The following is a 56,826-nucleotide window of genomic DNA, read 5'->3' on the forward strand; positions in this document are numbered from 1 at the left end:
ACGGCCGACAGGGATCATGGCATCGACAGCCTTGTAGCCAGTCTGTACAGGCTGGTCTACCGACTTACGCCAGATCACGCCTGGAGCAACTTTCTCGACCGCATCGGTCTCGGTGTTGTTCAGTGGACCTTTGCCATCAACCGGGTTACCCAGTGCGTCGACTACGCGACCCAGCAGTTCCTTACCCACCGGAACTTCGAGGATGCGGCCGGTGCACTTGGCGCTCATGCCTTCAGCCAGAGACTGGTAGGAGCCCAATACAACGGCGCCTACAGAGTCTTGCTCAAGGTTGAGGGCCATACCGAAGACGCCGCCCGGAAACTCGATCATCTCGCCGTACATTACGTCGGCCAGACCGTGAATCCGCACGATACCGTCAGATACGCTGACGACAGTGCCTTCGTTACGGGCTTGGGAGGTCACATCGAGCTTGTCGGTGCGGCCCTTGATAATTTCACTTATTTCGGAAGGATTGAGTTGCTGCATTGCTCTGCTGCCCCTTCAAACTCAAGATTTCAATGCTTCGGCAAGGTTCGCGAGTTTGCCGCGAACCGAGCCATCGATTACCAGGTCGCCGGCGCGGATGACAATGCCCCCAATAAGGGATTTGTCTTCCTCGACTTGCAGGCGCACTTCCCGGTTGAGTCGTGCACTGAGAACCTTGGCGAGTTTGTCTTGCTGTTCTTGGTTCAATGCAAAAGCACTGGTCACTTCAACGTCTACCGACTTCTCTTGTTCGGCCTTGTACAGGTCAAACAGAGCGGCGATCTCCGGCAATAGCGGGAGACGGTCGTTTTCGGCAACGACGTGAATGAAGTTCTGTGCCTTGGCATCAAACTTGTCGCCACACACGTCAATAAACGTGGTGGCCTTGTCTGCGCTCGTCAGTCGCGGGGCCTTGAGCACGCGCTGCATGGTGTCGTCTTGCGACACTGCTGCAGCCAGGCCGAGCATGGCTGACCAAGAGGCCAGTTGCTGGTGGGCCTGGGCGTGCTCGAAGGCTGCCTTAGCGTAAGGTCGGGCCAACGTGGTCAATTCTGCCATGATCGCCCTCGCTTAAATTTCAGCAGCCAGTTTGTTTACCAGCTCCGCGTGCGCGTTTTGATCGATTGTGGCACCCAGGATCTTCTCGGCGCCGCCAACGGCCAGTGCACCCAATTGGGCACGCAGCGCGTCTTTGACACTGTTCAGTTCCTGCTCGATCTCGGCCTGAGCCTGAACCTTCACACGGTCAGCGTCGATACGGGCTTTTTCAACAGCCTCTTCAACGATCTGGTTACCGCGTTTCTTGGCTTGCTCAATGATTTCAGCTGCCTGAGCTTTTGCTTCGCGCAGTTGATGACCCGCTTTCTCTTGGGCCAACTCCAGGTCGCGAGCTGCTCGGCTGGCAGCATCCAGTCCATCCGCGATCTTCTTCTGACGTTCGTGCAAAGCCGCGATGACCGGAGGCCACACGAACTTCATGCAAAACAGTACAAAAATGAAGAACGCAACGGACTGGCCAATCAGGGTTGCATTAATGTTCACGCCAACACCTCGCTCGTTCGTTGCACATCACACCAATTACTCGAAGGTTCGAGTAATTAGCCAGCGAGTTGACCAACGAATGGGTTCGCGAAAGTGAAGAACAGAGCGATACCAACACCGATCATGGTTACGGCGTCGAGCAGACCGGCAACGATGAACATTTTAACTTGCAGCATTGGAACCATCTCTGGCTGACGCGCTGCGCCTTCCAGGAACTTGCCACCCAACAGGCCGAAACCAATTGCGGTACCCAGTGCGCCCAGGCCGATCAACAGTGCAACAGCGATAGCGGTTAGACCAACTACAGTTTCCATCTTTCCTCCCGACTTTTACGTCGTATGGTTTAGGTTTTTTAGATTTTAAAGCGGTAAAACAAATCGTTTCATAGCCCTGTTCGGGCACCCACCCGTTTGACCGAGTGGGACATCAGACCAGTCGAGACTGGTCTTAATGGTTCTCTTCGTGCGCCATCGACAGGTAGACGATGGTCAGCATCATGAAGATAAACGCCTGCAGGGTGATGATCAGGATGTGGAACACAGCCCACGCCCACTGCAGAACTACGCCCAGGCCGCTAAGCCAGAGCAGACCACTGCCGAACATCACAGCAATCAGAATGAAGACCAGTTCGCCGGCGTACATGTTGCCGAACAGACGCAGTGCCAGCGAAATTGGCTTGGCGATCAGTGTCACGAACTCCAGCAGGAAGTTCACCGGAATCAGCAGGGCTTGAACGAAGATGTTCTTGCTGCCGAACGGGTGCAGGGTCAGTTCGCCGATGAAGCCGCCGATGCCCTTGACCTTGATGCTGTAGAAAATGATCAACGCGAACACCGACAGGGCCATGCCCAGGGTAGCGTTCGGGTCAGTGGTCGATACGGCACGGAACGGAATGTGCGAATCGCCAGTGATCAGGATGGCCAGCTGAGGAATCCAGTCGACAGGAATCAAGTCGACGGCGTTCATCAGGAAGACCCAGACGAAGATGGTCAGTGCCAACGGTGCAATCACCGGGCTACGGCCATGGAAGCTGTCTTTCACGCTGCCATCGACGAATTCGACCAATACTTCAACGAAGTTCTGCAAAGCACCCGGTTGCCCCGACGTCGCCTTTTTTGCCGCCATGCGGAAAAGAAGAACGAAGATCAGACCCAACGCGACCGACCAGCCGAGAGTATCGACGTGGAAAGCCCAGAAGCCCATTTCTTTGGCTTCTGCTGCGGTGTGGGCAAAGCCCCAGCCGCCGGTAGGATGCTGACCGAAGGTCAGGTTCTGCAAGTGGTGCTGGATATAGCCCGAAGCGGTTGTTTCTGCCATGGTTGCCTCAAACGCCCTAAGGTCTCGAAAGTCTTGTTCTCATCAGCAGGGGCGCGAACCAGCTGACCAGTTGGGTCAACACGAAGACGCCGAATACAGCTAGCGGCGCCAATGGCTTCACACCTGCAAACGTCAATGCAAAGAGCACTGCCGTCAAAATCAGTTTGCCCGCCTCACCGGCATAAAAAGACCGGACGATGGCTTGGGCTGCTCGGGCGCCGGAAAACCGAAATGCCCTATGAGCGAAATAAACATTGGGCAGCAAGGCTATCAGGCCTCCGCAAAGTCCCGAGTATCCGGCAACGACTCCATGCCAGTACCAGAGCGCCAAAGCGGCCAGTACCAAAACGACAAATTGAGCCAACAAGACCGGAAAAACTGCCAGGCGATGGAACGGCAAGCGGTTTGGCGTGCGGCTCTCCATCGTTTTTGCTCCCCAATGATCGGCTGCCAGAATTCAATAACTTGGCATAATTTGTGCCGACAAAATGCGCGCAGAGTATAGGGGCGGTTCTGCCCCTATTCAACTGTCAGGTAGTGATTTCCGACTGCTCGCTACATGAGGAAATGTTTCAGCGGATGTGTGCGAGCACACCTTGAAGCTCATCGAGGGAGTTGTAACCAATCACCAACTGCCCCTTCCCCTTTTTACCGTGTCGAATCTGCACCGCAGAGCCTAGGCGCTCGGCCAGACGCTGTTCGAGCCTTGCAATATCCGGGTCCGGCTTTACCGGTTCAGCAGGTTCCTGTTTGCCACTCAACCACTGGCGAACCAGTGCTTCAGTCTGGCGCACAGTCAGCCCCCGTGCGACAACGTGTCGCGCCCCTTCAACTTGTTGATTCTCCGGCAAACCGAGCAAAGCCCGGGCATGACCCATTTCCAGGTCGCCGTGGGACAGCATGGTCTTGATTACTTCCGGCAACGCGATCAAGCGTAGCAGGTTCGCCACGGTTACCCGGGATTTCCCCACCGCTTCGGCAACTTGTTGCTGAGTCAGCTGGAATTCCTGCTGCAAACGCTGCAAGGCCACGGCTTCTTCGATGGGATTGAGGTCTTCACGCTGGATGTTTTCGATCAGCGCCATGGCGATCGCGGTTTCATCCGGGACATCGCGCACCATCGCCGGGATGGTTTCCTGGCCAGCCTGTTGGCTGGCGCGCCAGCGGCGTTCGCCGGCGATGATTTCGAAGCGACCACTGCCAATCGGACGCACCACGATCGGCTGCATCACGCCCTGGGCCTTGATTGACTGCGCCAACTCTTCCAGCGCCTGGGGATCCATGTCCCGACGCGGCTGGTACTTGCCGCGCTGGATCAGGTCCAGGGGCAGGTGCTGTAGCTCACGCTGATCGGCTTGCACCGCTTGTTCTTCCAGCGAGCTGACAGTCGGACCACTCAGCAGTGCATCCAGTCCACGTCCGAGACCTCGTTTCTTGACGGCCATGGGGATTCCTTAAGTTGCCTGAGCAGCGGCGGTGCGTGAGTTTTTGCGTTGACGGCGAACCATCTCGCCCGCCAATGCCAGATAGGCAATGGCGCCCCGCGATGTCTTGTCGTAGGCCAACGCCGGCATGCCGTAGCTTGGCGCTTCGGCCAGGCGAATGTTGCGTGGAATTACGGTGTCGTACAGCTGTTCGCCGAAGTGTTCCTTGAGCTGCGCCGAAACGTCATTCATCAGGCTCAGGCGCGGGTCGTACATGGTCCGCAACAGACCTTCGACCTTGAGGTTGGGGTTCAGCAGTTCGGCGATGCGCTTGATGTTATCCACAAGGTCGCTCAAGCCTTCGAGTGCAAAGTACTCGCACTGCATGGGGATAATGACCCCGTCGGCAGCCACCAGGGCGTTGAGCGTCAGCATCGACAGCGACGGCGGGCAGTCGATCAAAATGTAATCGTAGTTTTCACGGATCGGCGCCAACGCACTGCGCAGGCGGCTTTCCTTCATCTGCATTTCCAGCAGGACCACTTCAGCCGCTGTCAGGTCACGGTTCGCCGGCAACAGTTGGTATCCACCGTGCTCGGAATAGTGCATGGCCTGGGCCAGATCGCATTCACCGATGAGCAGGTCGTAGACCGAGTTTTCCAGGCCGTGTTTATCCACACCGCTACCCATGGTGGCGTTGCCCTGTGGATCGAGATCGATCAACAGCACCCGACGCTTGGTAGCGACCAGGGAAGCTGCGAGGTTGATGCAGGTGGTGGTTTTACCCACACCACCTTTTTGGTTCGCTATCGCGAATACCTTAGCCATTCTTGCTTGTGTTCCCAATCATGCCGTGCGGCGCAGTATCAGCAGATGGCGTTGGCCTTGGCAACCAGGTACGGCCAGGGCGTGTTCGCTATCGAGGTGGAAGTCTGCCGGCAATGCTACCAGCTCATCGGCCGGATGAACGCCCTTCATTGCCAGCCAACGTGTTTCGGAGTCGCCGAGGTGGCGCGTCCAGTTGCTGAAGTTCTCCATGCTGCTGAAGGCCCGGGAAATGATCCCGTTGAACGGCTGTGCAGGCTGGAAGGCTTCGACGCGACTGTGGATAACATGCAGGTTATCCAGTTTGAGTTCGAGTTTGACTTGGGTCAGGAAGCGGGTTTTCTTGCCGTTGCTGTCCAGGCAAGTCACTTGCGACTCTGGAAACAGAATGGCCAACGGAATGCCCGGCATGCCGCCGCCACTGCCAACGTCCAGCCAGCGGCCGTTTTCGACGAATGACATCACGCTCAAACTATCGAGCAAATGACGGGAGACCATTTCGTCCGGATCGCGCACGGCGGTCAGGTTGTAAGCCTTGTTCCATTTTATCAACAGGGCCAGATAACCCAGCAGCTGCGCGTGCTGGGTTTCTGTCAGCGTGACACCGAGCTGGCGAGCACCTGTGGATAACTCTTCTGCGTGTTGCGAGGTGACCAACGAACTCAAGCGCTTTGCTCCAACTGACGGCCCGCGCCGCGTTTTTTCAAATGAATCATCAACAGCGAAATCGCTGCCGGCGTAACGCCCGGGATACGTGACGCCTGGCCCAATGTCTCTGGACGGGTCGCGCCGAGCTTGCTCTGGATCTCTTTGGAGAGACCGGAAATGTTGGTGTAATCGATATCCACAGGCAGTTTGGTGTCTTCGCTGGCCCGCAGACGTGCGATTTCATCCTGCTGGCGATCGATGTAGCCGGCATATTTGGTCTTGATTTCGACCTGCTCGGCGACCTGTGGATCTTCTGCGCCGCCACCGGTCACGGCGATCAGACCAGCGTAGTCGATTTCCGGACGGCTCAGCAGGTTGAGCAAGTTGTATTCATGGGTCAGCGGCGTACCGAACTTCTCGGAAATCGCATCGCCCTGCACGGTGCCCGGGCGAACCCAGGTACTTTTCAGGCGTTGCTCTTCGAGCGTGATGCTTTCGCGCTTGGTGCAGAACGCAGCCCAACGGGCATCATCGACCAGACCCAGTTCGCGACCTTTTTCGGTCAAGCGCAGGTCGGCGTTGTCTTCACGCAGGATCAGGCGGTACTCGGCACGGGAAGTAAACATCCGATACGGTTCCTGAGTACCCAGGGTAATCAGGTCATCGACCAACACCCCGATGTACGCCTCATCGCGACGCGGGCACCAGGCGTCTTTGCCCTGGGCGCGCAGTGCGGCGTTGGCTCCGGCCAGCAAACCCTGGGCGCCGGCTTCTTCGTAACCGGTGGTGCCGTTGATTTGCCCGGCGAAGAACAGACCGCCAATGACTTTGGTTTCCAGGCTGTACTTCAGGTCACGCGGGTCGAAGTAGTCGTACTCGATTGCGTAGCCCGGACGAACGATGTGCGCGTTTTCCATGCCGCGGATCGATTGCACGATCTGCAATTGCACGTCGAACGGCAAGGATGTGGATATCCCGTTCGGGTACAGCTCGTTGGTGGTCAGGCCTTCCGGTTCGATGAAGACCTGATGGCTTTCCTTGTCGGCAAAGCGGTGGATCTTGTCTTCGATCGACGGGCAGTAGCGCGGGCCAATGCCTTCGATCATCCCGTCATCGGAATACATCGGCGAACGGTCGAGGTTGGCGGCAATGATTTCGTGGGTGCGGGCGTTGGTGTGGGTAATCCAGCAGCTGACCTGTTTCGGATGCTGCTCTTTGGAACCCATGAACGACATCACCGGGATCGGTGTATCGCCGGCTTGCTCGGTCATGACCGAGAAATCCACAGAGCGACCGTCGATGCGCGGCGGTGTACCGGTTTTCAGGCGACCGACACGCAGTGGCAATTCACGCAGACGGTGAGCCAGGGCAATCGACGGCGGATCACCGGCACGGCCACCGGAAAAATTCTGCATGCCGATGTGGATAAGTCCGCCGAGGAAGGTACCGGTGGTCAACACCACGGAATCGGCGAGGAAACGCAGACCCATTTGGGTGACAACACCGCGCACTTGTTCCTGTTCAACGATCAGGTCGTCGGCAGCCTGTTGAAATATCCACAGGTTCGGCTGGTTTTCCAGGATTTCGCGGACAGCGGCCTTGTACAGCACCCGATCTGCCTGAGCGCGGGTTGCACGCACGGCCGGGCCTTTGCGGCTGTTCAACACGCGAAACTGGATACCACCCTTATCGGTCGCCATGGCCATCGCGCCGCCGAGGGCGTCGATTTCCTTGACCAGGTGGCTTTTGCCGATCCCACCGATGGCAGGGTTGCAACTCATGGCGCCGAGGGTTTCCACGTTATGCGTCAGCAACAGGGTTTTTGCCCCCATACGTGCTGACGCCAGTGCTGCCTCGGTACCGGCATGACCGCCGCCGATGACGATCACTTCAAAACGGGAAGGGAAATCCACCACGCACCTCGTGCCTGCTTCAGTTAGGTAATCCGGAATAGGTTGGTCTCAGGTTTTTGGACCTGGTCGGCAAGTATAGGGACTTCGCCCTTCCTAAAGAACCCTTTGCACAAAATTTAACCAGCTGTGGAGAAGTCGCGGTTATAGAAATTAAAAAGAGAGAAATTTATTAAATCTTTGTTTTTATGTTTATTTCTACTGAGGCACCTTTCTGTGGAAAGATCTCTACAGGCCTTTATATTCAATATGTACAGAGATTCAAAACCCTGTGGTCATGTGCCAAGGAGGCCCTTGGATAACCGCTTTAAGCCTGTGGATGAAAGGGGTGGTTATCCACAGAGGTGGTTATCTTCAGTTTTTAGGCCCTGTTATCAACTGCCCTTAGCGGCAGTTATTCACAGGGATTAATCCACAGAAATTCGCTGAATGAGCAAATTCCGGGCACGGAAAAACCGCTCAAGCAGAAAGAATCCGCTCGGCACTGGAAGAAAATTTAAGAGAAAGGAAGAAACAGACAGGCGCGAATGGCCTGCCTGTGGACAACCGAAGGGTTATTTACCGATGCAAAAGCTGGAAAAGATCCGTCCAAGCAGGTCATCGGAGCTGAATGCACCGGTGATTTCTCCCAACGCGTGCTGAGCCTGGCGCAAATCTTCGGCCAGCAGCTCACCGGCACCTGCCAGCGTCAGCTGTGCACGGCCATGCTCGAGGGAAGCACTGGCATGACGCAGCGCTTCAAGGTGACGCCTGCGAGCACTGAAGCTGCTTTCCGAGGTTTGTTCATAGCCCATGCAGGCCTTGAGATGGTCGCGCAGCAATTCCAGACCTTCGCCGGCAGACTTGGCGCTGAGGCTGATTGTCACGTGGCCATCCTGGCTGACTTCCAGGGCAATCGCTTCACCCGTGAGGTCAGCCTTGTTACGGATCAGCGTGACTTTGGCCGGATCGGGGCGGATTTCGAGGAATTCCGGCCATAACGCGAATGGATCAAGGGCTTCAGGTGCGGTGGCATCGACAACCAGCAGCACGCGATCTGCTTCGCCGATGGCTTTCAACGCCCGTTCCACACCGATTTTCTCGACGTGATCATCGGTATCGCGCAAACCTGCCGTGTCGACCACGTGCAACGGCATGCCATCGATGTGGATATGTTCGCGCAGAATGTCCCGGGTTGTGCCGGCAATCTCGGTGACGATCGCCGCTTCTCGACCCGCCAGCGCATTGAGCAAACTGGATTTGCCGGCGTTGGGTCGGCCGGCAATCACCACCGTCATGCCGTCACGCAACAAGGCACCCTGCCCGGCTTCTCGCAACACGGTGGATAACTCGTCACGCACTTTGTCGAGCATGCTCAGCACATGGCCATCGGCAAGGAAGTCTATTTCCTCTTCCGGAAAGTCGATCGCCGCTTCGACATAGATCCGCAATCCAATCAATTGCTCGGTGAGGTTATGCACACGTTCGGAAAACGCACCTTGCAAAGAACGCAGGGCATTTCGTGCCGCCTGTGCAGAACTCGCCTCGATCAAATCAGCAATGGCTTCGGCCTGGGCCAGGTCGAGCTTGTCGTTGAGAAAGGCACGCTCACTGAATTCACCCGGCCGGGCCAGACGGCAGCCCAGTTCCAGGCAACGCTTGAGCAGCATATCCAGGACAATCGGGCCGCCATGACCCTGGAGTTCCAGCACATCTTCACCGGTGAACGAGTTCGGTCCCGGGAAATACAGGGCAATGCCTTGATCCAGCACCTCATCGTTTTCACTGAGGAACGGGCCGTAATGGGCAAACCGTGGCTTGAGTTCTCGACCGCTGAAGGCCTTGGCCGCAACACTCGCCAGCGGCCCGGAAATACGGACGATGCCGACACCGCCGCGCCCTTGAGCGGTAGCAACGGCGGCGATGGTTTCACGAGGAACGCTCATAAACCGGTATCCAGACAAAAGTGACAGATAGCAAAACGCCCCACTAGGGGGCGTTTTGAGTGGTTATTCACAGTGTAAATCAGGCAGCCGCTTTGGTAGCCGCTTCGATTTTACGCGTGATGTACCACTGTTGGGCGATGGACAGGCAGTTGTTCACTACCCAGTACAGCACCAGACCAGCCGGGAACCACAGGAAGAAGAAGGTGAAGATGATTGGCATCAGCTTCATCACCTTGGCCTGCATCGGATCCGGAGGCGTCGGGTTCAACTGCTGCTGGATGAACATGGTTGCACCCATGATGATCGGCAGAATGAAGAACGGGTCCTTGATCGACAGGTCAGTAATCCACAGCATGAACGGCGCTTGGCGCATTTCGACGCTTTCCAGCAGAACCCAGTACAGCGAAAGGAAAACCGGCATCTGCACGAGGATTGGCAAGCAACCACCCAGCGGATTGATCTTCTCTTTCTTGTACAGCTCCATCATGGATTGCGACATTTTCTGCCGGTCGTCGCCATGTTGCTCTTTCAGCGCAGCCAGTTTCGGGGCCACTGCACGCATGCGAGCCATGGATTTGTAGCTGGCAGCCGACAGCGGGAAGAAAATCCCTTTGATCAGCATGGTCAGGAAGATGATCGACCAGCCCCAGTTACCGACCAGCGCGTGGATATGTTGCAGCAGCCAGAAGATTGGCTGGGCAATGAACCACAGGATGCCGTAGTCAACGGTCAGTTCCAGGCCTGGGGATAACTCTTTCAGCACAGCCTGGCTTTTCGGCCCGGCGTACAGAACGGCACTGGTCTCGGCTTTTGCACCTGGTGCAACGGTCATTGCCGGTGCGGTGTAACCGATGATGTAGTTGCCTTTGCTGTCTTTACGGGTCTGGACGACGTTGTTTTCGCCCTTCGCCGGAATCCACGCGGTCACGAAGTAGTGTTGCAACCAGGCAACCCAACCACCGTTGACGGTTTCTTTCAGCTGAGCCTTGTCCATGTCCTTCATCGACACTTTCTTGTACGGCTCGTTACTTGTCCACAGGGCGGCGCCCAGGTAAGTCGCGGTGCCGGTGGCCGTGCTGGAAGAAGGATCGGAGCTGGCGTCACGCTTCAACTGCGCGAACATTGCACCGGACCAGGGCTGAGCGCTCTGGTTGTCGATCAAGTAGGAAACGGTTACGTCATACAGGCCGCGTTTCAGGGTGAAACGCTTGATGTAGTTGACGCCGTCCTTGCTGAACTTCAGGTCTACGACCAATTGGTCCTGACCGTCAGCCAGTTGGTAAACCTTCTTCTCCGAGGAGTAAACCGGACGACCGGCAGGACTTGCGTCCGGACCGTTGGTGCCGATCAAACCGCTTTGAGCCAGATAAGTCCGCTCGTTGCCGTTATCGAACAACTGGAATGGAATGTCCGGATGGTCCTGGCGACGTGGATACAGCGGCAGTGTCAACTGGGCAACATCGCCACCTTGTGGATCGACGGCCAGGTTGAGCACATCCGTTTTGATCTGGATGAGGTCTTTGCTTGCAGCTACTGGTGTTTCAGTAGGTGCAGTTGCACTGGTATCGCTTGCGGCGCGTGGAATGTCGTCACTGACAGAAGCATTATTGCCAGTCGCCGTATCCGGTAGGCCCGGTGCGGAAGTACTGGAAGCAACATTCTGAGTCGGCAGGGCAGCCTGGCCATAGTCCTGGTTCCATTTAAGAACCATAACGTAGGACACGATTGCCAGGGCGACGATCAGGATCGTGCGTTTGATATCCATGATTACTCGGCCATCGAAGAAGAACGGGAGGTAGGGATAGATATATATGGAACCGGGTCATAACCACCGGGATTCCACGGATGACAGCGACCTAAACGACGAAAGGCCAGCCAGCCACCGCGCAGAAGGCCATGATTTTCTATGGCTTCATACGCGTAGCAGGAACAACTGGGGTAGAAACGACAGTGACTGGCCATCAGGGGACTAATGGCATAGCGATAAAACTGGATCGGAACGAGTGCCAGTTTACGCATCGGGACTGTCTACCCCTACAGTTTCGGTTTTGACTGCTGGTACCGGCGTGCTGCGTGCCAGACGCTTCCAGAGTTTGCCGAAATGCTGAATCAATTCGGGGTTTTCTACGTCACCCAAACCTTTGCGCGCGACGATAACGATGTCCCAACCGACCAGTGAATCCTGGTGCAGCCGAAACGATTCGCGCATCAGACGTTTGAGGCGATTGCGCTCGACGGAGAGCTTTACGCTCTTTTTCCCGATAACCAGCCCGAGACGGGGGTGATCAAGATCGTTGTTGCGCGCAAGGAGCAGGAGATTTTTCCCCGGAACCTTGCCGGTAGGGGAGTCAAAGACTGCCTTGAAATGCCGGGGGGTAAGCAGACGCTTTTCCCGACTGAAGTCCTGACTCACCTCCAGTGCCGGATTATCAAACTGCCAGACGCGCACGACCTTTGGCGCGACGACGCGACAGGACGGCACGACCGTTCTTGGTAGCCATGCGAGCACGGAAACCGTGGGTACGAGCGCGTTTGATAGTGCTTGGTTGGAAAGTACGTTTCATTGTCGTGTTACCTGGTTCGTCCACAACGGGCCGGAATGGCCCCCGTTTTAAGAGACCGGGGATTCTAGAGAAAGCAAGCCTCTAGGTCAATTTCCAACCAGCGTTTCCTTATAAATAGATCTCCAGCTGCTTTTCTCGTATGCAGGCTTCGGTAGATATAAAAATAAAGAAGGAAAGTATTTAAAGCTTTTCTGTAAAGCTTATAAAAGCTAGGCCCACGGTCTTCTGTGGATAACTGCCTTGAGCCCTTGTATGTCGTGATGTACAGAGAATGACAACTACGGTGGAAAACAGGGGGCAGCCTGTGCTGCGCTGTCGGATAACCTGTGTGTGAAAGGGCTACTTATCCACAGGCCAGTTATCCACCGAGTTTCGCCCCCACTTGTACAACGAGCTTAGACCCGGTTATCCACAGAGCTTATGCACAGACCATTGGTCGTCTTTTTTGCGTATAAAGCGTTGATTCTTCTTGGGTGGTGAACAACCTACGTGTGGATAAGTCGGCGTCTGATCGTTACAATGGCCGCTTGTTTTTGCCTCACCGGCTTTCAACTTAGGGGATATCCGTGTCAGTGGAACTTTGGCAGCAGTGCGTGGAGCTTTTGCGCGATGAGCTGCCTGCCCAACAATTCAACACTTGGATCCGTCCACTACAGGTCGAAGCCGAAGGCGACGAGTTGCGTGTCTACGCACCGAATCGTTTTGTTCTCGACTGGGTCAACGAAAAGTACCTGGGGCGTGTCCTTGAACTGCTCGATGAGCACGGCAATGGCATGGCGCCGGCGCTGTCCTTATTAATAGGCAGCAAGCGCAGTTCGGCACCGCGTGCCGCCCCGAATGCTCCGTTGGCCGCCGCTGCGTCCCAGGCTCAGGCTGCTCAAGCACCGGTCAGCGCTCCGGCGCCCGCCCCGACAGCTGCGCCGACCAAGCGTGCGACACAAAAAGTCGCCGAGGTCAGCGAAGAGCCGTCCCGCGACAGCTTCGACCCCATGGCCGGTGCCAGTTCGCAACAGGCGCCGGTTCGCGCCGAACAGCGCACCGTGCAGGTTGAAGGCGCGCTCAAGCACACCAGTTACCTGAACCGCACCTTTACCTTCGAGAATTTCGTCGAGGGTAAGTCCAACCAATTGGCCCGGGCTGCGGCCTGGCAGGTGGCGGACAACCCCAAGCACGGTTACAACCCGCTCTTCCTTTATGGAGGCGTCGGCTTGGGTAAAACCCACTTGATGCACGCGGTGGGTAACCACCTATTAAAGAAGAACCCGAATGCCAAGGTCGTGTACCTGCATTCCGAGCGTTTCGTGGCCGACATGGTCAAGGCGCTGCAACTGAATGCCATCAATGAATTCAAGCGCTTCTACCGTTCGGTGGATGCGTTGCTGATCGATGACATTCAGTTCTTCGCTCGCAAGGAACGTTCCCAGGAAGAATTTTTCCACACCTTCAACGCCCTGCTTGAAGGTGGCCAGCAGGTCATTCTCACGAGTGACCGCTACCCGAAGGAAATCGAAGGCCTTGAAGAGCGCCTCAAATCCCGCTTTGGCTGGGGCCTGACGGTTGCCGTCGAGCCGCCGGAGCTGGAAACCCGCGTGGCGATCCTGATGAAAAAGGCCGACCAGGCCAAAGTCGATCTGCCACACGATGCGGCGTTCTTCATCGCCCAGCGCATTCGCTCCAACGTTCGTGAGCTGGAAGGCGCGCTTAAACGCGTGATCGCCCACTCGCACTTCATGGGCCGCGACATCACCATCGAGCTGATTCGCGAATCCCTGAAAGACTTGTTGGCGCTGCAAGATAAACTGGTCTCTGTGGATAACATTCAGCGCACGGTCGCCGAGTACTACAAGATCAAGATCTCCGACTTGCTGTCCAAGCGTCGTTCACGCTCGGTGGCTCGTCCGCGTCAGGTGGCCATGGCGTTGTCCAAAGAGCTGACCAACCACAGCCTGCCGGAAATCGGCGATGTGTTTGGCGGTCGCGACCATACGACTGTGTTGCACGCGTGCCGCAAGATCAACGAACTTAAGGAATCCGACGCGGACATCCGCGAGGACTACAAGAACCTGCTGCGTACACTGACCACTTGATGAACACCAGCGCAGCTTTTAAGGCAAGGGACTAGACCATGCATTTCACCATTCAACGCGAAGCCCTGTTGAAACCCCTGCAACTGGTCGCAGGCGTCGTCGAGCGCCGACAGACCTTGCCGGTGCTCTCCAATGTGCTGCTGGTTGTCGAAGGCCAGCAATTGTCGCTGACCGGTACCGACCTGGAAGTCGAGCTGGTCGGTCGTGTACAACTTGAAGAGCCGGCTGATCCAGGTTCCATCACCGTGCCTGCGCGCAAGCTGATGGACATCTGCAAAAGCCTGCCGAACGATGCCCTGATCGACATCAAGGTTGATGAGCAGAAGCTCGTGGTGAAAGCTGGCCGTAGCCGCTTCACCCTGTCGACCTTGCCGGCCAATGATTTCCCGACCGTGGAAGAAGGTCCTGGCTCGCTGACGTGCAGCCTGGAGCAAAGCAAGCTGCGTCGTTTGATCGAACGCACCAGCTTCGCCATGGCTCAGCAGGACGTGCGTTACTACCTGAACGGTATGTTGCTGGAAGTCTCTGCCGGCATCATCCGCGCCGTGGCCACCGACGGTCATCGTCTGGCCATGTGCTCGATGCAGGCCGATATCGGTCAGCCGGATCGCCACCAGGTGATCGTGCCGCGCAAGGGTATCCTTGAGCTGGCGCGCCTGCTGACCGAACCGGACGGCCTCGTCAGCATCGTGCTGGGTCAACACCATATCCGCGCCACCACCGGCGAGTTCACCTTCACCTCGAAACTGGTCGACGGTAAATTCCCTGACTACGAGCGCGTTCTGCCTAAAGGTGGCGACAAGCTGGTGCTCGGCGACCGTCAGGCGCTGCGTGAAGCCTTCAGCCGTACCGCGATTCTATCTAACGAGAAGTACCGCGGTATCCGTCTGCAACTGGCCAACGGTCAACTGAAGATTCAGGCGAACAACCCTGAGCAGGAAGAAGCGGAAGAAGAAGTGGGCGTTGAGTACAACGGTGGCTCCCTGGAAATCGGCTTCAACGTGAGCTATCTGCTCGACGTGCTGGGCGTGATGACCACTGAGCAGGTTCGACTGATCCTGTCCGACTCCAACAGCAGCGCGCTGGTGCAAGAGTCCGACAACGACGACTCGGCCTACGTTGTCATGCCGATGCGTCTGTAATCATGTTCAGCAGAAGCTAGATGTCCTTAAGTCGCGTCTCGGTCACCGCGGTGCGCAATCTGCACCCGGTGACTTTCTTCCCTTCCCCCCGAATCAATATTCTTTACGGCGCCAACGGCAGCGGCAAAACCAGTGTTCTGGAAGCCATTCACCTGCTGGGGCTTGCCCGTTCGTTTCGTAGCAGCCGTCTATTACCGGTGATTCAGTACGAGCAGCTGGCGTGCACGGTGTTTGGTCAGGTGGAATTGGCCGAGGGCGGGCACAGTGCGCTGGGGATATCTCGCGACCGTCAGGGCGAGTTTCAGATCCGCATTGACGGGCAGAACGCCCGAAGCGCTGCGCAGTTGGCAGAGATCCTGCCGTTGCAGCTGATCAACCCTGACAGCTTCCGGCTATTGGAAGGGGCGCCGAAGATTCGCAGACAGTTCCTCGACTGGGGCGTGTTCCACGTGGAACCGCGATTCATGTCCACCTGGCAGCGCTTGCAGAAGGCCCTGCGCCAGAGAAACTCTTGGCTGCGGCATGGTACACTTGACGCCGTTTCGCAAGCGGTTTGGGACAGGGAACTGTGCCAGGCCAGCGCTGAAATTGATGAATACCGCCGCGCTTACATCAAAGCCTTGAAACCAGTCTTTGAACAGACCTTGAGCGAACTGGTTGAGCTCGAGGGTTTAACGCTCAGCTATTACCGAGGTTGGGACAAAGACCGCGAGCTGAGTGCTGTACTCGCCGGGTCCCTGCAGCGGGATCAGCAAATGGGTCATACCCAGGCCGGACCACAACGCGCTGATTTGCGTCTTAGATTGGGCGCTCATAACGCCGCGGACATCTTGTCCCGGGGTCAGCAGAAGTTGGTGGTCTGTGCATTGCGGATCGCCCAGGGGCACTTGGTCAGCCAGGCCCGACGCGGCCAGTGTATTTATCTGGTGGATGACTTGCCGTCCGAACTGGACGAGCAACACCGCCGTGCGCTTTGCCGCTTGCTGGAAGACTTACGCTGCCAGGTGTTTATCACCTGTGTAGATCACGAATTATTGAGGGAAGGCTGGCAGACGGAAACGCCAGTCGCTCTGTTCCACGTGGAACAGGGCCGTATCACCCAGACCCACGACCATCGGGAGTGAAGGCATTGAGCGAAGAAAATACGTACGACTCAACGAGCATTAAAGTGCTGAAAGGCCTGGATGCCGTACGCAAACGTCCCGGTATGTACATTGGTGACACCGACGATGGCAGCGGTCTCCACCACATGGTGTTCGAAGTGGTCGATAACTCGATCGACGAAGCTCTCGCCGGCCACTGCGACGACATCAGCATCATCATCCACCCGGACGAATCCATCACCGTTCGCGACAACGGTCGTGGCATCCCGGTAGACGTGCACAAAGAAGAAGGCGTTTCGGCAGCCGAGGTCATCATGACCGTGCTGCACGCCGGCGGTAAGTTCGACGACAACTCCTACAAAGTATCCGGCGGCCTGCACGGCGTAGGTGTGTCGGTAGTGAATGCTCTGTCGGAAGAGCTGGTCCTGACCGTTCGCCGCAGCGGCAAGATCTGGGAACAGACCTACATCCACGGTGTTCCGAAAGAGCCGATGAAAATCGTCGGTGAAAGCGAAACCACCGGTACCCAGATCCACTTCAAGCCATCCGACCTGACCTTCAAGAACATCCACTTCAGCTGGGACATCCTGGCCAAGCGGATTCGTGAACTGTCCTTCCTCAACTCCGGTGTCGGCATCGTCCTCAAGGATGAACGCAGCGGCAAGGAAGAGCTATTCAAATACGAAGGCGGCCTGCGTGCGTTCGTTGAATACTTGAACACCAACAAGACTCCGGTCAACCAGGTGTTCCACTTCAACATCCAGCGTGAAGACGGCATCGGCGTGGAAATCGCCCTGCAGTGGAACGACAGCTTCAACGAGAACCTGTTGTGCTTCACCAACAACATTCCACAGCGCGATGGCGGTACTCACCTGGTGGGTTTCCGTTCCGCACTGACGCGTAACCTGAACACCTACATCGAAGCTGAGGGCCTGGCGAAGAAGCACAAAGTCGCCACCACCGGTGATGACGCCCGTGAAGGCCTGACCGCGATTATTTCGGTGAAAGTCCCGGATCCGAAGTTCAGCTCCCAGACCAAAGACAAGCTGGTTTCTTCCGAAGTGAAGACCGCGGTTGAACAGGAAATGGGCAAGTACTTCTCCGACTTCCTCCTGGAAAACCCGAACGAAGCCAAGCTGGTCGTCGGCAAGATGATCGACGCGGCGCGTGCTCGTGAGGCGGCGCGCAAGGCCCGTGAGATGACCCGCCGCAAAGGCGCGCTGGACATCGCCGGCCTGCCGGGCAAACTGGCTGACTGCCAGGAAAAAGACCCTGCCCTGTCCGAACTGTACCTCGTGGAAGGTGACTCTGCTGGCGGCTCCGCCAAGCAGGGACGAAACCGTCGGACCCAGGCCATCCTGCCGTTGAAGGGCAAGATCCTCAACGTCGAGAAAGCACGCTTCGACAAGATGATCTCTTCGCAAGAAGTGGGCACCTTGATCACCGCGCTGGGCTGCGGCATCGGCCGTGACGAGTACAACATCGCCAAGTTGCGTTACCACAACATCATCATCATGACCGATGCTGACGTCGACGGTTCGCACATCCGTACCCTGCTGCTGACCTTCTTCTTCCGTCAGTTGCCGGAACTGATCGAGCGCGGCTACATCTACATCGCCCAGCCGCCGTTGTACAAGGTCAAGAAAGGCAAGCAGGAGCAATACATCAAAGACGACGACGCCATGGAAGAGTACATGACGCAGTCGGCCCTGGAGGATGCGAGCCTGCACCTGAACGAGGACGCGCCGGGTATTTCCGGACCTGCCCTTGAGCGCCTGGTGAATGACTTCCGCCTGGTGATGAAGACCCTCAAGCGTCTGTCGCGCCTGTACCCACAGGAACTGACCGAGCACTTCATCTACCTGCCGGCGGTAAGCCTGGAACAACTGTCCGATCACGCAGCGATGCAGGATTGGATGGCTCAGTACGAAGTTCGCCTGCGCACTGTCGAGAAGTCCGGCCTGGTCTACAAAGCCAGCCTGCGTGAAGACCGTGAACGTAACGTCTGGCTGCCAGAGGTCGAACTGATCTCCCACGGCCTGTCGAACTACGTCACCTTCAACCGCGACTTCTTCGGCAGCAACGATTACAAGACCGTTGTTTCCCTGGGCGCTCAACTGAGCACCTTGCTGGACGACGGCGCGTACATCCAGCGTGGCGAGCGCAAGAAGCCGGTCACCGAGTTCAAGGAAGCCCTTGAATGGCTGATGGCGGAAAGCACCAAGCGTCACACCATCCAGCGATACAAAGGTCTGGGTGAAATGAACCCGGATCAGCTGTGGGAAACCACCATGGACCCCGCTCAGCGCCGGATGCTCAAAGTGACCATCGAAGACGCCATTGGCGCAGACCAGATCTTCAACACCCTGATGGGTGATGCGGTCGAACCTCGTCGGGACTTCATCGAAAGCAACGCCTTGGCGGTATCCAACCTGGACTTCTGATTCCAGGTCACCGACCAAACAAAAAAAAGGCCAACGCACCTGTGTTGGCCTTTTTATTTGTCGAAAGAAAAGATCGCAGACTTCGATTCTAGTGGTCGGAGCAACGCCTCTGTTTCACTCACGATCCACTGTGTACAACGACTGAAACAGCCACATCGCAGGCATAAAAAAACCGGCTATATCAGCCGGTTTTTTTGCGCCCGAAAAAAACTTATGCACCATTTCCGGCGTTTTATGTGTTTAAGAAATATGTATATAAATCATAAACTTAAAAACAAAAAACGCTACTTTTCGAGAAAACGGTACACAGGTTATCCACAGAATCTCAGACAGCCACCTGATCACTGGCAGAGGGGGCCGCTGGAGCTGCCGGCAATGATCCCATTTCCCGCTGCATCTGCTCGTTCCAGGCTTGCACCCGGTCGTTCAGATCGGCAATGGCTCGCGGCCCGCTGCCTTCGGCATACATCGGTGCGCCGATGATCACAGTGATGACGCCCTGCTTCTTCGCCCACCCGGTTTTCGGCCAGAACTTGCCCGCATTGTGCGCAATCGGCAGTACGGGAAGTGCGGCGTTGACCGCCAACGCGGTGCCACCGCGTGAGAACTTGCCGATGGTGCCGTAGGGAACGCGAGTCCCTTCCGGGAAGATCAGCACCCAAACGCCATCCTTGAGCAGCTCATCGCCCTTCTTGGCTACATGCTTGAGCGCAGCCTTCGGGTTGTCGCGGTCGATGGCGATCGGTCGCAGCATGGCCATGGCCCAGCCGAAGAACGGCACGTAGAGCAGTTCACGCTTGAGCACCTGGCTCAGCGGCTGGAAGTAAGCCGAGAGGAAGAACGTTTCCCAGGTGCTCTGGTGGTTCGACTGAATCACACAAGGCTGGTCCGGCACGTTCTCGGCGCCCTTCACTTCATAGCTGATGCCCAGAAAGACTTTGCTCAGCCACAAGGCGCAACGGCACCAATACACATTGATGAAGCGATAACGCGCTTTGAACGGCAGAAAAGGCGCGATAAAAAAGCTCAGGCTGCACCAGAGCAAGGAAGTGGTGCCCAGTAGCAGGTAAAAGAGGAAGGTTCTGATGGCCTGCAGTATCGACATGGCGACGTTTACCGTGCGGGCTCTGCCCGTCTATATAAAAGCGCACTCCCGATCAATCCTTGGCCAGGAATATCAGAAGCACTCTAATTGTGGATAAGTTCTGCGGCAACCGCCGCCAGATCGTCAAAAATCAAGGTGCCCACCGGTAGGGTCTTGCCCAAAGTCTTTTCGCCTTTCCCGGTCTTTACTAAAACTGGCTGAGAATCGACGGCTTTGGCGGCTTCCAGGTCACCAAGGGTATCGCCGACGAACCATAGATTAGTCAGCGATACGTTGTAATGCGCGGCGATGGTTTTCAACATCCCGGGTTTTGGCTTGCGGCAATCGCAGCCATCGTCTGGCCCGTGCGGGCAATAGACGATCAGCCCGACCTCACCGCCCTGCTCCGCCACGAGCGAACGCAAGCGCTCGTGCATGGCGTCCAGGGTGGCGATGTCGTAATAGCCGCGAGCGATGCCCGACTGGTTGGTAGCCACCGCTACCGTCCAGCCGGCCTTGCTCAACTGCGCGATGGCTGCGATCGAACCGGGGAGTGGAATCCACTCCTCCACCGACTTGATGTAAGCGTCGGAGTCGTAATTGATCACCCCGTCCCGATCGAGAATCAGCAGTTTCAAACGTTTACCCCAACAACGAAATATCGGCGACGCCGAGGAACAGTCCACGCAGACGCGCCAGCAAGGCATATCGGTTGCCGCGGACTTTGGCATCTTCCGCGTTGACCATCACCGCTTCGAAGAACGCATCCACCGGCTCGCGCAAGGCAGCCAGGCGTGCCAGCGATTCGCTGTACTGACGCGCAGCGGCCATTGGCTGTACAGCCTGGTCCGCTTGCTGGATCGCCGAGTACAGGGAGAATTCGTTGGCGTTGTCGAAGTACTTGGCTTCAACCAGCGTAGGCACAGTGCCTTCTACCTTGCTCAGCAAGTTCGAAACGCGCTTGTTCACGGCGGCCAGGGCAGCGGCTTCCGGCAATTTGCGGAAGGCCTCTACCGCTTGCACGCGCTGGTCGAAGTCCAGTGCCGAACCCGGTTTCAGGGCACGCACCGACAGGTAGGTGCCGACGTCGACACCTTCGTCTTCGTAACGGGCACGCAGACGGTCGAAGATGAACTCCAGCACCGAGTCGTTGAGGCCGGCAACTTTCACCTTGGTACCGAACGCATTCACCGCGAATGCGACGGCGTCGTTCAGGTCGAGGTCGAGCTTCTTGTCGATCAGGATGCGCAGCACGCCGAGTGCTGCACGGCGCAGGGCGTACGGGTCTTTGCTACCGGTCGGCAGCATGCCGATACCGAAGATCCCGACCAGCGTGTCGAGCTTGTCCGCGATGGCCACGGCCGCACCGGTCAGGGTGGTCGGCAGTTCAGCGCCGGCACCGCGCGGCATGTATTGCTCGTTCAGTGCCAGTGCGACATCTTGCGGCTCGCCGTCGTTGAGGGCGTAGTAGTAACCGGCGACACCTTGCATCTCCGGGAACTCACCGACCATCTCGGTCGCCAGGTCGCACTTGGACAGCAGGCCGGCACGGGAGGCCCATGCCGCGTTGCCGCCGATGCGCTGAGCGATGAACGCAGCAAGTTTGGAAACGCGCTCGGCCTTGTCGTAGACGCTGCCGAGTTTTTCCTGGAACACCACGTTTTGCAGGCGCAGGTTGAACTCTTCGAGTTTCTGCTTCTTGTCTTGCTTGAAGAAGAACTCGGCGTCGGTCAGGCGTGGGCGAACCACTTTCTCGTTACCGGCGATGATCTGCTGCGGGTCTTTGCTTTCGATGTTGGCTACGGTAATGAAACGGGGCAGCAACTTGCCGTCGGCATCCAGCAGGCAGAAATACTTCTGGTTGTCCTGCATGGTGGTGATCAGGGCTTCTTGCGGCACGTCGAGGAAACGCTCTTCGAACGAGCACACCAGCGGCACCGGCCATTCAACCAGCGCGGTCACTTCATCGAGCAAAGCTGGCGGCACGATCGCCGTGCCTTCCTGCATCGTTGCCAACTCTTCAGTGCGCTTGCTGATCAGCTCGCGGCGCTCGTTGGAATCGGCCAGTACGTAAGCGGCACGCAGGTCGCTCAGGTAGTTGGCCGGCGAAGTGATGCGCACGCTTTGCGGGTGGTGGAAGCGGTGACCACGGGAATCGCGACCGGCCTTCTGGGCGAGGATCGTGCAATCGATGACCTGGTCACCGAGTAGCATCACCAGCCACTGAGTCGGGCGAACGAACTCTTCCTTGCGAGCGCCCCAGCGCATGCGCTTTGGAATCGGCAGGTCGTTCAGGGAATCTTCGACGATGGTCGGCAGCAGGCTCGCGGTCGGTTTACCGGCGATGCTCTGGCTGTAGCGCAGTTTCGGACCGCTCTGATCGATTTCGCTCAGGTCGACGCCGCACTTCTTGGCGAAACCCAGTGCCGCTTGAGTCGGGTTGCCTTCGGCATCGAACGCAGCCTGACGTGGCGGGCCGTCCAGGTTGATGCTGCGATCCGGCTGCTGAGTGGCCAGATCGGTGATCAGCACAGCCAGACGACGCGGCGCGGCGTAGACGGTTTTGGTCTCGTAGTTCAGGCCAGCCGCTTGCAGGCCCTTGTCGATACCGGCAAGAAACGCCTCGGCCAGGGTGTTCAGGGCTTTGGGTGGCAGTTCTTCAGTGCCCAGTTCAACCAGAAAATCCAGAGCACTCATTGTGCAGCCTCCAGCTTGGCCAGTACTTCATCACGCAGGTCCGGGGTCGCCATCGGGAAGCCCAGCTTGGCGCGAGCCAGCAGGTAGGCTTGCGCAACGGAACGCGCCAGGGTGCGCACGCGCAGAATGTATTGCTGACGCGCGGTGACCGAGATCGCCCGGCGCGCATCCAGCAGGTTGAAGGTATGGGAAGCCTTCAACACCATTTCATAGCTCGGCAACGGCAGCGGCTGGTCGAGTTCGATCAGGCGCTTGGCTTCGCTTTCGTAGAAATCGAACAATTCGAACAGCTTCTCGACGTTGGCGTGTTCGAAGTTGTAGGTCGACTGCTCCACTTCGTTCTGGTGGAACACGTCGCCGTAGGTCACTTTGCCCATCGGGCCGTCAGCCCAGACCAGGTCGTAGACCGAGTCCACGCCTTGCAGGTACATGGCCAGACGTTCGAGACCGTAAGTGATCTCGCCGGTCACCGGGTAGCACTCGATGCCGCCCGCTTGCTGGAAGTACGTGAACTGCGTCACTTCCATGCCGTTGAGCCAGACTTCCCAGCCCAGGCCCCAGGCGCCCAGGGTCGGCGATTCCCAGTTGTCTTCGACGAAGCGAATGTCGTGGACCAACGGGTCCAGGCCGACATGCTTCAGGGAGCCCAGGTACAGTTCCTGGAAGTTGTCCGGGTTCGGCTTCAGGACGACCTGGAACTGGTAGTAGTGCTGCAGACGGTTCGGGTTTTCGCCGTAGCGGCCGTCAGTCGGGCGACGACTGGGCTGCACATAAGCGGCGTTCCAGGTTTCCGGGCCAATGGCACGCAGGAATGTAGCAGTGTGGAAAGTGCCGGCGCCTACTTCCATATCGTAGGGCTGAAGTACCACACAACCGTGCTCGGGCCAGTATTGCTGGAGGGCGAGGATCAAGTCTTGGAAGGTACGCACGGCTGGCGTAGGCTGGCTCACGAAATTCACCTGTTTCTTGGGCTGCGATTTAAAGAGCGGGAGTATACCCGATTCGGTCCTGCGCACGCCCCCTGGAGCCTTATGCCACGCTGCTTTTGGTGTTCCGAAGATCCGCTGTACATGGCTTATCACGATCAGGAGTGGGGCACGCCGCTACGCGATGCGCAGGGATTGTTCGAGTTGCTTTTGCTCGAAGGGTTCCAGGCCGGCCTTTCCTGGATCACCGTGCTGCGTAAACGCGAGCGCTATCGCGAGGTGATGTTCGGCTTCGACGTGCAGCGTGTGGCGCAGATGAGCGACGCGGAAATCGACGAATTGATGCTCGATCCGGGCATTATCCGCAATCGCCTCAAACTCAACGCGGCCCGGCGCAATGCCCAGGCCTGGCTGGCGCTGGAGGATCCTGTGGAGTTTCTCTGGTCGTTCGTCGGCGGCAAGCCGGTGATCAATCACTTCAAGGATCGCACCGAAGTGCCGGCCGTGACGCCGGTCGCCGTGGAGATGAGCAAAGGTTTGAAAAAGGCCGGTTTCACCTTCGTCGGCCCGACCATTTGCTACGCGCTGATGCAGGCTTCGGGCATGGTCATGGACCACACTCGGGATTGCGATCGCTACGCGGTGCTGGCGAACGGCGGTTAGAATGGCCGCCTCGCACACAGCACAAGATCAGGAGTGACCTGTGGATAAGTTTAAAGGCGCCTTGCTGGTAGGCGCTCTGCGGTTGTTTGCCCTGCTTCCGTGGCGGGCAGTGCAAGCCGTGGGCACAGCCATTGGCTGGGTCATGTGGAAAACCCCCAACCGTTCACGCGATGTGGTGCGGATCAACCTTGCCAAGTGCTTTCCCGACATGGACCCGGCTGAACGGGAGCGCCTGGTGGGCCAGAGCCTGAAAGACATCGGCAAGTCCCTGACCGAAAGCGCCTGCGCCTGGATCTGGCCGGCCCAGCGTTCCATCGACCTGGTGCGCGAAGTCGAAGGGCTGGATGTGCTGAAAGACGCCCTCGCCTCCGGCAAAGGTGTGGTCGGTATCACCAGCCACCTGGGCAACTGGGAAGTGCTTAACCACTTTTATTGCAGCCAGTGCAAACCGATCATTTTCTATCGTCCGCCGAAATTGAAAGCTGTAGATGAATTGCTGCGCAAGCAGCGCGTACAACTGGGTAACAAAGTCGCCGCGTCCACCAAGGAAGGCATCCTCAGCGTGATCAAGGAAGTGCGCAAAGGTGGTGCAGTGGGCATTCCCGCCGACCCGGAACCGGCCGAATCCGCGGGCATCTTCGTGCCGTTCTTCGCCACTCAGGCGCTGACCAGCAAGTTTGTGCCGAACATGTTGGCCGGTGGCAAAGCGGTCGGTGTGTTCCTGCATGCCCTGCGTCTGCCGGACGGTTCAGGCTACAAAGTGATCCTCGAAGCCGCGCCCGAGGCCATGTACAGCACCGATACCGAGACGTCCTGCGCGGCCATGAGCCAGGTAGTCGAGCGTTATGTGCGAGCGTATCCGAGCCAGTACATGTGGAGCATGAAGCGCTTCAAGAAGCGTCCACCCGGCGAAGAGCGCTGGTACTGACTAAATGGCACGATCTGTGGATAACCAGAACCTGTAGGAGCGAGGCTTGCCCGCGAAGGCGATTTTCAATCCAACATCAATGTTGAATTTAATGTCCTCTTCGCGGGCAAGCCTCGCTCCTACAGAAGCAGTTATCCACAACAGGTTCATACAAGGGCGCACGAAGATGTCCGAACAGCGCAAATCATTCCGCATCAAAATCATCCACGAAAGCTTCGGCGAGTGCCTGGGCCAGACGCGTAACTTGTCGGCCACAGGCGTCTACGTCAAGCATCCGCGCTTGTCGGCATTGCCCACAGGCGCGGTGGTTTATGGGCAAGTGCAGGACTTACCCACAGGTGCGCCGCGTGTGCGCATGGAAGTGGTGTTGGTGGATGCGGAGGGGATCGGCCTACGCTATCTCTGAGTCAGTGCGCCTGACGCTCAAGCTTCTTCAGAAACACCGTCATTTCCTTCTCCGCCTGCTTGTCGCCATGGGCTCGGGCGGCCTCCAGCCCCTGCTCCCACGCCTGACGCGCGGCCGCAAAGTCCGCCAGCGCCAGATGGGCTTTGCCCAATAACTTCCAGGCCGCCGAATACTTCGGATCGAATTCGACGCAGCGCTGGAAATGCTCGGCCGCCTTGGCGTTTTCCCCAAGGTCCAGGTAACCCTTGCCAAGGCCGAAGCGCAGCAGCGAGTTATCCACACCCTTGGCGAGCATTTTTTCCAGGGATTCGATCATCGAAGGCTCCTTTGATTGATGTGAGATGTTCGCGACCGCCTTCGCGGGCAAGCCTCGCTCCTACAGGTCCATACCGCCGAAATTCTGTAGGAGCGAGGCTTGCCCGCGAAGAGGCCAGACCAGCCACCGCATTTTCCCGGATCAGAAAAAGCTCAACCCCACATGAAACAACTTCTCCACATCGCGAATATGCTTTTTATCCACAAGGAACAGAATCACATGGTCGCCCGCCGCGATCACCGTGTCGTCATGCGCGATGATCACTTCTTCATCACGGATAATCGCGCCAATCGTCGTACCCGGCGGCAGGCCGATGTTCTCAATAGCCTTGCCGATCACTTTGCTCGACTTCGCATCGCCATGGGCAATCGCCTCGATGGCCTCCGCCGCGCCACGGCGCAGTGAGTGCACACTGACGATATCGCCACGGCGCACGTGGGCCAACAACGTGCCGATAGTCGCCAATTGCGGGCTGATGGCGATGTCGATATCGCCGCCCTGGATCAAATCGACGTAGGCCGGGTTGTTGATGATCGTCATCACCTTCTTCGCGCCCAGGCGCTTGGCCAGCAGCGAGGACATGATGTTGGCTTCGTCGTCGTTGGTCAGGGCCAGGAACAGGTCGGCGTCGGCGATGTTCTCTTCCAGCAGCAGATCCCGGTCCGATGCGCTGCCCTGCAGGACCACGGTGCTGTCGAGGTTGTCCGAGAGATGACGGCAGCGCGCCGGGTTCATCTCGATGATCTTCACCTGGTAACGGCTTTCGATGGCCTCGGCCAGTCGCTCGCCAATTTGCCCGCCGCCCGCGATGACGATGCGTTTGTAGGTTTCATCGAGACGGCGCATTTCACTCATGACCGCACGAATGTTCGCCTTGGCGGCGATGAAAAAGACTTCGTCGTCGGCCTCGATCACCGTATCGCCCTGGGGCAGGATCGGCCTATCACGCCGGAAAATCGCCGCGACGCGGGTTTCGACATTCGGCATGTGTTCGCGCAACTGACGCAGTTGCTGGCCGACCAACGGCCCGCCGTAATAAGCCTTCACCGCGACCAATTGGGCTTTGCCTTCGGCAAAGTCGATCACCTGCAACGCGCCCGGATGCTCGATCAGGCGCTTGATGTAGTTAGTGACCACCTGTTCCGGGCTGATCAGCACGTCCACCGGGATCGCTTCGTTGTTGAACAGCCCGCCGCGTGTCAGATAAGCGGCTTCGCGGACCCGGGCAATTTTGGTCGGGGTGTGGAACAAGGTGTGAGCGACCTGGCAGGCGACCATGTTGGTCTCGTCGCTGTTGGTCACCGCCACCAGCATGTCGGCATCGTCCGCGCCGGCCTGACGCAACACCGTCGGAAACGAGCCGCGGCCCTGCACGGTGCGAATGTCCAGCCGATCGCCGAGGTCGCGCAAGCGTTCGCCATCGGTATCGACCACGGTGATGTCGTTGGCCTCGCTGGCCAAGTGTTCTGCCAGCGAACCGCCGACCTGCCCCGCACCGAGGATGATGATTTTCATCCAGTCACTCCATTGAATCCGTTTAACCGCGCGCGGCGGCGATCTTGATCAGCTTGGCGTAGTAGAACCCGTCATGGCCGCCTTCCTGGGCCAGCAACTGGCGACCATGAGGCTGCTTGATGCCAGCGGTCGTGGCGAGGTCCAGTTCGCGGGCACCCGGCGTGCGGGCGAGAAAGGCTTCGATGACGTCGGTGTTTTCGGTCGGCAGTGTGGAACAGGTGGCGTAAAGCAGAATGCCGCCGACGTCCAGGGTTATCCACATGGCGTCGAGCAGTTCGCCCTGCAGCAGCGCCAGCGCGGCGATGTCGTCAGGTTGGCGGGTCAGCTTGATGTCCGGGTGACGGCGGATCACGCCGGTGGCCGAGCACGGCGCGTCCAGCAGGATGCGCTGGAAGGGTTTGCCGTCCCACCAGGTCGCGGTGTCGCGGCCATCGGCGGCGATCAGTTCGGCGCTCAGGCCCAGGCGCGCGAGGTTTTCCCGCACCCGCACCAGACGCTTGGCTTCCAGGTCCACTGCCACTACACCGGCCAGCTTTGGCTCGGCTTCAAGGATGTGGCAGGTCTTGCCGCCCGGTGCGCAGCAGGCATCGAGCACGCGCTGGCCGGGTGCCAGATCGAGCAGGTCAGCGGCCAGTTGCGCCGCTTCGTCCTGCACACTGATCCAGCCTTCGGCGAAACCCGGCAGGCTGCGCACGTCGGCGGCGGCGTCGAGGATGATGCCGTCCTGACTGTACACACACGGCGTGGCCGCGATGCCGGCGTCGGTCAGCAACCCGAGGTAAGCATCGCGGGTGTGATGGCGACGATTGACCCGCAAAATCATCGGCGGATGCGCGTTGTTCGCCGCGCAGATGGCTTCCCATTGCTCAGGCCAGAACGCCTTCAGGGATTTTTGCAGCCAGCGCGGGTGGGCGGTGCGCACCACCGGGTCGTGTTCCAGCTCGGCCAACAGCGCTTCGCTTTCCCGTTGGGCGCGGCGCAGCACGGCGTTGAGCAAAGCCTTGGCCCAAGGCTTTTTCAGCTTGTCGGCGCAACCCACGGTTTCGCCGATGGCGGCGTGGGCGGGAACGCGGGTGTAGAGCAGTTGATAAAGACCGACCAGCAGCAGCGCCTCGACATCGGCATCCGCCGCTTTGAACGGCTTTTGCAGCAGCTTGGCCGCCAGCGCCGACAAACGCGGCTGCCAGCGCGCGGTGCCGAACGCCAGGTCCTGGGTGAAGCCGCGATCGCGGTCTTCGACCTTGTCCATTTGTGTCGGCAGGGAACTGTTGAGTGAGGCTTTTCCGTTAAGAACAGCAGCAAGTGCCTTGGCGGCGGCCAGACGTGGGTTCATTGAACGTCCGCCGTTTGACCGAGGACGGTGCCAACGGCAAATTTCTCACGTCGGCTGTTGAACAAGTCGCTGAAGTTCAGCGCCTTGCCGCCGGGCAACTGCAAACGGGTCAGGCACAGCGCCTGTTCGCCGCAGGCGACGATCAAACCGTCCTTGCTGGCGCTGAGGATTTCCCCGGGTGCGCCCTGCCCTTCGGCGAGGCTCGCGGCCAACACCTTCAACGCTTCGCCATTCAGCGTGCTGTGGGTGATCGGCCACGGATTGAAGGCGCGGACCAGGCGTTCCAGCTCAACCGCCGGACGGCTCCAGTCGATGCGCGCTTCATCTTTGTTCAATTTGTGAGCATACGTGGCGAGGCTGTCGTCCTGCACTTCGCCTTCCAGCGTGCTGGCAGCGAGGCCGGCGATCGCTTGAACAACGGCCGGTGGACCCATTTCGGCCAGACGGTCGTGGAGGCTGCCGCCGGTGTCTTCAGCGGTGATCGGCGTGGTGACTTTCAGCAGCATCGGCCCGGTGTCGAGGCCCAGTTCCATGCGCATCACGGTCACGCCGCTTTCGGCATCGCCCGCTTCGACGGCGCGCTGGATCGGCGCCGCACCGCGCCAGCGTGGCAGCAAGGAGGCGTGGCTGTTGATGCAGCCCAGGCGCGGAATATCCAGCACCACTTGCGGCAGGATCAAGCCGTAGGCGACCACCACCAGCAAATCGGGCTTCAACGCGGCCAGTTCCGCCTGAGCGTCTTCGTTGCGCAAGGTTGGCGGCTGCAATACCGGGATACTGTTTTCCAGAGCCAACTGCTTGACCGGGCTCGGCATCAGTTTTTGCCCGCGACCTGCCGGACGGTCCGGTTGGGTGTAGACCGCGACGATCTCGTAAGGGCTGTCGAGCAGGGCCTTGAGGTGTTCGGCGGCGAATTCCGGGGTGCCGGCAAAGACGATGCGCAGTGGCTCAGTCATGGAAGCTCTCTATTACAAAGCAGTCGCAAAAGAAAAAGGCTTGCCGCAGCAAGCCTTTGAAAGAGGGGCATCAAGCGTTCTGGCGATGGAGCTTTTCCAGTTTCTTCTTGATTCGGTCACGTTTGAGACTGGACAGGTAGTCGACGAACAATTTGCCGTTCAGGTGGTCGCATTCATGCTGGATGCACACCGCGAGCAGGCCTTCGGCGATCAGTTCGTACGGCTGGCCGTCACGGTCCAGGGCCTTGATCTTGACCTTTTGCGGGCGATCTACGTTTTCGTAGAAGCCCGGTACCGAGAGGCAGCCTTCCTGATACTGCTCCATTTCGTCAGTCAGGGTTTCGAACTCGGGGTTGATGAACACCCGGGGCTCGCTGCGGTCTTCGGAAAGGTCCATCACGACAATCCGTTTGTGCACGTTGACCTGGGTCGCCGCGAGGCCGATGCCTGGCGCTTCATACATTGTTTCAAACATGTCATCGACCAACTGACGCACTTCGTCGTCCACTACGGCCACAGGTTTGGCGATAGTGCGCAGGCGCGAGTCGGGGAATTCGAGGATGTCTAAAATGGCCATAAGCTTAATTGCTGCACGTGTGAGGTAAAGTCGGGTCGATGGCCTGGCGGGTCCGAAGATGCCGGCTACCGTTGTAAAACGTAGCTCCCTTTCAGCAATGAACGGGGAGCGAGCCACGAGGGCTCTGGCGTTTCACGCGGACGCACATAATAAAGGGATTCACCGCATGAGGAAATCACTACTCGCCTTGCTCCTTCTGGCCTCGGCCGGTTTTGCGCAGGGGCAAGTGCAACTCAAGGAAGGTTTTCCACAGCAATACACCGTGGTCACGGGGGACACACTCTGGGACATCTCGGGAAAATACCTCCGTGAACCGTGGAAATGGCCGGAGCTTTGGCAGGCCAATCCACAGATCGAAAACCCCAATCTGATCTACCCCGGGGACTTGCTGTCACTGGTCTACGTCAACGGTCAGCCGCGCCTGACCCTCAATCGCGGGGCTTCCCGGGGCACCATCAAGCTCTCGCCGCGCATCCGCAGCAGCCCGGTGGCCGACGCCATCCCAAGCATTCCGCTGCAATCGATCAACAGCTTTCTGCTGAGCAACCGCATCGTCGACAAGGTCGAGGATTTCGACAAGGCGCCCTACATCGTCGCCGGCGATGCCGAACGGGTGCTCAGCGGCACCGGTGACCGCATCTTCGCCCGCGGCCATTTCGACCCGAATCAACCGGTCTACGGCATCTTCCGCCAGGGCAAGGTCTACACCGATCCCGACAGTAAAGAGTTCTTGGGGATCAACGCCGACGACATCGGCGGCGGCGAAATTGTCGCCACCGAGGGCGACGTTGCCACCCTGGCCCTGCAACGCACCACGCAGGAAGTGCGCCTCGGCGACCGTTTGTTCAGCGGTGAAGAGCGCTCGATCAACTCGACGTTCATGCCCAGTGCACCTAAAAGCCAGATCAATGGCTTGATCATCGACGTGCCGCGCGGCGTTACCCAGATCGGCGCCATGGATGTGGTCACGCTGAACAAGGGGCAGCGCGATGGCTTGGCCGAGGGCAACGTGTTGGTGGTGATGAAAACCGGCGAAACCGTACGTGATCGGATTACTGGCCAGCCGCTGAAAATTCCCGATGAGCGTGCCGGTTTGCTGATGGTATTCCGTACCTACGACAAACTCAGTTACGGCTTGGTACTCAACGCATCGCGCTCCCTGGCGGTGATGGACAAAGTGCGAAATCCTTAGCCTGCTCCACAAGTTACCAACAGAGTTATCCACAGCTTATTCCCGTTTGAACGGGGCTCATAACGATCAAGGATGATCCATGTCACTGCCTGTATTTGCACCGGTTTCCCCCGCGGAACTGGAAGCCCGTTTGCGTTTGCATCGCTTGCCGGAACTCGGCCCGGCGCGTTTCAAGAAATTGCTTGAGGCGTTTGGCTCGGCCTCCAGCGCCATCAGCGCGCCGGCCAGTGCCTGGCGTGCGCTCGGTTTGCCGCTCGTGTGCTCAGAAGCCCGGCGCTCCAGTGAGATCCGCGATGGCGCGAGTCACGCATTGGCCTGGCTAGAGCGTTCGGGCCAGCATTTACTGATGTGGGACCAGCCTGACTACCCGGCGCTGCTGGCAGAAATCAGCGACGCACCGCCGCTGTTATTCGTGGCGGGCGATCCGGGTATTCTGGAAAAACCGCAATTGGCGATGGTCGGTAGCCGTCGCGCTTCGCGGCCAGGCATGGACACCGCCGCCGCGTTTTCCCGCAGTTTGGCCAGCGCCGGTTTCGTGATTACCAGCGGCCTGGCCCTGGGCATCGATGCCGCCGCGCACCAGGCGGCTCTGGACGTTGGCGGGCGAACGGTAGGTGTCCTTGGCACGGGACTTGAAAAGTTTTATCCACAGCGCAATCGACGCCTGGCGGATGCCATGATTGCGTCGGGCAGCGCGGTGCTTTCGGAGTTCCCGCTGGACGCCGGCCCCAGCGCCAGCAACTTCCCACGGCGTAACCGAATCATCAGCGGTTTGTCCCTCGGCGTGCTGGTGGTCGAGGCCAGTGTCGCCAGCGGATCATTGATCACGGCAAGGTTGGCGGCGGAGCAAGGTCGCGAGGTATATGCGATTCCGGGTTCGATTCATCATCCCGGTGCGCGCGGCTGTCATCAGTTGATTCGCGACGGTGCGGTGTTGGTGGAGACCATCGAGCACATCCTCGAAGCCTTGCGCGGTTGGCAACGGTTGCCGTTATCCACAGAGGCGACGTCGGCTGTGACGAGCCACCCGCTGCTGTCGCTGCTCCATGCGGCGCCTCACACCAGTGAAGCGCTGGCTGACAGCAGTGGCTGGACCTTGCCGAAAGTGCTGGCGGCGTTGACGGAGCTGGAAATGGACGGCCAGGCAGTCTGCGAAAATGGGCGCTGGTTTGCGCGGGTAAGCTAGGTTTTATAATGAAGATCGGTAAACTGCGCAGAGCCTTATTCCGGAGAGTTTTTCATGGTTAACAGTTGGCGTGTGCAACAAGCCGCACGAGCCATTCGCGCAGGCGCGGTGATTGCCTACCCAACCGAAGCTGTCTGGGGTCTGGGGTGCGACCCGTGGGACGAAGAGGCGGTCTATCGTCTGCTGGCGATCAAGGGGCGGTCGGTGGAAAAAGGGTTGATTCTGGTGGCCGACAACATTCGCCAGTTCGACTTCCTCTTCGAAGACTTTCCTGAATTGTGGATGGATCGCATGGCCAGCACCTGGCCAGGGCCGAACACCTGGCTGGTGCCGCATCAGAATATGTTGCCGCAGTGGATTACCGGCGTGCATGAAACGGTGGCGTTGCGGGTCAGCGATCACCCGCAGGTGCGGGATTTGTGCGCGTTGGTCGGGCCGTTGGTGTCGACTTCCGCCAACCCACAGGGCCGACCGGCAGCGCGGTCACGGATTCGTATCGAGCAGTACTTCCGTGGGCAGCTTGATTTGGTGTTGGGCGGGAATCTGGGTGGGCGCAAGAACCCGAGCGTGATTCGCGACGTGGCGACTGGCAAGGTTCTGCGCCCGGATTGAGACTGCGTCATCGTTCTTCGCGGGCAAGCCTCGCTCCTACAGGTCGGTCGACACAACCGAGATCCTGTAGGAGCGAGGCTTGCCCGCGAAGGCGTCCTCAAGGCAACAAAACAGTCGAACCCGTCGTGCGCCGCGCCGACAACTCGGTCTGCGCCTTCGCCGCTTCAGCCAGCGGGTACTTGTGGCTGATATCCACGTTCAGCTTGCCGCTGATGATCATCTCAAACAGCTCATCTGCCATACGCTGCAGGTTTTCAGCGTTGTTGGCGTAGGTCGCCAGGGTCGGCCGGGTCACGTACAGCGAACCCTTCGCCGACAGAATCCCCAGATTCACCCCCTCCACCGCACCCGAGGCATTACCAAAACTCACCACCAAGCCACGCGGCGAAACGCTATCGAGCGACGTCAGCCAGGTGTCCTTGCCGACGCCGTCGTACACCACCGGGACTTTTTTCCCGTCGGTCAATTCCAGCACGCGTTGGGCGACGTTTTCATGGCTGTAATCGATGGTCGCCCAGGCGCCGTTGGCCTTGGCCAGCGCGGCTTTCTCCGGCGAGCTGACGGTGCCGATCAACTTCACGCCCAAGGCCTTGGCCCATTGGCAGGCCAGCGAACCGACACCACCGGCGGCGGCGTGGAACAGGATGGTTTCGCCACCCTTCAGCTCATAGGTCTGACGCAACAGGTACTGCACGGTCAGGCCCTTGAGCATCACACCGGCCGCTTGTTCGAAGCTGATGGCGTCCGGCAGAAGCACCAGATTGGCCTCCGGCAAGACGTGAACATCGCTGTAGGCGCCCAACGGTCCGCTGCCATACGCCACGCGATCGCCGACCTTGAAGCGGGTGACTTCACTGCCGACCGCCTCGACCACGCCCGCACCTTCCGAGCCCAGGCCCGATGGCAAGGCCGGGAGCGGATAGAGGCCGCTGCGGTAATAGGTGTCGATGAAGTTCAGGCCGATGGCCTTGTTGGTCACGCGTACCTGCTGCGGGCCGGGCTCGGCGGGCTGGTAATCCACATACTCGAGCACTTCAGGGCCGCCATGGGCACGGAACTGGATACGCTTAGCCATCTGCCTACTCCTTGGGTCATGTTTCTTGGGATATAAGACGAAGCGCCCTATCGAACGCCTAACCTTGATCTTCGTCAACTGCGAAGGGTCGACCTGCGATGGTATGCTACGCGCCCATTTGCGCCGGCCCCCGCTTCAATGGCGCCCGCGTAGCTTTGCCCGATTCAAGGTGATGCCATGACTACCCGCACCGAGGCCGTAAAAGCCTACCTGCTCGACCTGCAAGACCGCATTTGCGCTGCCCTGGAAGCCGAGGACGGTGGCACGCGTTTCGTCGAAGATGCCTGGACCCGGCCTGCCGGTGGTGGCGGTCGCACGCGGGTGATCGAAAACGGCACGGTCATCGAAAAGGGCGGCGTCAACTTTTCCCACGTGTTTGGCAGCGGTCTCCCACCGTCCGCCAGCGCCCATCGACCAGAACTGGCCGGTCGAGGCTTCGAAGCGCTGGGCGTGTCGCTGGTGATCCACCCGCACAACCCGCACGTGCCGACTTCCCACGCCAACGTGCGCTTTTTCATCGCTGAAAAAGAAGGTGAAGAACCGGTCTGGTGGTTCGGCGGCGGCTTCGACCTGACCCCTTATTACGGCAACGTCGAGGACTGCGTGCATTGGCACCGCGTCGCCGAACAGGCCTGCGCGCCGTTCGGCCCGGACGTTTACTCGCGCTACAAGGCCTGGTGCGACAGCTACTTCCACATCAAGCATCGCCACGAGCCACGGGGCATCGGCGGCCTGTTTTTCGATGACTTGAACGAGTGGGACTTCGACACCAGCTTCGCGTTCATGCGCGCCATCGGTGACGCCTACATCGACGCCTACCTGCCGATTGTGCAGCGCCGCAAAAATGAGGCGTTCAGCGCCAGGCAGCGCGAATTTCAGGAATTCCGCCGTGGCCGCTACGTCGAGTTCAACCTGGTCTACGACCGTGGCACGCTGTTCGGCTTGCAATCGGGCGGGCGTACCGAGTCGATCCTCATGTCGCTGCCCCCGCAAGTTCGCTGGAGCTATGACTGGAAAGCCGAGCCGGGCAGCGAAGAAGCACGGCTGACCGAGTACTTCCTGCAAGATCGCGATTGGTTGGCCGAGGCCTGAACGAGGAATCCCGATGGACCGTTACGTCGTATTTGGTAACCCGATTGGCCACAGCAAGTCGCCGCTGATCCATCGTCTGTTCGCCGAGCAAACCGCTCAGGCATTGGACTACAGCACTTCGTTGGCGCCGCTTGACGACTTTTCCGACTTTGCCCGGGCTTTTTTCCTCGAAGGTCGTGGGGCGAATGTGACGGTGCCGTTCAAGGAAGAGGCCTATCGGCTGGCGAACAGCCTGACGGCGCGGGCGCAGCGGGCCGGTGCGGTGAACACCTTGAGCAAACAGGCGGATGGCAGTCTGCTGGGCGACAACACCGACGGCGCCGGGTTGGTTCGGGACCTGACGGTCAACGCCGGTTTCAGCCTCAAGGGCAAACGCATCCTGTTGCTGGGCGCCGGCGGCGCGGTGCGTGGTGCTCTGGAGCCGTTGCTGGCGGAACAGCCGGCGTCGGTGATCATCGCCAACCGCACGGTGGAAAAAGCCGAGTTGCTGGCGGAATTGTTTTCTGACCTGGGCCCGGTGTCGGCCAGTGGTTTCGACTGGCTGCGGGAGTCGGTGGACCTGATCATCAATGCGACCTCCGCGAGCCTGACAGGCGAAGTACCGCCGATTGCCAGCAGCTTGATCGAGCCGGGCAAGACGGTGTGCTACGACATGATGTACGGCAAGGAACCGACCTCGTTCTGCCGCTGGGCCAGCGAGCATGGGGCTGCGGTGTCGATGGACGGGTTGGGGATGTTGGCCGAGCAAGCGGCTGAGGCGTTTTATCTGTGGCGTGGTGTGCGCCCGGATACCGCGCCGGTACTGGCCGAACTCCGCCGCCAACTCGCCGCATAACCCTGTAGGAGCGAGGCTTGCCCGCGAAGGCGTCCTCAGGTACGCCAAAAGCTTCGCGGGCAAGCCTCGCTCCTACAGGGGCGGTGTTTTAGTCTTCGAAGCGGATCGGGCATTTCTCCGCGCCTTCCAGCTTGCGCAACTCTTCCACCACCGGTGGCCGCGCCCCGCGCAGGGTCAGGCTGCGATCCTGCCGCAGCAGCCGTCGCGCTTCCTGGTGCAGCATTTCCACCCCCGAATAGTCGATGAAGTTGATCTGCTGCGCCTCAATCACCACTCGGGCGCCGTGCATCCGTTGCAGGCGCACTTGCAAGTAATGGCTGGCGCCGAAAAAAATTGAGCCGCCGACCCGCAGAATGTCTTCATCGCCGTCGCGCCAATGTTGTACCCGAGGTTGCGAGGTGCGCTTGAGGTAGAAGAACAGCGACGCCAGCACCCCGGCATAGATCGCCGTCTGCAATTCCAGCAGCAGCGTGGCGACACAGGTCAGCGCCATGACCAGGAACTCGGCGCGGCTGACCCGCAACAACGCGCGAATGCCGCGATGGTCCACCAAGCCCCAGGCGATCAACAGAATGCTCCCGGCCATCGCCGGAATCGGAATGTGCGCGATCAAATTCGCACCGAAGATGGCGAACAACGCCACCCACAATGCCGAAAAGACCCCGGCCATCGGTGAGCAGGCCCCCGCTTCATAACTCAGGCCCGAGCGGGTGAAGGAACCGGCTGACAAGGAGCCGGAAAAAAACGCACCGACCATGTTCGATAATCCTTGGGCGCGAACTTCCTGATTGGCGTCGAGCAGTTGCTGCGAACGGGCCGACAAGGAACGGGCAATCGACAGGCTCGTCACCAGTCCGAGCATCCCGACCGCCACCGCACTGGGCAGCAGACGCAGGATCAGGTCCAGATCCAGCGGCAACGGACTGAACGGTGGCAGGCGACCGACAAACGCGCTGACCAGTTTCACGTGCCCGAACATGGCAGGCCAGAACCAGACCAGCAGCCCGCCCAGGACCAGGGTCATCAACAGCGTCGGCCAGCGCGGCAGCAGTAATTTCAGGGTCACGCCCACCACGACAGTGGCCAGTCCCAGCAACAGCGAAGGTTTATCCACGGCGCCGAGATGCCTGAGCACCATCAGAAAGCTGTCCAGCGCGGTGGCCTGGTTCGGCAAGTCCAGCCCCAGCAGGTTGGGCAATTGGCCGATGGCAATTACCACTGCCGCGCCGAGGGTGAACCCCAGCACCACCGAGTGAGAGACGAAGTTCACCAGGGCGCCGAACCGCAGTAAACCCAACAGCCACTGGAAAATGCCGGCGAGCAGCGTCAGCAAGAGGATCAGGGTGACGTAGTCCTCGGACGCGGGAACGGCCAGAGGACTGACACTGGCGTAGAGCACGATGGAAATCGCCGCCGTCGGACCACAGATCAGATGCCACGACGAACCCCAGAGGCAGGCGATCAGTACCGGGATAATCGCGGCGTACAGGCCGTATTCGGGTGGGAGACCGGCGATCAGGGCGTAGGCAATGGACTGCGGTAACGCGAGAATCGCGCCGCTCAGGCCGACGATCAAGTCACGACCGACGCTGGCGCGGGTCTGCCGGGGTAACCAGGCGAGGAATGGGAAGAGTGAATGGCGGCTGGGGAAGGCCATGAGTCCTCTCGGGTGGGATTTTGCGCAAGGGTATCAGGACAGAACGATTCCTTCCCTCTGTAGGAGCGAGGCTCGCCCGCGAAGCTTTTGGCGTACTCAAAGACGCCTTCGCGGGCAAGCCTCGCTCCTACAAGGGTTGGTTAGAGTTTGGCTTTGACCGCCGGCAATGCATCCTTGCCATCCACGGTCTTCACGCCATCCAGCCATTTATCCAGCACCGCCGGATTGGCCTTGATCCACGCCTTGGCCGCATCGGCATTGCTGACCTTTTTGTTCACCACCTCGGCCATGATGCTGTTTTCCATCTCCTGGGTGAAGCTCAGGTTGGTCAGCAGTTTGCCAACGTTCGGGCAGGCCTGTGCATAACCTTTGCGAGTCAGGGTATGCACGCTGCCAGTATCGCCGAAGTATTTCTCGCCGCCTTTCAGGTAATGCATTTTCAGTTGCACGTTCATCGGGTGCGGGGTCCAGCCGAGGAAGGTCACGAACTTCTGTTTTTTCACCGCGCGAGACACTTCGGCCAGCATCGCCTGCTCACTGGACTCAACCAGCTTCCACTGGCCCATGTCGAAATCGTTCTTCTTGATGATCTCTTGCAGCGAAATATTCGCCGGTGCGCCCGAACCGATGCCGTAGATCTTTTTGTCGAACTTGTCGGCGAATTTGTTCAAGTCGGCAAAGTTATGCACACCCGCGTCCCAGACGTAGTCCGGGACCGCCAGGGTGAATTCGGTGCCGTCGAGGTTTTTCGCCAGTTGCGTGACCTCACCCGTGGCCACGAACTTGTCGTAGAAGCCCTGCTGTGCCGGCATCCAGTTACCCAGGAACACATCAACCTGGCCATCCTTGAGCCCGCCAAAGGTGATCGGCACCGCCAGGGTGTCGACCTTGGCCTTGTAGCCCATGCCGTCCAGCAGAAACCCGGTGATGGCGTTGGTCGCGGCGATATCGCTCCAGCCAGGGTCGGCCATTTTCACCGTTTCGCAGCTCTGATCGGCATACGCCGATGCACTGCCCAGAGCGAGCAGCCCGACCGTCAGTACTGTGGATAACCTTTGCATGGACTTCCCCTTAACATTATTGGTTTTGGCAGGGTTGTGGATAACGTGCTTTACGCTCCAGATCGTCGAGGTCGATGTGGTTGCGCATATACTGCTGACTGGCGTCCACCAGCGGCTGGTGATCCCAGCTCTTCAGCTTGCCGATGGTCAACGCATCGGCAACGAAACGTCGGCGCCGCTGGCTGGCCAGCACCTGTTGATGAATCGCTGGAATATCCCATTTGGCCCGCGCTTCGGCGAGAAAGTCCTCGAAAAGCGGCCGATGTTGCGGCGAATGACTGAGTTCTTCCTGTTCGCGCGGATCATTGTGTACATCGAAGAGTAGGCAAGGGTCGTCTTCGCTGTAGATGAATTTGTAAGCGCCGCGACGGATCATCATCAGCGGGCTGATGGTGCCTTCGGCCATGTATTCGCCAAACACTTCATCGTGACCGCCCTGCCCTTGCAGGTGCGAAACCAGCGAACGACCGTCCAGCGGCAAACCCGGCTCCAGCGAGCCGCCGGCCAATTCGACGAAGGTTGGCAACAAGTCGGCGGTCGAAACCGCGGCACTGACCCGGCCTGCGCCGAATTGCCCCGGGGCACTTATCAACAGGGGCACACGGGCGGCCATTTCGTACCAGTGCATTTTGTACCAGAGCCCGCGCTCGCCCAGCATGTCGCCATGGTCGCCGGAGAAGACGATGATGGTGTCGTCGATCAGCCCGGTATCTTCGAGTGTTTGCAGGAGTTTGCCGACGTTGCTGTCGATATAACTGCATGCTCCGAAGTAGGCTCGGCGCGCGTCCCGAATCTTATCCACAGGCAGCGGTTTATCCCACAGGTCGTAAACCTTCAGTAAACGCTGGGAATGTGGATCGAGATCGGTTTGTGCCGGTGTTACGGGCAACGGGATCTCCGCGTCGTCGTACAGGTCCCAAAAGGCCTTGGGAATCGTGTACGGGTCGTGTGGGTGCGTCATCGAGACGGTCAGGCAGAACGGCTGATCGCCATCCTCGCGGATATGGTCGAACAGATACTGCTGGGCCTTGAACACCACCTCTTCGTCGAAATCCAGCTGATTGGTGCGCACGCATGGCCCGGCTTGCAGCACCGACGACATATTGTGGTACCAGGTCGGACGCACATCGGGCTCGTCCCAGTTCACCGACCAACCGTAATCGGCCGGGTAAATGTCGCTGGTCAGGCGTTCTTCATAGCCGTGCAACTGATCGGGGCCGCAAAAGTGCATCTTGCCTGACAGCGCGGTGCGGTAACCGAGTCGACGCAGGTAATGGGCATAGGTCGGAACATCGGCGGGGAAATCGGCGGCGTTATCGTAGGCGCCGATCTTGCTCGGCAGCTGACCGCTGACCAGGGTGAAACGCGACGGCGCGCACAGTGGACTGTTGCAATAAGCGGCGTCGAACACCACACCTTCGGCGGCGAGGCGGCTGAGATTAGGCAATTTGATGGGCGAAGGGCCGTAGAACGGCAACTTTGGCGCGGCCATCTGATCGGCCATGATGAAAAGAATATTCTTGCGCTTCATGTGATCGCGGCATTCCATAGTGAATATTTATGCGAGAGTGCTGCGATCGAGCATGTAGCCCATGCCTTTTGTGGTAAAGCCCCTGCGCGGCAATGACTAGGATAAGCACAGCTTATGTATGACGCCCTTGGTGATTTGTCTCTGGATTTGCTTCGTGCTTTCGAAGCGGCGGCCCGTCAGCGCAGCTTCACGGCGGCTGCGGTGGAGCTCGGAACGACGCAACCGGCGATCAGCCAGCAGATCAAGCGGTTGGAAGAACAACTGGGCATACGGCTGTTCGACCGCATCTATCGCGGCATTGAATTGACCGAGGCCGGGACGATTCTTTTCGAGCAGGTTCAGCTCGGTTTGCAGAATATCGACGCAGGGTTAAGCGCGATCAGTGCACAGCATCAACATGAAGTGCTGCAGGTCGCCACCGATTTCGCCTTCGCCGCGTATTGGCTGATGCCACGCCTCCATCGTTTTCACGCAGCCAATCCGCAAGTCGACGTCAGCCTGGTTACCAGCGAGCGCAGCCTTAATATGCTGCGCACCGATATCGATGTGGCGGTGTTGTTTGGCGACGGCCGATTCAAGCAAGGCGAAAGCCACTGGCTGTTCAGCGAAGAAGTGTTTCCGGTGTGCAGCCCGCTGCTGTTGAAGGATCGTCCGCTGCCCCTGTCGGCCCAGTCATTGTTGGAATTCCCCTTGCTGCACCTGCGTGGGGAAAACAGCAGCAACTGGTTCGACTGGAGCGGCGTATTTCGCGAACTGGGGATAACTTCTGCACCTGCGCCGGGCCAGTTGCGCTTCGACAATTACACCTTGCTGATTCAAGCGGCGATTGGTGGGCAAGGCGTGGCGATTGGCTGGCGGCACCTTGTGGATAACTTGCTGGCGCAAGGTTTGTTGTGTCGGCCGATTGCGGAAACGGTGATGTCCAGGCTGGGCTATTACGTGGTATTGCCCCAGCGCAAACGGCGTGGGGCGTTGATTCAACAGTTTGTCGATTGGTTGATGGCCGAGCAGGCGAGCAGTGCGCAATCGCTCAATGGCTTGCCGCTGCCTTCGATTGCCATTTAAGGCTCTGAAGTCGCCACGAAATTCACGTGCTCACCCACATGCAGGTTCAACCGCAGCTCATCGGCAATCCCCACCGCGACGCGATTCAGCCGCTCAAGCGGTTCGGCCAGGCCCGACTCCAGGCTGCTGCTGACATGGCTGAAATGCTCGATCGTCAGCCCCGGCACCCCGCGCGGTGCGTTCACCAGGGTCCAGTGCAAGGTGCTGCTTTGCAGGGCTTCGCGGATTTCCTCGGCGGCGTGGCGCTGCAACTGATCCTCTATTTCCGGATCGTCCAGCAACTCGAAATCCCCCACCAGAAACAATCGGGCAATGCCCGCCGCCTGCATGCCCTCGATCAGCGCATCCACGGCCAGCACCTGTTCGACCGGGCCTGGCACGATGGTTTTTTCCACATGCTCGCTGTTGAATGGCAACCCGGGCGCGTCCAGCAGGCAAATAACCGCCGAACTGCCCGCGACGCTTTGCTTCACGCGTTCGGCATCAAACAAATCGCCGGTCTTGGCCCGCAAACCCGGGCGCGGCGCCAGCGCTGTCAGGTCATCGAGAATCGCGATCACTTCATGTTGGCGCCGTAGCATTTCAGCCATCAGCGCACTGCCCAGGCTACTCATGGCACCATAAAGCACCACTTTCACCACTGGGGTTTCTGCATTTTTCATGGCTGGCTCCGTTCTTTCCTGCGTATATGGCGTGTGACCAATGGGAAACGGTGGCGGTTCGACCGGGTTTTTGAGGGGTTTCAGATGCAAGCGATCAAGGGCTACCACGCCCATGTCTATTTTAACGCCAGCACGATTGATCAGGCGCGAGCCTTGTGCGAGCAAGCGGCGCAATTGTTCCCGCTGAAGATGGGCCGCGTACACGAACGCCCGGTGGGTCCGCACCCTGACTGGAGCTGCCAACTGGCGTTCGAGCCGCAATACATTGGCGACGTACTGCCGTGGCTGGCGCTCAATCGCAAGGGCCTGGTGGTGTTCCTGCACCCGGACACCGGTGACGACCTGCTCGATCACACCGAGCATGCGATCTGGATGGGCGCGATTCGGCCACTGAATCTGTCTATTTTCTGATCAGATGCTTTCTTCGGCTTCGCCCGGCAAGTGCTCGTCGAGGTGCAGCCAGGGTAAACGGCTGTCCGTCCAGATGTGGCGTTCGGCCGGCGCCTGTTCCGGGTGATCGAGGGTGGCGATGGTCACATCGATGGTCTCGGGACTGAGGCGTGTGACCAGCGCCAGCTGCGCGCCACAGTTCGGGCAGAAATAGCGCACGCAGGGTGCAGAAGATTCGTACTGCGCGGGTGTTCCTTTCATCCATTCAAAGGTCGACAACGGCACGGTGATCCAGGTCGTGACGATTCCGCCGCTGACCCGCCGGCAAATCGAGCAATGGCAATGGGCGATGTCGCGCAACGGGCCACTGAATTGATAGCGCAGTTGCCCGCAGTGGCAGCCGCCGGTATGAAATTCGCTCATTCCGTTTCCTCCTGATGCGTATGTTCCGGCGCCTTCGCGAGCAAGCCCGCTCCCACATTGGTTTTGCGTACGCCACAAATCCAGTGTGGGAGCGGGCTTGCTCGCGAAGATATCAACTCGGTCTACCTCCCTGCCCCGGTCCGACGACCGGTTGTACATCCGGTCAATGCTTTCACCAGCGAAAGCTGGGTGAAAGCTTCCCCGATTAGGATCGCCCTCACTGCCGGCAACAGACCGGTTGGCCAAAGCGAGTGTTTGATTGCTCGCCCGGTCCATTTAACAACAACAATGGTGATCCTGATGTCCTTTGCAACCCGCCGCTTCGCCGCCACTCCGCCCATACGCCTCGCGCTTCCCGTTCTGCGCTGACCCACCCGGTTCGCCCATTCCCTAGCCGCGCTATGCCTGGAGTATTCCCATGCTGACTTTCCTTGGCTTCGCCATGGTCATCACGTTCATGTTCCTGATCATGACCAAGCGCCTGTCCGCGCTGATCGCCCTGATCATCATCCCGATCCTTTTTGCCCTGTTCGGCGGTTTTGCCCCGAAAATCGGCCCGATGATGCTCGAAGGCATCACCAAGCTCGCACCGACCGGTGTGATGCTGATGTTCGCCATTCTGTATTTCGCCCTGATGATCGACTCGGGCCTGTTCGACCCGGCCGTGCGCAAGATTCTCAAACTGGTCAAGGGCGACCCGTTGAAGGTGTCGGTCGGCACCGCCGTGCTGGCGCTCGTCGTTTCCCTCGATGGTGACGGCGCGACCACTTACATGATCTGCGTGGCCGCCATGCTGCCGCTCTACAGCCGTATCGGCATGAGCCCGCGGATCATGGCCGGCCTGATCATCCTCGCCGGTGGCGTGATGAACATGACCCCGTGGGGTGGCCCGACCGCCCGTGCGGCCAGTGCGCTGCATGTGGACCCGTCCGATATTTTCGTGCCGATGATTCCAGCGATGCTGGCCGGCGTGGTGGCGATCCTGGCGATTGCCTACTTCTACGGTAAACGTGAGCGTGCTCGCCTCGGTGAACTGCACCTGGTGGGCGATGAAGTCGATCACAGCGAAATCAGTGTGTCGCAGTTCCCGGATGCCCGTCGTCCGAATCTGATCTGGTTCAACGGCGCGCTGACCCTGGCGCTGATGTGCACCTTGATCGCCGGCCTGTTGCCGCTGCCGGTGCTGTTCATGGTGGCGTTCAGTATCGCGATGATCGTCAACTATCCTTGCCTGCAACAACAGAAGGATCGCGTCGCGGCCCACGCCGGCAGCGTGCTGGCGGTGGTCGGGTTGATCTTTGCCGCGGGTATTTTCACTGGCATTCTGTCGGGCACCGGCATGGTCGATGCGATGTCGAAAAGCCTGTTGGCGGTGATCCCGGATTTCCTCGGCCCGTACCTGGCCGTGATCACGGCGCTGGTGAGCATGCCGTTCACCTTCTTCATGTCCAACGATGCATTTTATTACGGCGTGTTACCGGTACTTGCCGAAGCAGCCAGTCACTACGGTATAACCGCGGTAGAAATGGCACGTGCCTCGATCGTCGGTCAGCCCGTCCACTTGTTGAGCCCGCTGGTACCATCGACCTACTTGTTGGTGGCCCTGGCCGGTATCGATTTCGGTGATCACCAGCGCTTCACCCTGAAGTGGGCAGTGCTGGTGTGCATGTGCATACTGGTTGCCGCGTTGCTGATGGGGATTTTTCCGATGTTCAGCACTCTATAAGCCCAAGACTCACCATGACGGGTCCAGGCTTTGCTGTTTGAAGCCCGGGCCCTTCGTGGTTTAACAATCGCTCAAAGGAATACACATGGAATGGCTGACCAACCCTGAAATCTGGGTTGCCTTCTTCACCCTGACCGCCCTGGAAATCGTCCTGGGTATCGACAACATCATCATGATCTCGATCCTGGTCAGCCGCATGCCCAAGCACATGCAGGCGCGCACCCGGATTTTCGGCCTGGCGCTGGCGATGATCACGCGGATTCTGTTGTTGCTGTCCATCACTTGGGTCATGCGCCTCACCGCGGACCTGTTCGAAGTGTTCGGCCAGGGTATTTCCGGGCGTGACCTGATCCTGTTCTTCGGTGGTCTGTTCCTGTTGTGGAAGAGCTCGCAAGAGATGTACCACGCGCTGGAAGGCGAGGATGAAACCAGCGAAGAGCCGAACGTCAAGGGCGGCAACTTCCTCTACACCATCATTCAGATCGCGATCATCGACATCGTGTTCTCGCTGGATTCGGTCATCACCGCGGTGGGCATGGTGTCCCACGTACCGGTCATGGTCGCGGCGATCATCGTTGCCGTGCTGGTGATGATGTGGGCGTCGGGCACCATCAGCGAGTTCATCGACAAGCACCCGTCGCTGAAGATGCTGGCGCTGGCGTTCCTGTTGATCGTCGGTACCGTGCTGATTGCCGAATCCTTCGACGTGCATGTGCCGAAAGGCTACGTCTACTTCGCGATGGCGTTCTCGCTGGCAGTGGAAGCGATCAACATCAAGATGCGCACCGCGATCGCGAAAAAGAAGAAGCAGCAGGATCCGGTGAAACTGCGCAAGGACATTCCAGGGCAGTAAGCCGCCTGTCCTTCAAATAATACGCAAAACCTGTGGGAGCGGGCTTGCTCGCGAAGACGGAGTACCAGACGACATCAATGTCGTCTGATACAACGCTTTCGCGAGCAAGCCCGCTCCCACATTGGTTTTCAGTCTCGGCGAAGAACCTGTTTTCATGACAGTTTTGTTTCAATCACTTCTTTAGCTATGCGATGCTGGCGCCCAGACCGTTAGCCAACTACAGCTTAAGTACAGAACGTAGAACGTCGCGCGGCACCGTCAACTTGCCCCTTTGGGGCGCTACCACCACAGGGGGCCTGCATGCTCACCCTGCTCAATTTATTATCTGCCGTGGCCTTGTTGATTTGGGGCACGCACATCGTCCGAACCGGCATCTTGCGGGTCTACGGTTCCAACCTGCGCCACGTGATCGCCCAGAACATGTCCAGGCGCTGGCTGGCCTTCATTTCCGGGATCGTCGTGACGGCGATGGTCCAGAGCAGCAACGCCACCGCCATGCTCGTCACCTCGTTTGTCGGTCAAGGCCTGATGGCGCTGACGCCCGCGCTGGCGACCATGCTCGGCGCGGATGTCGGTACCGCACTGATGGCGCGGGTGCTGACCTTCGACCTGTCGTGGCTGTCGCCGCTGCTGATCTTCCTCGGGGTGATTTTCTTCCTGTCCCGCAAGCAGACCCGCCTGGGCCAGATGGGCCGTGTCAGTATCGGCCTGGGGCTGATCATTCTGGCGCTGCAATTGATCGTCGAAGCCGCGGCACCGATCACTCACGCGCAAGGCGTGAAGGTGATTTTCGCTTCCCTGACCGGCGACATCCTCCTCGATGCCTTGGTCGGCGCGCTGTTCGCGATGATTTCCTACTCCAGCCTGGCCGCCGTTTTGCTGACCGCGACCCTGGCGGGTGCCGCCGTGATCAGTCTGCCGGTGGCCATCGGCCTGGTGATCGGTGCGAACATTGGCAGCGGCGTGCTCGCCTTTCTCAGCACCAGCATGCAGAACGCTGCCGGCCGCCAAGTGGCGCTGGGCAGCCTGCTGTACAAGTTGATCGGCCTGCTGCTGATCATTCCGGTGCTCGACCCGTTGGTGCACTGGATCGACAGCCTGGATTTCAGCCCTCAGGAAATGGTCATCGGCTTCCACCTGCTCTACAACACTGCTCGCTGCCTGATCTTGCTGCCGAGCGTCGGGCCGATGGCCAGGTTTTGTGCGTGGGTATTGCCGGAGCGCCCGCAAGTCAACGGCATGGCCAAACCCCGTCACCTTGATCCGACCGCGTTGGTCACGCCCAGCCTGGCGCTGGCCAATGCGGCCCGGGAAACCCTGCGCATGGGCGACCTGATCGACAACATGCTCGAAGCCATGCTCGACGTGCTGCACGGCAAGCAAACCGCCGTGACCCAGGAAATGCGCCGCCTGACCGATGATGTCGAAGCGCTCTACAGCGCGATCAAACTCTATCTGGCACAAATGCCCCGGGAAGACCTCAGCGATCAGGACAGCCGCCGTTGGGCGGAAATCATCGAACTGGCGATCAACCTCAAACTGGCCAGCGACTTGATCGAACGCATGCTGCGCAAGGTCCAGCAGCAGAAAACCTCGCAACGCCGGTCGTTTTCCCAGGTCGGCCTGGAAGAATTGGCGGGACTGCAAGGCCAGTTGATCTCCAACCTGCGCCTTGGGTTGTCGGTGTTCCTCAGTGCCGACAAGGAAAGTGCCCGTCAGTTGCTGCGTGAGAAACGTCGCTTTCGTGCACAGGAACGCCGCCTGGCCCACGCTCATGTCAGCCGATTGCAACGTAAGATCGTGCAGAGTATCGAGACCAGTTCGCTGCACCTGGAGTTGATTGCCGACATGAAGCGTCTGAACTCGCTGTTCTGCAGCAGTGCGTATGTCGTGCTGGAAACGTCCGACACCGGCGCGCTGGCCGTCGACGATTTGGCTGACATCACACATTCGCCTTGAACGTCTGGCAGTGTGGTCAGTCAGTACTACTGATTCAGTTTTGCGGCCATTCGCGAGCAAGCCCGCTCCCACATTGGATGTTGTGAACAACACAGATCCAATGTGGGAGCGGGCTTGCTCGCGAAGACGGCCTGACTGATGACACGGATCTCCAATCAGCCGTATGGAAGCTTGCTATGCGTTGTCTGTTGTTCGCCTGTCTGTTGCTGGGTTCCTTGCCTTCGTTTGCCCTGGATCGCTTCCAGGTCGAGGGCTATACGCTGCCCAATGGTCTGCAAATGCTGCTCAAACCGGGCACCGAGCGCGGGCATGTGGCGATTCGACTGGTGGTCGGCGTCGGCCTGGATGATTTCAGCTGCGCTGATAAAGAGCTGCCGCACCTGCTCGAACACCTGCTGTTCAGCGGCATCGACGCCAGCGGTGAAGGTGGCCTGGAAGAGCGCATGCAAGCCCTGGGCGGCGAGTGGAACGCCTACACCAGCAACGCCGACACCACCTTCGTCATCGAAGCCCCGGCGAAAAACCAGCGCAAGGTGCTCGACCTGTTGCTGGCGCTGCTGACCCAGACCCGATTCGACGACAATGCGATCAACGCCGCCAAGCAAGTGGTCGAGCGCGAGGACGGTGGTCATTACTCGCACCTGCAACGCTGGCTGGACCGTCAGGACCTGGGCCACTCGGCGAGTAATCAACTGGCGGTGGAACTGGGCCTCAAATGCCCCGAGCGCGCACAAGTCGAGCACCTGACCCGAGAGCAACTGGAAAAGGTGCGCCAGGACTGGTACGCGCCGAACAACATGACGCTGATTGTGGTGGGTGATCTCGAACGTGTGCTGCCGGCCTATCTGGAACGGGCCTATGGCGCGCTTCAGGCGATCGATCCCACCGAGCACCTGCCTCTGCCGGAAATCAAGGCCAGCGCGGCCCATGAGCGCAGCCTGATCCACGGTTTCGTCGGCGGCGGGGCCAAGTTGCACTGGCTGGTGCCGGAACCGGTGCTGGAAGACCAGCACGACGAAACCTTCGACCTGCTCAAGGACTATCTGGACTGGGCGCTCTATCGCCAGTTGCGACTCGCGCATGGTTTGTCCTACGGCCCCTGGGCCGAACGCGAGGTATTCGGTGGCGTCGGCTTCATGAGCTTAAACGCCGACCTTGAGCGGGACGACGTGGCCGAGGCTGAAGGTGTGCTGGACGATTTGAAGGCCGGGTTGCTCAAGGACGGTCTCAATGTCGACACCTTCAACCGCCTCAAGCAGGCCGCCATCGCCCGCCAGGCCTGGGCCGTGCAAGGCAACAGCGCGCTGGCCGATTACTACTGGGGCGCCATTGGCGACTACGAGGACGGCCGCTTCGCCGACCCGGCCAAGGAACTGCAAGGCGTGACACTGGACGAGGCCAACAAAGCGATGCGCGAGCTGCTCCTGCAACCGGGGTATTTGCGAATCGAGAAGCCGTTGATGAGTTATGACCAGCTGCTATGGTTGGGCGTTGGCGTGCTTGGGCTCGTCATACTGATGTTGCTGGCATGGCGCCTACACCGCAGAACATCGCGAACCGTGTAGCAACTGCTGTGTTCGGCCCTGTAGGAGCTGTCGAGCTTGCGAGGCTGCGATCGGCTGCGCAGCAGTCGTAAATCCTGAGCACGTGGTTTTCCTGATACACCGCATTGCCTGATTTCACGACTGCTGCGCAGCCGATCGCAGCCTCGCAAGCTCGACAGCTCCTACAGGGGTTTGTGATCGGACCGCAGCCCCTCGCCACACCGCTTTGCCAGCGGTACTCTGTCGAGGATTTTTCCTACGACTAGTGCGAACCGCCGAATGCCTACCCTGACCCTGTACGTCCAGCGCATCCTGGAATTGATGAAGCGCTATCCGGGGGTCATTGCGCTCGGTGGTTTCATTTCCGGGGTCGGCAGTTTCATTCTGGTGGATCGCCAGCAAGGCCTGGCGACCTGGATCACCATCATCATGGTGCTCAGCTGGATCTGGCTGATGCTGGAAAACAGCCTGACCAAGCTGTTCGCCAGAATCTTCAAGCGCGAAATTCCCCAGCCCCTGCTGCGTTACGCCACGCAGATGATCCACCAGGAAAGCCTGTTCTTCGTCCTGCCGTTCTTTTTCATCACCACCACCTGGAACAGCGGCCAACTGTTCTTCACCGGGCTGCTGGGCATTGCCGCGCTGATTTCCATCGTCGACCCGCTCTACTACAAATGGCTGGCGCCACGGCGCTGGGCGTTCCTCGCGTTGCACACGCTGACGCTGTTCGCCGCGCTGTTGACCGCCCTGCCCGTCATCCTGCACCTGACCACCTCGCAGAGCTTCAAACTGGCCCTGGGCATCGCCGTGCTGCTGTCGTTCCCGAGCCTGGCGTCGATCTTCCCGATCCGCACCGTGCGCAACGCCTTGGCGATTCTCAGCATCACCCTGGGCATCGGCGCCCTCGGCTGGGTGCTGCGCTCGTGGGTGCCGCCGGCGACGCTGTGGATGACCGACGTGGCGATCAGCACGCAACTGCAGGACCGCACGCCGGGCAAGAGTCTGGATGAAGTCAGCGTCGAGCAGATTCGCGGTGACGGGCTGTACGCCTACACCGCGATCAACGCCCCGCGCGGTCTGGACGAGCGGATCTATCACGTGTGGCAGTTCAACGGCAAAGAGGTCGACCGCATCCCGCTGGACATCCACGGCGGGCGCAAGGAAGGCTACCGGGCCTGGACCCACAAAACCAATTTCCCCGGCAACCCCGCCGGCAAATGGCAGGTTCGCGTGCTCACCGAGGACGGTCAGGTCATCGGTGTGTTGCGCTTCAAGGTCAAGGACAGCACGCCGATCAAAGAAAAGTAAGGCGGTTCGTGCTATTACGTAGAGCTGCGTAGTAGCCGAACAAGCACGGAGCTTATGACCAGCAGCACAATCGCCGGCAATGCCCAGCTAGACACCTCTCACTCGCCTGCTCAACTGCGGGTCACGGGTGACTGGACGCTTGCCCACTACGCCGACCTCAAGCACCTGAGCGAAACGCTCCACGGTCAATACACCGACAGCACCCACATCGACCTCAACGGCCTCGGCGCACTCGACACCGCCGGCGCCTCGTTGCTGGTGGAGTTGCTCGGTTCCGAGCGTTTGGGGCGCTCCGCCGAACATCCCGATTGCACCCTGTCCTCTGCCGACCGCGCCTTGTTGCAGACCGTCTACTGTTCGCTCACTGACTTCTGCGTACCGATCAAGGAACCGGAAATCAGCGTCGGCATTCAACTGCTGACGCGCATCGGCCGCGCGGTCGACACGGTCTGGCAGGACACCCTGCAGTTGCTGGGTTTCGTCGGCCTGATCCTCGAAACCATCGCCCGTGGGCTGTTTCGCCCCAAGCGCTGGCGCATCACGCCGATGGTCGCGCACATCGAACAGACCGGCCTCGACGCCGCGCCCATCGTCGCCCTGCTGACCTTTCTGGTGGGCGCGGTGGTGGCGTTCCTCGGGGCGACGGTGCTCGCCAGTTTCGGTGCGAGCATCTTCACCGTGGACCTCGTCGCCTTCTCCTTCCTGCGCGAATTCGGCGTGTTGCTGACCGCGATCCTGATGGCCGGCCGCACCGCCAGTGCGTTCACCGCGCAGATCGGCTCGATGAAGGCCAACGAAGAAATCGACGCGATCCGCACCTTGGGCCTCGACCCGATGGAGTTGCTGGTGGTGCCGCGCGTGCTGGCGCTGCTGGTGGCGCTGCCGATGCTGACCTTTCTGGCGATGGTCTCGGGGATTATCGGCGGTGGCGTGGTCTGCGCCGTGGCGCTGGATATCTCGCCGGCGATGTTCCTCTCGCTGCTGCAAACCGACATCGGCGTTCAACACTTTCTGGTGGGGATCGTCAAAGCGCCGATCTTCGCGTTCCTGATCGCTGCGATTGGCTGTCTTGAAGGCTTCAAGGTCAGTGGCAGCGCCGAGTCCGTGGGCGCGCACACCACGTCGAGCGTGGTCCAGTCGATTTTCGTGGTGATCGTGCTCGACGCCGTGGCCGCGCTGTTTTGTATGGAGATGGGCTGGTGAGTCGTCTACCCCGAGCGCCCTCCGAGGCGGTGATCGAAGTCCGTGGTTTGTGCAATCGCTTTGGTCGCCAGAGCGTACACGAGAACCTCGATCTGGATTTGTACAAGGGCGAAATCCTCGCCGTGGTCGGCGGTTCCGGCAGCGGCAAATCGGTGTTACTGCGCAGCATCGTCGGCTTGCGTCAGCCGAGCGAAGGGCTGGTGAAGGTCTTTGGCAAAAACTTGCCGACGCTGTCCGAGCACGAGCGCTCGATGGTCGAACGACGCTTCGGCGTGCTGTTCCAGAAAGGCGCGCTGTTCTCTTCGCTGACCGTCACCGAAAACGTCGCCCTGCCCCTGATCGAACACGCCGGTCTGAGCCGCAACGATGCCGAGCATCTGGCGGCGGTGAAAATGGCCCTGGCCGGCTTACCGCTGTCGGCGGCAGACAAGTACCCGGCTTCGCTGTCCGGCGGCATGATCAAGCGTGCGGCCCTTGCCCGGGCGCTGGCGCTGGACCCGGACATTCTGTTTCTCGACGAACCCACGGCTGGCCTGGACCCGATCGGCGCCGCAGCGTTCGATCAACTGATCCTGACCCTGCGCGATGCCTTGGGCCTGAGCGTGTTTCTGGTGACCCACGACCTCGACACGCTCTACACCATCACCGACCGGGTGGCGGTGCTGGCGCAGAAAAAAGTGTTGGTCGCCGACGCCATCGACAAGGTGTCGGAAACCGACGACGCGTGGATTCACGAATACTTCCATGGCCCTCGCGGCCGCGCGGCGCTGACGGCCGCTCAACAGCTCAACGAGGTCTGACATGGAAACCCGAGCCCATCATGTATTGATCGGCCTGTTCACCGTGATTGTGGTGGCGGGCGCCCTGCTCTTCGGTTTATGGCTGGCCAAGTCCAGTGTCGACACCGAGTTCAAGGATTACGAAGTCGTCTTCAACGAGGCGGTCAGCGGCCTGTCCAAGGGCAGTGCCGTGCAGTACAGCGGGATCAAGGTCGGCGACGTGGTGACCCTGCGTCTGGACCCGAAAGACCCGCGCCGGGTGTTGGCGCGGATTCGTCTGGGCGGTGATACGCCGATCAAGGAAGACACCCAGGCGATCCTGGCGCTGACCGGCATCACCGGCACCTCGATCATCCAGCTCAGCGGCGGAACCCCGCAGAGTCCGAAACTCAAGGGCAAGGACGGCAACCTGCCGGTGATCGTGGCATCGCCCTCGCCCATCGCCCGCCTGCTGAACGACAGTGGCGATCTGGTGGCCGGGGTGAACATGCTGATGCATAACGCCAATCAGATGTTTTCCACGGAGAACGTCGAACGCATCAGCAAGACCCTGGAACACCTGGAGCAAACCACCGGCACCATCGCCGACCAGCGCGGCGACATCCGCCAGGCCATGCAGCAACTGGGCGCCGTCGGCAAGCAGGCCTCGGCCACCCTCGAACAGACCGCCGCGCTGATGCGCAATGCCAACGGCCTGCTCAACGATCAGGGCCAGCAGATGTTCGGCAGTGCCGAGCAGGCGATGAAGTCGCTGGAACAGAGCAGCGCGACCATCAACAAACTGCTCACGAGCAATCAGGATTCGCTCAACAGCGGCCTGCAGGGCCTCAATGGCCTGGCCCCGGCGGTGCGTGAGCTGCGTGAAACCCTGACCTCGCTGCGCGCCATCTCTCAGCGCCTGGAGGCCAACCCCAGCGGCTACTTGCTGGGCAGCGACAAGAACAAGGAATTCACCCCATGAAGCTGACCCACTTCGCCCTCCTCGCCAGCTTCACGCTGATCAGCGCGTGTTCGATCCTGCCCAAGTCCGAACCGTTCGACGTCTATCGATTGCCCTCGGCGCAAAGCAGCCCGTCGGCCAGTCACGCGACGCCGCAGCGCTGGTCGTTGCGCCTGAACAAACCCCAGGCCAGCGAAGCGTTGAACAACTCGAACATCGCCGTCATTCCCCAGGGCGACGTGATCAGCAGCTACAAGGGCTCACGCTGGAGCGACCCGGCGCCGGTACTGCTGCGCAATCGTCTGCTGGATGGTTTCCAGCGTGACGGGCGGGTGACGCTGTTGAGTACTGATGACAGCAATTTCCAGGCGGATTTGGAGCTGGGCGGGAGTTTGCAGGCGTTCCAGACCGAATACCAAGGCTCGAGCGCTGGCGTGGTGGTGCGGCTGGATGCGTTGCTGGTGCGCGGTTATGACCAGCGAATCCTCGCCAGCCGCCGCTTTGAAGTGCGTCAGCCGCTGAGTGACGTGAAAGTACCGGCGGTGGTCGCCGGGTTTGGCCAGGCGAGTGACCAATTAACCGCGCAAGTGGTGAGTTGGGCGGTCGAACAAGGCCAGAAAGTCGCCCCGCCCCCAAGACCTTAAAGTCCTGCACAGATCAAATGTGGGAGCGGGCTTGCTCGCGAAAGCGGTGTGTCATTCAGCATCGATGTCGACTGATGCAGCGCCTTCGCGAGCAAGCCCGCTCCCACATTGGGTTATTCGGTTAGCCGAAGAACCAGTAGCAGACGCCGATCGCGCCAAGCACCCCGGCCAGTTCCGCCAGCAACGCACACCCCACCGCATGTCGCGCGCGCTGGATCCCCACCGCACCGAAGTACACCGCCAACACATAGAACGTCGTTTCGGTACTGCCCTGAATCGTCGCCGCCACCAGCGCCGGGAAGCTGTCCACGCCTGAGGTTTTCATGGTTTCGATCAACATCGCCCGGGCGGCGCTGCCGGAGAACGGTTTGACCATCGCCGTCGGCAGCGCATCGACGAAGCGGGTGTCCCAACCGGCCCACTCCACCAGATGCCGAATACCGTCCAGGCCAAAATCCAGCGCGCCGGATGCGCGCAACACGCCCACCGCGCAGAGCATCGCCACCAGATACGGCAGCAGGTTCTTGGCCACGTCGAAACCTTCTTTGGCGCCTTCGACGAACGCCTCGTACACCTTCACTTTGCGCAGCGCGCCGACCACCAGGAACAGCATGATCAGCCCGAACAGCGTCACGTTGCCGAGGATCGAAGACAGGCCGGCCAGCGCGGTCGCCGAGAGGGTTGCCAGCAGCGCCATGAAGCCACCGAGGGCCAGGGCGCCGGGAATCAGGTAAGCGAGCACCACCGGGTCCCACAGGCGCAGACGCTGCATGACCGCCACCGACAACAAGCCGACCAAGGTCGAGCAGCTGGTGGCCAACAGGATTGGCAGGAACACCAGCGTCGGATCAGGCGCGCCTTGCTGGGCGCGGTACATGAAGATCGTCACCGGCAGCAGCGTCAGCGAGGACGCGTTGAGCACCAGGAAGAGGATCTGCGCGTTACTGGCGATGGTGTCGCTGGGGTTGAGTTCTTGCAGCGCCTTCATGGCTTTGAGGCCGATCGGCGTGGCGGCGTTGTCGAGGCCCAGGCCGTTCGCGGCGAAGTTGAGGGTGATCAGGCCGATGGCCGGGTGACCCGCCGGGACTCCGGGCATCAGGCGCAAAAACAATGGGCCCAGCGCCTTGGCCAGCCACTCGACGATCCCGGCTTTCTCGGCAATTCGCAGAAAACCCAGCCAGAGCGTCAGGGTGCCGAACAGCAGGACCATGACCTCGACCGACAATTTGGCCATGGCGAAAATGCTTTCCACCATCGCCGCGAAGATCCCGGCGTTGCCGCCAATCAGCCACTGCGCCAGCGCCGAGACGGCTGCCACGATGAAGAAGCTTAGCCACAGGCCATTGAGCATCAGTTGAATCCCCCGAAGAATGGGGCGAATGATAGCGGGGTAGCCAGAAACGACAAACCCCGGATTTCTCCGGGGTTTGTTTGGGGGGCGACCCACTCCGTACTGTAGGAGCGAGGCTTGCCCGCGAAGGCTGCCTATCAATCAATACAAATGTTGAATGTTCCGGCCTCTTCGCGGGCAAGCCTCGCTCCTACAGAAGCGGATTGATCAGTTGCTGGAAACCTCGCCAGCCGGCAGCTTCTCTTTGCTGCGCCAGTGCGGCAGGGAGTTCCAGTAGCGCTGGCCCTTGGCGTCGTCGTACATGCCTTCCCAACGGGAGATGACCAATACGGCCAACGCGTTGCCGATCACGTTCAGTGCGGTTCGGGCCATGTCCATGATGCGGTCGACACCGGCGATGAACGCCAGGCCTTCCAATGGAATACCCACGCTGCCCAGGGTGGCCAGCAACACCACGAAGGACACGCCCGGTACGCCGGCGATGCCTTTGGAGGTGACCATCAAGGTCAGCACCAGCAGCAATTGCTGGCTGATGGACAGGTCAATGCCGTACAGCTGGGCAATGAAGATTGCCGCGATGCTTTGGTACAGGGTCGAACCGTCGAGGTTGAACGAGTAACCGGTCGGCACCACGAAGCTGCAAATGGCTTTCGGCGCGCCGTAGGCTTCCATCTTCTCGATGACGCGTGGCAACACGGTCTCGGAGCTGGCGGTGGAGTAGGCCAGCACCAGCTCATCCTTGAAGATGCGCATCAGCTTGATCACCGAGAAGCCGAACAGGCGAGCGATCAGGCCCAGCACCACGAAGGCGAAGAAGGCGATGGCGACGTAAACCAGGATCACCAGTTTGGCCAGCGGCAGCAGGGAGGCGAAGCCGAAGTTGGCCACGGTCACCGCGATCAGTGCGAAAACGCCGATCGGGGCGTAGTTCATGATCATGTGGGTGACTTTGAACATGCTTTCCGACACGCCCTGGAACATCTTCACCAGCGGCTCGCGCAGGTCCGATTGCAGGCTCGACAAACCGAGACCGAACAATACGGAGAAGAAGATGATCGGCAGCATTTCGCCGCGGGCCATGGCCGCGAAGATGTTCGACGGGATCAGGTTGAGAATGGTTTCGATGAACGCGTGTTCATGCTGAACCTCGGCGGCAGTCGCCTGGTACTTGGAAATATCCACGGTACCCAGGGTGCTCATGTCGATGCCGGTGCCCGGATGGAACACGTTGGCCAACACCAGACCGACCACGATGGCAATCGTGGTGACGATCTCGAAGTACAGAATGGTCTTGAGGCCGATACGCCCGAGCTTCTTCGCGTCGCCGACGCCTGCAATACCGACGATCAGCGAGGAGATCACGATCGGGATCACAATCATCTTGATCAGACGGATAAAGATATCGCCTGCCGGTTGCAGGA

54 protein-coding genes and 1 pseudogene (1 of these 55 only partly in view) are annotated in these 56,826 nt (G+C 59.4%); 23 read left to right on the forward strand and 32 right to left on the reverse strand.

Annotated features, from left to right (window positions below; genetic code table 11):
• From ACIPL2_RS23485 to rpmH, 15 genes and pseudogenes are all read right to left on the reverse strand, one after another.
• Positions 1-486 (reverse strand): annotated as a pseudogene (locus ACIPL2_RS23485) (F0F1 ATP synthase subunit alpha); the annotation flags it as partial.
• 21 nt (positions 487-507) lie between these two features.
• A complete protein-coding gene (locus tag ACIPL2_RS23490; RefSeq protein WP_401360294.1) occupies positions 508-1,044 on the reverse strand; it encodes a F0F1 ATP synthase subunit delta in 537 nt (178 codons plus the stop codon).
• A 12-nt stretch (positions 1,045-1,056) separates the two neighbouring features.
• Positions 1,057-1,527, reverse strand: coding sequence for a F0F1 ATP synthase subunit B (locus ACIPL2_RS23495; protein ID WP_008155711.1), 471 nt, complete (start codon positions 1,525-1,527; stop codon positions 1,057-1,059).
• A 56-nt stretch (positions 1,528-1,583) separates the two neighbouring features.
• On the reverse strand, positions 1,584-1,841 hold the full coding sequence (atpE, locus tag ACIPL2_RS23500; protein ID WP_002555987.1) for a F0F1 ATP synthase subunit C: 258 nt from the start codon (positions 1,839-1,841) through the stop codon (positions 1,584-1,586).
• Between the two features lie 133 nt (positions 1,842-1,974).
• A complete protein-coding gene (atpB, locus tag ACIPL2_RS23505) occupies positions 1,975-2,844 on the reverse strand; it encodes a F0F1 ATP synthase subunit A (protein WP_074872208.1) in 870 nt (289 codons plus the stop codon).
• A gap of 16 nt (positions 2,845-2,860) precedes the next feature.
• Positions 2,861-3,268: a F0F1 ATP synthase subunit I gene (locus ACIPL2_RS23510; protein WP_007948092.1), complete on the reverse strand. Its 408-nt coding sequence runs from the start codon at positions 3,266-3,268 to the stop codon at positions 2,861-2,863.
• A 148-nt stretch (positions 3,269-3,416) separates the two neighbouring features.
• Entirely contained in the window at positions 3,417-4,289 is an 873-nt protein-coding gene (locus tag ACIPL2_RS23515; RefSeq protein ID WP_008027541.1) for a ParB/RepB/Spo0J family partition protein, read from the reverse strand.
• A 9-nt stretch (positions 4,290-4,298) separates the two neighbouring features.
• Complete coding sequence (locus ACIPL2_RS23520) at positions 4,299-5,096, reverse strand: ParA family protein (protein ID WP_027926208.1); 798 nt, start codon at positions 5,094-5,096, stop codon at positions 4,299-4,301.
• An 18-nt stretch (positions 5,097-5,114) separates the two neighbouring features.
• On the reverse strand, positions 5,115-5,759 hold the full coding sequence (gene rsmG, locus ACIPL2_RS23525; protein WP_401360298.1) for a 16S rRNA (guanine(527)-N(7))-methyltransferase RsmG: 645 nt from the start codon (positions 5,757-5,759) through the stop codon (positions 5,115-5,117).
• On the reverse strand, positions 5,756-7,654 hold the full coding sequence (gene mnmG / locus ACIPL2_RS23530) for a tRNA uridine-5-carboxymethylaminomethyl(34) synthesis enzyme MnmG (RefSeq protein WP_401360300.1): 1,899 nt from the start codon (positions 7,652-7,654) through the stop codon (positions 5,756-5,758). The genes rsmG and mnmG overlap by 4 nt, the downstream gene beginning before the upstream one ends.
• Before the next feature lie 551 nt (positions 7,655-8,205).
• Positions 8,206-9,576 carry a tRNA uridine-5-carboxymethylaminomethyl(34) synthesis GTPase MnmE gene (gene mnmE / locus ACIPL2_RS23535; protein ID WP_401360302.1) on the reverse strand — a complete coding sequence of 457 codons (1,371 nt, stop codon included), beginning with the start codon at positions 9,574-9,576 and terminating at the stop codon, positions 8,206-8,208.
• Between the two features lie 79 nt (positions 9,577-9,655).
• Positions 9,656-11,341: a membrane protein insertase YidC gene (yidC, locus tag ACIPL2_RS23540; protein ID WP_401360304.1), complete on the reverse strand. Its 1,686-nt coding sequence runs from the start codon at positions 11,339-11,341 to the stop codon at positions 9,656-9,658.
• 2 nt (positions 11,342-11,343) lie between these two features.
• Complete coding sequence (gene yidD, locus ACIPL2_RS23545) at positions 11,344-11,595, reverse strand: membrane protein insertion efficiency factor YidD (protein ID WP_401360306.1); 252 nt, start codon at positions 11,593-11,595, stop codon at positions 11,344-11,346.
• Complete coding sequence (gene rnpA, locus ACIPL2_RS23550) at positions 11,588-11,989, reverse strand: ribonuclease P protein component (RefSeq protein ID WP_027926203.1); 402 nt, start codon at positions 11,987-11,989, stop codon at positions 11,588-11,590. The genes yidD and rnpA overlap by 8 nt, the downstream gene beginning before the upstream one ends.
• A 16-nt stretch (positions 11,990-12,005) precedes the next feature.
• On the reverse strand, positions 12,006-12,140 hold the full coding sequence (gene rpmH, locus ACIPL2_RS23555; RefSeq protein WP_003213577.1) for a 50S ribosomal protein L34: 135 nt from the start codon (positions 12,138-12,140) through the stop codon (positions 12,006-12,008).
• Positions 12,141-12,706: 566 nt separating this feature from the next.
• On the opposite strand from rpmH, the gene dnaA reads away from it, so the two are divergent.
• Genes dnaA through gyrB form a run of 4 tightly spaced genes read left to right on the forward strand, consistent with a single transcriptional unit; the run spans position 12,707 to position 18,916 of the window.
• Positions 12,707-14,227 carry a chromosomal replication initiator protein DnaA gene (gene dnaA / locus ACIPL2_RS23560; RefSeq protein WP_059403762.1) on the forward strand — a complete coding sequence of 507 codons (1,521 nt, stop codon included), beginning with the start codon at positions 12,707-12,709 and terminating at the stop codon, positions 14,225-14,227.
• A 38-nt stretch (positions 14,228-14,265) separates the two neighbouring features.
• Positions 14,266-15,369 (forward strand): DNA polymerase III subunit beta, encoded by a 1,104-nt coding sequence (gene dnaN, locus ACIPL2_RS23565; protein WP_059403761.1) that lies wholly within the window; start codon positions 14,266-14,268, stop codon positions 15,367-15,369.
• Positions 15,370-15,389: 20 nt separating this feature from the next.
• A complete protein-coding gene (gene recF / locus ACIPL2_RS23570; protein ID WP_401360309.1) occupies positions 15,390-16,493 on the forward strand; it encodes a DNA replication/repair protein RecF in 1,104 nt (367 codons plus the stop codon).
• 5 nt (positions 16,494-16,498) lie between these two features.
• The gene (gene gyrB, locus ACIPL2_RS23575) at positions 16,499-18,916 is read left to right on the forward strand and encodes a DNA topoisomerase (ATP-hydrolyzing) subunit B (RefSeq protein ID WP_401360311.1); all 2,418 of its coding nucleotides are present in this window, start codon (positions 16,499-16,501) and stop codon (positions 18,914-18,916) included.
• 325 nt (positions 18,917-19,241) lie between these two features.
• Here the strand turns inward: gyrB and ACIPL2_RS23580 are convergent, their stop codons facing one another.
• From ACIPL2_RS23580 to glyQ, 4 genes are all read right to left on the reverse strand, one after another.
• Positions 19,242-20,021: a 1-acyl-sn-glycerol-3-phosphate acyltransferase gene (locus tag ACIPL2_RS23580; RefSeq protein ID WP_059403760.1), complete on the reverse strand. Its 780-nt coding sequence runs from the start codon at positions 20,019-20,021 to the stop codon at positions 19,242-19,244.
• Positions 20,022-20,104: 83 nt separating this feature from the next.
• Positions 20,105-20,638 (reverse strand): D-glycero-beta-D-manno-heptose 1,7-bisphosphate 7-phosphatase, encoded by a 534-nt coding sequence (gmhB, locus tag ACIPL2_RS23585; protein WP_401360314.1) that lies wholly within the window; start codon positions 20,636-20,638, stop codon positions 20,105-20,107.
• Between the two features lie 4 nt (positions 20,639-20,642).
• Complete coding sequence (gene glyS / locus ACIPL2_RS23590; protein WP_401360316.1) at positions 20,643-22,697, reverse strand: glycine--tRNA ligase subunit beta; 2,055 nt, start codon at positions 22,695-22,697, stop codon at positions 20,643-20,645.
• Entirely contained in the window at positions 22,694-23,647 is a 954-nt protein-coding gene (glyQ, locus tag ACIPL2_RS23595; protein WP_401360318.1) for a glycine--tRNA ligase subunit alpha, read from the reverse strand. The genes glyS and glyQ overlap by 4 nt, the downstream gene beginning before the upstream one ends.
• An 81-nt stretch (positions 23,648-23,728) precedes the next feature.
• Here glyQ and tag point away from each other — a divergent pair, with 81 nt between their 5' ends.
• The 3 genes from tag (at position 23,729) to ACIPL2_RS23610 (ending at position 25,620) form a co-directional block, all read left to right on the forward strand.
• Positions 23,729-24,286, forward strand: a complete 558-nt coding sequence (gene tag, locus ACIPL2_RS23600) for a DNA-3-methyladenine glycosylase I (RefSeq protein ID WP_059403757.1) — start codon at positions 23,729-23,731, stop codon at positions 24,284-24,286.
• 40 nt (positions 24,287-24,326) lie between these two features.
• A complete protein-coding gene (locus ACIPL2_RS23605) occupies positions 24,327-25,214 on the forward strand; it encodes a lysophospholipid acyltransferase (protein WP_401360321.1) in 888 nt (295 codons plus the stop codon).
• A gap of 166 nt (positions 25,215-25,380) precedes the next feature.
• On the forward strand, positions 25,381-25,620 hold the full coding sequence (locus ACIPL2_RS23610; protein WP_401360323.1) for a PilZ domain-containing protein: 240 nt from the start codon (positions 25,381-25,383) through the stop codon (positions 25,618-25,620).
• Between the two features lies 1 nt (position 25,621).
• Here ACIPL2_RS23610 and ACIPL2_RS23615 read toward each other — a convergent pair whose 3' ends face one another.
• The 5 genes from ACIPL2_RS23615 to def form a co-directional block, all read right to left on the reverse strand.
• Positions 25,622-25,936: a tetratricopeptide repeat protein gene (locus tag ACIPL2_RS23615; RefSeq protein ID WP_095943024.1), complete on the reverse strand. Its 315-nt coding sequence runs from the start codon at positions 25,934-25,936 to the stop codon at positions 25,622-25,624.
• A 141-nt stretch (positions 25,937-26,077) separates the two neighbouring features.
• Entirely contained in the window at positions 26,078-27,451 is a 1,374-nt protein-coding gene (gene trkA / locus ACIPL2_RS23620; protein WP_401360325.1) for a Trk system potassium transporter TrkA, read from the reverse strand.
• 22 nt (positions 27,452-27,473) lie between these two features.
• Positions 27,474-28,784 (reverse strand): 16S rRNA (cytosine(967)-C(5))-methyltransferase RsmB, encoded by a 1,311-nt coding sequence (gene rsmB, locus ACIPL2_RS23625; protein WP_401360327.1) that lies wholly within the window; start codon positions 28,782-28,784, stop codon positions 27,474-27,476.
• Positions 28,781-29,740, reverse strand: coding sequence for a methionyl-tRNA formyltransferase (fmt, locus tag ACIPL2_RS23630; protein ID WP_401360329.1), 960 nt, complete (start codon positions 29,738-29,740; stop codon positions 28,781-28,783). The genes rsmB and fmt overlap by 4 nt, the downstream gene beginning before the upstream one ends.
• 70 nt (positions 29,741-29,810) lie before the next feature.
• Complete coding sequence (gene def / locus ACIPL2_RS23635; RefSeq protein WP_027926190.1) at positions 29,811-30,317, reverse strand: peptide deformylase; 507 nt, start codon at positions 30,315-30,317, stop codon at positions 29,811-29,813.
• A 166-nt stretch (positions 30,318-30,483) separates the two neighbouring features.
• Here def and ACIPL2_RS23640 point away from each other — a divergent pair, with 166 nt between their 5' ends.
• The 3 genes from ACIPL2_RS23640 (at position 30,484) to ACIPL2_RS23650 (ending at position 33,307) form a co-directional block, all read left to right on the forward strand.
• On the forward strand, positions 30,484-31,509 hold the full coding sequence (locus ACIPL2_RS23640) for a LysM peptidoglycan-binding domain-containing protein (protein WP_401360331.1): 1,026 nt from the start codon (positions 30,484-30,486) through the stop codon (positions 31,507-31,509).
• 79 nt (positions 31,510-31,588) lie between these two features.
• Positions 31,589-32,695 (forward strand): DNA-processing protein DprA, encoded by a 1,107-nt coding sequence (dprA, locus tag ACIPL2_RS23645; protein WP_401360333.1) that lies wholly within the window; start codon positions 31,589-31,591, stop codon positions 32,693-32,695.
• A 54-nt stretch (positions 32,696-32,749) separates the two neighbouring features.
• Entirely contained in the window at positions 32,750-33,307 is a 558-nt protein-coding gene (locus ACIPL2_RS23650) for an L-threonylcarbamoyladenylate synthase (protein ID WP_401360335.1), read from the forward strand.
• Positions 33,308-33,404: 97 nt separating this feature from the next.
• On the opposite strand, the gene ACIPL2_RS23655 is transcribed toward ACIPL2_RS23650, so the two are convergent.
• On the reverse strand, positions 33,405-34,382 hold the full coding sequence (locus tag ACIPL2_RS23655) for an NADPH:quinone reductase (protein WP_401360337.1): 978 nt from the start codon (positions 34,380-34,382) through the stop codon (positions 33,405-33,407).
• A 177-nt stretch (positions 34,383-34,559) separates the two neighbouring features.
• Here ACIPL2_RS23655 and hemF point away from each other — a divergent pair, with 177 nt between their 5' ends.
• Together hemF and aroE are read left to right on the forward strand one after the other, a co-directional pair.
• On the forward strand, positions 34,560-35,474 hold the full coding sequence (hemF, locus tag ACIPL2_RS23660) for an oxygen-dependent coproporphyrinogen oxidase (RefSeq protein WP_401360339.1): 915 nt from the start codon (positions 34,560-34,562) through the stop codon (positions 35,472-35,474).
• A 13-nt stretch (positions 35,475-35,487) separates the two neighbouring features.
• The gene (gene aroE, locus ACIPL2_RS23665; protein ID WP_401360341.1) at positions 35,488-36,309 is read left to right on the forward strand and encodes a shikimate dehydrogenase; all 822 of its coding nucleotides are present in this window, start codon (positions 35,488-35,490) and stop codon (positions 36,307-36,309) included.
• Between the two features lie 88 nt (positions 36,310-36,397).
• Here the strand turns inward: aroE and ACIPL2_RS23670 are convergent, their stop codons facing one another.
• The 3 genes from ACIPL2_RS23670 to betC all read right to left on the reverse strand — a co-directional run bounded on the left by ACIPL2_RS23670 (position 36,398) and on the right by betC (position 40,558).
• A complete protein-coding gene (locus ACIPL2_RS23670; protein ID WP_401360343.1) occupies positions 36,398-37,966 on the reverse strand; it encodes a SulP family inorganic anion transporter in 1,569 nt (522 codons plus the stop codon).
• A gap of 140 nt (positions 37,967-38,106) precedes the next feature.
• Positions 38,107-39,027, reverse strand: a complete 921-nt coding sequence (gene choX / locus ACIPL2_RS23675; RefSeq protein WP_401360345.1) for a choline ABC transporter substrate-binding protein — start codon at positions 39,025-39,027, stop codon at positions 38,107-38,109.
• Between the two features lie 16 nt (positions 39,028-39,043).
• Positions 39,044-40,558 carry a choline-sulfatase gene (gene betC / locus ACIPL2_RS23680; protein ID WP_401360347.1) on the reverse strand — a complete coding sequence of 505 codons (1,515 nt, stop codon included), beginning with the start codon at positions 40,556-40,558 and terminating at the stop codon, positions 39,044-39,046.
• Between the two features lie 114 nt (positions 40,559-40,672).
• Here betC and ACIPL2_RS23685 point away from each other — a divergent pair, with 114 nt between their 5' ends.
• Complete coding sequence (locus ACIPL2_RS23685; RefSeq protein ID WP_401360349.1) at positions 40,673-41,623, forward strand: choline sulfate utilization transcriptional regulator; 951 nt, start codon at positions 40,673-40,675, stop codon at positions 41,621-41,623.
• On the opposite strand, the gene ACIPL2_RS23690 is transcribed toward ACIPL2_RS23685, so the two are convergent.
• A complete protein-coding gene (locus tag ACIPL2_RS23690) occupies positions 41,620-42,285 on the reverse strand; it encodes an NAD(P)-dependent oxidoreductase (protein WP_401360351.1) in 666 nt (221 codons plus the stop codon). The two genes, ACIPL2_RS23685 and ACIPL2_RS23690, sit on opposite strands and share 4 nt — an antisense overlap.
• Before the next feature lie 84 nt (positions 42,286-42,369).
• On the opposite strand from ACIPL2_RS23690, the gene ACIPL2_RS23695 reads away from it, so the two are divergent.
• Entirely contained in the window at positions 42,370-42,696 is a 327-nt protein-coding gene (locus tag ACIPL2_RS23695; protein WP_401360353.1) for a DOPA 4,5-dioxygenase family protein, read from the forward strand.
• On the opposite strand, the gene ACIPL2_RS23700 is transcribed toward ACIPL2_RS23695, so the two are convergent.
• Entirely contained in the window at positions 42,697-43,098 is a 402-nt protein-coding gene (locus ACIPL2_RS23700) for a GFA family protein (protein ID WP_401360355.1), read from the reverse strand. It lies immediately after the preceding gene.
• A 418-nt stretch (positions 43,099-43,516) separates the two neighbouring features.
• On the opposite strand from ACIPL2_RS23700, the gene ACIPL2_RS23705 reads away from it, so the two are divergent.
• The 9 genes from ACIPL2_RS23705 (at position 43,517) to ACIPL2_RS23745 (ending at position 54,054) form a co-directional block, all read left to right on the forward strand.
• The gene (locus ACIPL2_RS23705; RefSeq protein ID WP_401360357.1) at positions 43,517-44,824 is read left to right on the forward strand and encodes a CitMHS family transporter; all 1,308 of its coding nucleotides are present in this window, start codon (positions 43,517-43,519) and stop codon (positions 44,822-44,824) included.
• Between the two features lie 85 nt (positions 44,825-44,909).
• The gene (locus tag ACIPL2_RS23710; protein WP_401360359.1) at positions 44,910-45,677 is read left to right on the forward strand and encodes a TerC family protein; all 768 of its coding nucleotides are present in this window, start codon (positions 44,910-44,912) and stop codon (positions 45,675-45,677) included.
• Positions 45,678-45,977: 300 nt separating this feature from the next.
• Positions 45,978-47,636 (forward strand): Na/Pi cotransporter family protein, encoded by a 1,659-nt coding sequence (locus ACIPL2_RS23715; RefSeq protein ID WP_401360361.1) that lies wholly within the window; start codon positions 45,978-45,980, stop codon positions 47,634-47,636.
• Positions 47,637-47,812: 176 nt separating this feature from the next.
• On the forward strand, positions 47,813-49,201 hold the full coding sequence (locus tag ACIPL2_RS23720) for a M16 family metallopeptidase (RefSeq protein ID WP_401360363.1): 1,389 nt from the start codon (positions 47,813-47,815) through the stop codon (positions 49,199-49,201).
• 258 nt (positions 49,202-49,459) lie between these two features.
• Positions 49,460-50,488, forward strand: a complete 1,029-nt coding sequence (locus ACIPL2_RS23725; protein ID WP_401360365.1) for a DUF5924 family protein — start codon at positions 49,460-49,462, stop codon at positions 50,486-50,488.
• 54 nt (positions 50,489-50,542) lie between these two features.
• On the forward strand, positions 50,543-51,691 hold the full coding sequence (locus ACIPL2_RS23730; RefSeq protein ID WP_401360367.1) for an MlaE family lipid ABC transporter permease subunit: 1,149 nt from the start codon (positions 50,543-50,545) through the stop codon (positions 51,689-51,691).
• Positions 51,688-52,491 carry an ABC transporter ATP-binding protein gene (locus ACIPL2_RS23735; RefSeq protein WP_401360369.1) on the forward strand — a complete coding sequence of 268 codons (804 nt, stop codon included), beginning with the start codon at positions 51,688-51,690 and terminating at the stop codon, positions 52,489-52,491. The genes ACIPL2_RS23730 and ACIPL2_RS23735 overlap by 4 nt, the downstream gene beginning before the upstream one ends.
• A gap of 1 nt (position 52,492) precedes the next feature.
• Entirely contained in the window at positions 52,493-53,431 is a 939-nt protein-coding gene (locus ACIPL2_RS23740) for an MlaD family protein (protein WP_401360371.1), read from the forward strand.
• A complete protein-coding gene (locus ACIPL2_RS23745) occupies positions 53,428-54,054 on the forward strand; it encodes an ABC-type transport auxiliary lipoprotein family protein (protein WP_401360373.1) in 627 nt (208 codons plus the stop codon). The genes ACIPL2_RS23740 and ACIPL2_RS23745 overlap by 4 nt, the downstream gene beginning before the upstream one ends.
• Before the next feature lie 121 nt (positions 54,055-54,175).
• Here the strand turns inward: ACIPL2_RS23745 and ACIPL2_RS23750 are convergent, their stop codons facing one another.
• Together ACIPL2_RS23750 and gltP are read right to left on the reverse strand one after the other, a co-directional pair.
• The gene (locus tag ACIPL2_RS23750) at positions 54,176-55,405 is read right to left on the reverse strand and encodes a nucleoside recognition domain-containing protein (protein ID WP_401360375.1); all 1,230 of its coding nucleotides are present in this window, start codon (positions 55,403-55,405) and stop codon (positions 54,176-54,178) included.
• 207 nt (positions 55,406-55,612) lie between these two features.
• Positions 55,613-56,826, reverse strand: the 3' portion of a protein-coding gene (gene gltP / locus ACIPL2_RS23755; RefSeq protein WP_401360377.1) for a glutamate/aspartate:proton symporter GltP. Its footprint extends 118 nt past the window's final position; the window shows 1,214 of its 1,332 coding nt (coding positions 119-1,332); the start codon falls outside the window, past its right edge; its stop codon occupies positions 55,613-55,615.

The sequence above is a fragment of the Pseudomonas sp. NPDC086251 genome (genome assembly GCF_044746405.1).
Classification (GTDB): Bacteria; Pseudomonadota; Gammaproteobacteria; order Pseudomonadales; family Pseudomonadaceae; genus Aquipseudomonas.

Coding starts and splice junctions, on each gene's coding strand:
- ACIPL2_RS23490 (WP_401360294.1), bottom strand. CDS start 1,044: ATGGCAGAATTGACCACGTTGGCCCGACCTTACGCTAAGGCAGCCTTC.
- atpE (WP_002555987.1), bottom strand. CDS start 1,841: ATGGAAACTGTAGTTGGTCTAACCGCTATCGCTGTTGCACTGTTGATC.
- atpB (WP_074872208.1), bottom strand. CDS start 2,844: ATGGCAGAAACAACCGCTTCGGGCTATATCCAGCACCACTTGCAGAAC.
- ACIPL2_RS23510 (WP_007948092.1), bottom strand. CDS start 3,268: ATGGAGAGCCGCACGCCAAACCGCTTGCCGTTCCATCGCCTGGCAGTT.
- ACIPL2_RS23515 (WP_008027541.1), bottom strand. CDS start 4,289: ATGGCCGTCAAGAAACGAGGTCTCGGACGTGGACTGGATGCACTGCTG.
- ACIPL2_RS23520 (WP_027926208.1), bottom strand. CDS start 5,096: ATGGCTAAGGTATTCGCGATAGCGAACCAAAAAGGTGGTGTGGGTAAA.
- mnmE (WP_401360302.1), bottom strand. CDS start 9,576: ATGAGCGTTCCTCGTGAAACCATCGCCGCCGTTGCTACCGCTCAAGGG.
- yidC (WP_401360304.1), bottom strand. CDS start 11,341: ATGGATATCAAACGCACGATCCTGATCGTCGCCCTGGCAATCGTGTCC.
- yidD (WP_401360306.1), bottom strand. CDS start 11,595: ATGCGTAAACTGGCACTCGTTCCGATCCAGTTTTATCGCTATGCCATT.
- rpmH (WP_003213577.1), bottom strand. CDS start 12,140: ATGAAACGTACTTTCCAACCAAGCACTATCAAACGCGCTCGTACCCAC.
- dnaN (WP_059403761.1), top strand. CDS start 14,266: ATGCATTTCACCATTCAACGCGAAGCCCTGTTGAAACCCCTGCAACTG.
- recF (WP_401360309.1), top strand. CDS start 15,390: ATGTCCTTAAGTCGCGTCTCGGTCACCGCGGTGCGCAATCTGCACCCG.
- ACIPL2_RS23580 (WP_059403760.1), bottom strand. CDS start 20,021: ATGTCGATACTGCAGGCCATCAGAACCTTCCTCTTTTACCTGCTACTG.
- glyS (WP_401360316.1), bottom strand. CDS start 22,697: ATGAGTGCTCTGGATTTTCTGGTTGAACTGGGCACTGAAGAACTGCCA.
- tag (WP_059403757.1), top strand. CDS start 23,729: ATGCCACGCTGCTTTTGGTGTTCCGAAGATCCGCTGTACATGGCTTAT.
- ACIPL2_RS23610 (WP_401360323.1), top strand. CDS start 25,381: ATGTCCGAACAGCGCAAATCATTCCGCATCAAAATCATCCACGAAAGC.
- ACIPL2_RS23615 (WP_095943024.1), bottom strand. CDS start 25,936: ATGATCGAATCCCTGGAAAAAATGCTCGCCAAGGGTGTGGATAACTCG.
- trkA (WP_401360325.1), bottom strand. CDS start 27,451: ATGAAAATCATCATCCTCGGTGCGGGGCAGGTCGGCGGTTCGCTGGCA.
- rsmB (WP_401360327.1), bottom strand. CDS start 28,784: ATGAACCCACGTCTGGCCGCCGCCAAGGCACTTGCTGCTGTTCTTAAC.
- fmt (WP_401360329.1), bottom strand. CDS start 29,740: ATGACTGAGCCACTGCGCATCGTCTTTGCCGGCACCCCGGAATTCGCC.
- def (WP_027926190.1), bottom strand. CDS start 30,317: ATGGCCATTTTAGACATCCTCGAATTCCCCGACTCGCGCCTGCGCACT.
- ACIPL2_RS23640 (WP_401360331.1), top strand. CDS start 30,484: ATGAGGAAATCACTACTCGCCTTGCTCCTTCTGGCCTCGGCCGGTTTT.
- dprA (WP_401360333.1), top strand. CDS start 31,589: ATGTCACTGCCTGTATTTGCACCGGTTTCCCCCGCGGAACTGGAAGCC.
- ACIPL2_RS23650 (WP_401360335.1), top strand. CDS start 32,750: ATGGTTAACAGTTGGCGTGTGCAACAAGCCGCACGAGCCATTCGCGCA.
- ACIPL2_RS23655 (WP_401360337.1), bottom strand. CDS start 34,382: ATGGCTAAGCGTATCCAGTTCCGTGCCCATGGCGGCCCTGAAGTGCTC.
- hemF (WP_401360339.1), top strand. CDS start 34,560: ATGACTACCCGCACCGAGGCCGTAAAAGCCTACCTGCTCGACCTGCAA.
- aroE (WP_401360341.1), top strand. CDS start 35,488: ATGGACCGTTACGTCGTATTTGGTAACCCGATTGGCCACAGCAAGTCG.
- ACIPL2_RS23670 (WP_401360343.1), bottom strand. CDS start 37,966: ATGGCCTTCCCCAGCCGCCATTCACTCTTCCCATTCCTCGCCTGGTTA.
- choX (WP_401360345.1), bottom strand. CDS start 39,027: ATGCAAAGGTTATCCACAGTACTGACGGTCGGGCTGCTCGCTCTGGGC.
- betC (WP_401360347.1), bottom strand. CDS start 40,558: ATGAAGCGCAAGAATATTCTTTTCATCATGGCCGATCAGATGGCCGCG.
- ACIPL2_RS23685 (WP_401360349.1), top strand. CDS start 40,673: ATGTATGACGCCCTTGGTGATTTGTCTCTGGATTTGCTTCGTGCTTTC.
- ACIPL2_RS23690 (WP_401360351.1), bottom strand. CDS start 42,285: ATGAAAAATGCAGAAACCCCAGTGGTGAAAGTGGTGCTTTATGGTGCC.
- ACIPL2_RS23695 (WP_401360353.1), top strand. CDS start 42,370: ATGCAAGCGATCAAGGGCTACCACGCCCATGTCTATTTTAACGCCAGC.
- ACIPL2_RS23700 (WP_401360355.1), bottom strand. CDS start 43,098: ATGAGCGAATTTCATACCGGCGGCTGCCACTGCGGGCAACTGCGCTAT.
- ACIPL2_RS23705 (WP_401360357.1), top strand. CDS start 43,517: ATGCTGACTTTCCTTGGCTTCGCCATGGTCATCACGTTCATGTTCCTG.
- ACIPL2_RS23710 (WP_401360359.1), top strand. CDS start 44,910: ATGGAATGGCTGACCAACCCTGAAATCTGGGTTGCCTTCTTCACCCTG.
- ACIPL2_RS23715 (WP_401360361.1), top strand. CDS start 45,978: ATGCTCACCCTGCTCAATTTATTATCTGCCGTGGCCTTGTTGATTTGG.
- ACIPL2_RS23720 (WP_401360363.1), top strand. CDS start 47,813: ATGCGTTGTCTGTTGTTCGCCTGTCTGTTGCTGGGTTCCTTGCCTTCG.
- ACIPL2_RS23725 (WP_401360365.1), top strand. CDS start 49,460: ATGCCTACCCTGACCCTGTACGTCCAGCGCATCCTGGAATTGATGAAG.
- ACIPL2_RS23730 (WP_401360367.1), top strand. CDS start 50,543: ATGACCAGCAGCACAATCGCCGGCAATGCCCAGCTAGACACCTCTCAC.
- ACIPL2_RS23740 (WP_401360371.1), top strand. CDS start 52,493: ATGGAAACCCGAGCCCATCATGTATTGATCGGCCTGTTCACCGTGATT.
- ACIPL2_RS23745 (WP_401360373.1), top strand. CDS start 53,428: ATGAAGCTGACCCACTTCGCCCTCCTCGCCAGCTTCACGCTGATCAGC.
- ACIPL2_RS23750 (WP_401360375.1), bottom strand. CDS start 55,405: ATGCTCAATGGCCTGTGGCTAAGCTTCTTCATCGTGGCAGCCGTCTCG.